At 38.5% G+C, this 57,671-nt stretch carries 54 protein-coding genes, 2 tRNA genes and 2 pseudogenes (1 of these 58 running past the window's edge); 25 read left to right on the top strand and 33 right to left on the bottom strand.

Annotated features, from left to right (window positions below):
* The 12 genes and pseudogenes from FJ218_00580 to FJ218_00525 all read left to right on the top strand — a co-directional run.
* A protein-coding gene (locus tag FJ218_00580; GenBank protein MBM4165416.1) for an ATP-dependent metallopeptidase FtsH/Yme1/Tma family protein crosses the window boundary here: on the top strand, positions 1-1,670 show its 3' portion. The gene continues 355 nt to the left of window position 1, outside the view; only the last 1,670 of its 2,025 coding nucleotides appear in the window; its start codon lies off the left edge, out of view; it ends in the stop codon at positions 1,668-1,670.
* Positions 1,670-2,356 (top strand): dolichol kinase, encoded by a 687-nt coding sequence (locus FJ218_00575; protein ID MBM4165415.1) that lies wholly within the window; start codon positions 1,670-1,672, stop codon positions 2,354-2,356. The genes FJ218_00580 and FJ218_00575 overlap by 1 nt, the downstream gene beginning before the upstream one ends.
* A gap of 10 nt (positions 2,357-2,366) precedes the next feature.
* A complete protein-coding gene (locus FJ218_00570) occupies positions 2,367-3,860 on the top strand; it encodes a bifunctional metallophosphatase/5'-nucleotidase (GenBank protein ID MBM4165414.1) in 1,494 nt (497 codons plus the stop codon).
* A 28-nt stretch (positions 3,861-3,888) separates the two neighbouring features.
* Positions 3,889-4,599, top strand: coding sequence for a hypothetical protein (locus tag FJ218_00565; GenBank protein ID MBM4165413.1), 711 nt, complete (start codon positions 3,889-3,891; stop codon positions 4,597-4,599).
* 140 nt (positions 4,600-4,739) lie between these two features.
* Positions 4,740-5,828: a hypothetical protein gene (locus tag FJ218_00560; GenBank protein MBM4165412.1), complete on the top strand. Its 1,089-nt coding sequence runs from the start codon at positions 4,740-4,742 to the stop codon at positions 5,826-5,828.
* A 67-nt stretch (positions 5,829-5,895) separates the two neighbouring features.
* A complete protein-coding gene (locus tag FJ218_00555; protein MBM4165411.1) occupies positions 5,896-6,441 on the top strand; it encodes a hypothetical protein in 546 nt (181 codons plus the stop codon).
* A gap of 69 nt (positions 6,442-6,510) precedes the next feature.
* A pseudogene (locus FJ218_00550) lies at positions 6,511-6,760 on the top strand (type II toxin-antitoxin system RelE/ParE family toxin).
* A gap of 9 nt (positions 6,761-6,769) precedes the next feature.
* A complete protein-coding gene (locus FJ218_00545) occupies positions 6,770-6,967 on the top strand; it encodes a type II toxin-antitoxin system prevent-host-death family antitoxin (protein MBM4165410.1) in 198 nt (65 codons plus the stop codon).
* Between the two features lie 48 nt (positions 6,968-7,015).
* Positions 7,016-7,501: a hypothetical protein gene (locus FJ218_00540; GenBank protein ID MBM4165409.1), complete on the top strand. Its 486-nt coding sequence runs from the start codon at positions 7,016-7,018 to the stop codon at positions 7,499-7,501.
* A gap of 100 nt (positions 7,502-7,601) precedes the next feature.
* Positions 7,602-8,138, top strand: coding sequence for a LytR family transcriptional regulator (locus tag FJ218_00535; protein MBM4165408.1), 537 nt, complete (start codon positions 7,602-7,604; stop codon positions 8,136-8,138).
* 45 nt (positions 8,139-8,183) lie between these two features.
* Positions 8,184-8,549: a ribosome silencing factor gene (gene rsfS, locus FJ218_00530; protein MBM4165407.1), complete on the top strand. Its 366-nt coding sequence runs from the start codon at positions 8,184-8,186 to the stop codon at positions 8,547-8,549.
* A complete protein-coding gene (locus FJ218_00525; GenBank protein ID MBM4165406.1) occupies positions 8,546-10,201 on the top strand; it encodes an arginine--tRNA ligase in 1,656 nt (551 codons plus the stop codon). The genes rsfS and FJ218_00525 overlap by 4 nt, the downstream gene beginning before the upstream one ends.
* Before the next feature lie 66 nt (positions 10,202-10,267).
* Here the strand turns inward: FJ218_00525 and FJ218_00520 are convergent, their stop codons facing one another.
* The 17 genes and pseudogenes from FJ218_00520 to FJ218_00440 form a co-directional block, all read right to left on the bottom strand.
* Positions 10,268-12,790 (bottom strand): TonB-dependent receptor, encoded by a 2,523-nt coding sequence (locus tag FJ218_00520; protein ID MBM4165405.1) that lies wholly within the window; start codon positions 12,788-12,790, stop codon positions 10,268-10,270.
* 111 nt (positions 12,791-12,901) lie between these two features.
* The gene (locus FJ218_00515) at positions 12,902-13,600 is read right to left on the bottom strand and encodes a class I SAM-dependent methyltransferase (GenBank protein ID MBM4165404.1); all 699 of its coding nucleotides are present in this window, start codon (positions 13,598-13,600) and stop codon (positions 12,902-12,904) included.
* Positions 13,601-13,877: 277 nt separating this feature from the next.
* Positions 13,878-14,915: an aminotransferase class I/II-fold pyridoxal phosphate-dependent enzyme gene (locus tag FJ218_00510; GenBank protein MBM4165403.1), complete on the bottom strand. Its 1,038-nt coding sequence runs from the start codon at positions 14,913-14,915 to the stop codon at positions 13,878-13,880.
* A gap of 53 nt (positions 14,916-14,968) precedes the next feature.
* Positions 14,969-16,636: an apolipoprotein N-acyltransferase gene (gene lnt / locus FJ218_00505; GenBank protein MBM4165402.1), complete on the bottom strand. Its 1,668-nt coding sequence runs from the start codon at positions 16,634-16,636 to the stop codon at positions 14,969-14,971.
* Complete coding sequence (locus FJ218_00500) at positions 16,633-17,208, bottom strand: phosphatase PAP2 family protein (protein MBM4165401.1); 576 nt, start codon at positions 17,206-17,208, stop codon at positions 16,633-16,635. Before FJ218_00500 ends, lnt begins: the two co-directional genes overlap by 4 nt.
* An 18-nt stretch (positions 17,209-17,226) precedes the next feature.
* A complete protein-coding gene (locus FJ218_00495) occupies positions 17,227-18,513 on the bottom strand; it encodes a DedA family protein (GenBank protein ID MBM4165400.1) in 1,287 nt (428 codons plus the stop codon).
* Entirely contained in the window at positions 18,482-18,976 is a 495-nt protein-coding gene (locus tag FJ218_00490; GenBank protein ID MBM4165399.1) for a 2-C-methyl-D-erythritol 2,4-cyclodiphosphate synthase, read from the bottom strand. The genes FJ218_00495 and FJ218_00490 overlap by 32 nt, the downstream gene beginning before the upstream one ends.
* A gap of 23 nt (positions 18,977-18,999) precedes the next feature.
* Complete coding sequence (locus tag FJ218_00485; protein ID MBM4165398.1) at positions 19,000-19,272, bottom strand: acylphosphatase; 273 nt, start codon at positions 19,270-19,272, stop codon at positions 19,000-19,002.
* A 369-nt stretch (positions 19,273-19,641) separates the two neighbouring features.
* Positions 19,642-19,926, bottom strand: a complete 285-nt coding sequence (locus tag FJ218_00480; GenBank protein ID MBM4165397.1) for a pathogenicity locus — start codon at positions 19,924-19,926, stop codon at positions 19,642-19,644.
* Between the two features lie 391 nt (positions 19,927-20,317).
* Positions 20,318-20,393, bottom strand: a tRNA-Ala gene (locus FJ218_00475).
* A 544-nt stretch (positions 20,394-20,937) separates the two neighbouring features.
* Positions 20,938-21,393, bottom strand: a pseudogene (locus tag FJ218_00470) (DUF1801 domain-containing protein).
* A 261-nt stretch (positions 21,394-21,654) separates the two neighbouring features.
* Entirely contained in the window at positions 21,655-22,842 is a 1,188-nt protein-coding gene (locus tag FJ218_00465) for a CoA transferase (GenBank protein MBM4165396.1), read from the bottom strand.
* Between the two features lie 241 nt (positions 22,843-23,083).
* Complete coding sequence (recQ, locus tag FJ218_00460; GenBank protein ID MBM4165395.1) at positions 23,084-24,871, bottom strand: DNA helicase RecQ; 1,788 nt, start codon at positions 24,869-24,871, stop codon at positions 23,084-23,086.
* A 57-nt stretch (positions 24,872-24,928) separates the two neighbouring features.
* Entirely contained in the window at positions 24,929-25,273 is a 345-nt protein-coding gene (locus FJ218_00455; protein MBM4165394.1) for a DUF2281 domain-containing protein, read from the bottom strand.
* Between the two features lie 44 nt (positions 25,274-25,317).
* On the bottom strand, positions 25,318-25,998 hold the full coding sequence (locus tag FJ218_00450) for a DUF4918 family protein (protein MBM4165393.1): 681 nt from the start codon (positions 25,996-25,998) through the stop codon (positions 25,318-25,320).
* Between the two features lies 1 nt (position 25,999).
* Positions 26,000-27,433, bottom strand: a complete 1,434-nt coding sequence (locus tag FJ218_00445; protein ID MBM4165392.1) for an NCS1 family nucleobase:cation symporter-1 — start codon at positions 27,431-27,433, stop codon at positions 26,000-26,002.
* Positions 27,417-27,908, bottom strand: a complete 492-nt coding sequence (locus FJ218_00440) for a DoxX family protein (GenBank protein ID MBM4165391.1) — start codon at positions 27,906-27,908, stop codon at positions 27,417-27,419. Before FJ218_00440 ends, FJ218_00445 begins: the two co-directional genes overlap by 17 nt.
* Positions 27,909-28,026: 118 nt before the next feature.
* On the opposite strand from FJ218_00440, the gene mnmA reads away from it, so the two are divergent.
* The 9 genes from mnmA (at position 28,027) to FJ218_00395 (ending at position 38,118) form a co-directional block, all read left to right on the top strand.
* Complete coding sequence (gene mnmA, locus FJ218_00435; protein MBM4165390.1) at positions 28,027-29,148, top strand: tRNA 2-thiouridine(34) synthase MnmA; 1,122 nt, start codon at positions 28,027-28,029, stop codon at positions 29,146-29,148.
* 69 nt (positions 29,149-29,217) lie between these two features.
* Positions 29,218-29,922 (top strand): hypothetical protein, encoded by a 705-nt coding sequence (locus tag FJ218_00430; GenBank protein ID MBM4165389.1) that lies wholly within the window; start codon positions 29,218-29,220, stop codon positions 29,920-29,922.
* Positions 29,912-30,826, top strand: coding sequence for a GTPase Era (locus tag FJ218_00425; GenBank protein ID MBM4165388.1), 915 nt, complete (start codon positions 29,912-29,914; stop codon positions 30,824-30,826). The genes FJ218_00430 and FJ218_00425 overlap by 11 nt, the downstream gene beginning before the upstream one ends.
* A 113-nt stretch (positions 30,827-30,939) precedes the next feature.
* On the top strand, positions 30,940-32,634 hold the full coding sequence (locus FJ218_00420) for a short-chain dehydrogenase (GenBank protein ID MBM4165387.1): 1,695 nt from the start codon (positions 30,940-30,942) through the stop codon (positions 32,632-32,634).
* Positions 32,635-32,811: 177 nt separating this feature from the next.
* Positions 32,812-33,999, top strand: a complete 1,188-nt coding sequence (locus FJ218_00415; GenBank protein MBM4165386.1) for a DUF1624 domain-containing protein — start codon at positions 32,812-32,814, stop codon at positions 33,997-33,999.
* 37 nt (positions 34,000-34,036) lie between these two features.
* A tRNA-His gene (locus FJ218_00410) sits at positions 34,037-34,110 on the top strand.
* A 103-nt stretch (positions 34,111-34,213) separates the two neighbouring features.
* Complete coding sequence (gene hisS, locus FJ218_00405) at positions 34,214-35,659, top strand: histidine--tRNA ligase (protein MBM4165385.1); 1,446 nt, start codon at positions 34,214-34,216, stop codon at positions 35,657-35,659.
* 248 nt (positions 35,660-35,907) lie between these two features.
* Positions 35,908-37,458: a histidine ammonia-lyase gene (gene hutH / locus FJ218_00400; GenBank protein ID MBM4165384.1), complete on the top strand. Its 1,551-nt coding sequence runs from the start codon at positions 35,908-35,910 to the stop codon at positions 37,456-37,458.
* Between the two features lie 198 nt (positions 37,459-37,656).
* On the top strand, positions 37,657-38,118 hold the full coding sequence (locus tag FJ218_00395) for a hypothetical protein (protein ID MBM4165383.1): 462 nt from the start codon (positions 37,657-37,659) through the stop codon (positions 38,116-38,118).
* Between the two features lie 213 nt (positions 38,119-38,331).
* Here the strand turns inward: FJ218_00395 and acpS are convergent, their stop codons facing one another.
* The 11 genes from acpS to FJ218_00340 form a co-directional block, all read right to left on the bottom strand.
* Positions 38,332-38,718 carry a holo-[acyl-carrier-protein] synthase gene (gene acpS, locus FJ218_00390; GenBank protein MBM4165382.1) on the bottom strand — a complete coding sequence of 129 codons (387 nt, stop codon included), beginning with the start codon at positions 38,716-38,718 and terminating at the stop codon, positions 38,332-38,334.
* Positions 38,693-39,391: a TIGR02253 family HAD-type hydrolase gene (locus FJ218_00385; GenBank protein ID MBM4165381.1), complete on the bottom strand. Its 699-nt coding sequence runs from the start codon at positions 39,389-39,391 to the stop codon at positions 38,693-38,695. The genes acpS and FJ218_00385 overlap by 26 nt, the downstream gene beginning before the upstream one ends.
* On the bottom strand, positions 39,388-39,660 hold the full coding sequence (locus tag FJ218_00380; protein MBM4165380.1) for a hypothetical protein: 273 nt from the start codon (positions 39,658-39,660) through the stop codon (positions 39,388-39,390). Before FJ218_00380 ends, FJ218_00385 begins: the two co-directional genes overlap by 4 nt.
* 21 nt (positions 39,661-39,681) lie before the next feature.
* Positions 39,682-40,203, bottom strand: a complete 522-nt coding sequence (locus FJ218_00375; GenBank protein ID MBM4165379.1) for a hypothetical protein — start codon at positions 40,201-40,203, stop codon at positions 39,682-39,684.
* Positions 40,204-40,275: 72 nt separating this feature from the next.
* Positions 40,276-41,163: a peptide chain release factor N(5)-glutamine methyltransferase gene (gene prmC / locus FJ218_00370; GenBank protein MBM4165378.1), complete on the bottom strand. Its 888-nt coding sequence runs from the start codon at positions 41,161-41,163 to the stop codon at positions 40,276-40,278.
* Positions 41,164-41,168: 5 nt separating this feature from the next.
* Positions 41,169-41,861, bottom strand: coding sequence for a UDP-N-acetylglucosamine pyrophosphorylase (locus tag FJ218_00365; protein ID MBM4165377.1), 693 nt, complete (start codon positions 41,859-41,861; stop codon positions 41,169-41,171).
* A 155-nt stretch (positions 41,862-42,016) separates the two neighbouring features.
* A complete protein-coding gene (locus FJ218_00360; GenBank protein ID MBM4165376.1) occupies positions 42,017-42,871 on the bottom strand; it encodes a pantoate--beta-alanine ligase in 855 nt (284 codons plus the stop codon).
* Between the two features lie 202 nt (positions 42,872-43,073).
* Positions 43,074-43,916 carry an acetyl-CoA carboxylase carboxyltransferase subunit beta gene (locus tag FJ218_00355; GenBank protein MBM4165375.1) on the bottom strand — a complete coding sequence of 281 codons (843 nt, stop codon included), beginning with the start codon at positions 43,914-43,916 and terminating at the stop codon, positions 43,074-43,076.
* 34 nt (positions 43,917-43,950) lie between these two features.
* Positions 43,951-44,700: a tRNA (adenosine(37)-N6)-threonylcarbamoyltransferase complex dimerization subunit type 1 TsaB gene (gene tsaB, locus FJ218_00350; GenBank protein ID MBM4165374.1), complete on the bottom strand. Its 750-nt coding sequence runs from the start codon at positions 44,698-44,700 to the stop codon at positions 43,951-43,953.
* On the bottom strand, positions 44,681-45,154 hold the full coding sequence (tsaE, locus tag FJ218_00345; GenBank protein MBM4165373.1) for a tRNA (adenosine(37)-N6)-threonylcarbamoyltransferase complex ATPase subunit type 1 TsaE: 474 nt from the start codon (positions 45,152-45,154) through the stop codon (positions 44,681-44,683). Before tsaE ends, tsaB begins: the two co-directional genes overlap by 20 nt.
* Positions 45,154-46,740: a bifunctional response regulator/alkaline phosphatase family protein gene (locus tag FJ218_00340; protein MBM4165372.1), complete on the bottom strand. Its 1,587-nt coding sequence runs from the start codon at positions 46,738-46,740 to the stop codon at positions 45,154-45,156. Before FJ218_00340 ends, tsaE begins: the two co-directional genes overlap by 1 nt.
* Before the next feature lie 156 nt (positions 46,741-46,896).
* Here FJ218_00340 and FJ218_00335 point away from each other — a divergent pair, with 156 nt between their 5' ends.
* Together FJ218_00335 and msrB are read left to right on the top strand one after the other, a co-directional pair.
* Positions 46,897-47,700 (top strand): T9SS type A sorting domain-containing protein, encoded by an 804-nt coding sequence (locus FJ218_00335; GenBank protein ID MBM4165371.1) that lies wholly within the window; start codon positions 46,897-46,899, stop codon positions 47,698-47,700.
* A gap of 133 nt (positions 47,701-47,833) precedes the next feature.
* Positions 47,834-48,235 (top strand): peptide-methionine (R)-S-oxide reductase MsrB, encoded by a 402-nt coding sequence (msrB, locus tag FJ218_00330; protein ID MBM4165370.1) that lies wholly within the window; start codon positions 47,834-47,836, stop codon positions 48,233-48,235.
* A gap of 126 nt (positions 48,236-48,361) precedes the next feature.
* On the opposite strand, the gene FJ218_00325 is transcribed toward msrB, so the two are convergent.
* The 5 genes from FJ218_00325 to recG all read right to left on the bottom strand — a co-directional run bounded on the left by FJ218_00325 (position 48,362) and on the right by recG (position 54,058).
* A complete protein-coding gene (locus tag FJ218_00325) occupies positions 48,362-49,261 on the bottom strand; it encodes a 4-hydroxy-tetrahydrodipicolinate synthase (protein MBM4165369.1) in 900 nt (299 codons plus the stop codon).
* The gene (gene dapB, locus FJ218_00320) at positions 49,258-49,995 is read right to left on the bottom strand and encodes a 4-hydroxy-tetrahydrodipicolinate reductase (GenBank protein ID MBM4165368.1); all 738 of its coding nucleotides are present in this window, start codon (positions 49,993-49,995) and stop codon (positions 49,258-49,260) included. Before dapB ends, FJ218_00325 begins: the two co-directional genes overlap by 4 nt.
* Entirely contained in the window at positions 49,992-50,936 is a 945-nt protein-coding gene (locus tag FJ218_00315) for a carbohydrate kinase family protein (GenBank protein ID MBM4165367.1), read from the bottom strand. Before FJ218_00315 ends, dapB begins: the two co-directional genes overlap by 4 nt.
* A 56-nt stretch (positions 50,937-50,992) precedes the next feature.
* Positions 50,993-51,766 (bottom strand): 1-(5-phosphoribosyl)-5-[(5-phosphoribosylamino)methylideneamino] imidazole-4-carboxamide isomerase, encoded by a 774-nt coding sequence (locus FJ218_00310; GenBank protein ID MBM4165366.1) that lies wholly within the window; start codon positions 51,764-51,766, stop codon positions 50,993-50,995.
* A 129-nt stretch (positions 51,767-51,895) separates the two neighbouring features.
* Positions 51,896-54,058 carry an ATP-dependent DNA helicase RecG gene (gene recG, locus FJ218_00305; protein ID MBM4165365.1) on the bottom strand — a complete coding sequence of 721 codons (2,163 nt, stop codon included), beginning with the start codon at positions 54,056-54,058 and terminating at the stop codon, positions 51,896-51,898.
* 284 nt (positions 54,059-54,342) lie between these two features.
* Between recG and FJ218_00300 the strand changes: the two genes are divergently transcribed.
* Positions 54,343-55,446: a histidinol-phosphate transaminase gene (locus tag FJ218_00300; protein MBM4165364.1), complete on the top strand. Its 1,104-nt coding sequence runs from the start codon at positions 54,343-54,345 to the stop codon at positions 55,444-55,446.
* A gap of 18 nt (positions 55,447-55,464) precedes the next feature.
* On the top strand, positions 55,465-57,627 hold the full coding sequence (locus FJ218_00295) for a T9SS type A sorting domain-containing protein (GenBank protein ID MBM4165363.1): 2,163 nt from the start codon (positions 55,465-55,467) through the stop codon (positions 57,625-57,627).
* Positions 57,628-57,671: the final 44 nt, after the last annotated feature.

The following is a 57,671-nucleotide window of genomic DNA, read 5'->3' as shown; positions in this document are numbered from 1 at the left end:
TTGTCCTTCCTTTTGTAGATAATGTAATCATCGAAAAATGGAAAGCAGCAGGATTTCAGTATAAAATAATACGAGAAGATTATTCGTGGTGGAATGCATTGGTTTCCATGCTTCCGTGGGTATTGATTTTTGTAGTATGGTTATTTGTTATGCGGAGAATGCAGGGAGGTGGAATCAACGGACCACGCGGAATATTTTCGTTTGGAAAAATAAATGCGAGAATATTAAATGAGAATTCAGCCAAAGTTACGTTTGAAGATGTTGCCGGCGCAGACGAAGCAAAACAGGAATTACGCGAAGTCATAGAATTTCTGCGAGAGCCGGATAAATTTCAACGACTTGGCGGAAAAATTCCCAAGGGTGTTTTACTTCTTGGTTCACCGGGAACTGGAAAAACATTACTTGCGCGCGCCGTTGCGGGCGAAGCATCAGTTCCGTTTTATTCAATTTCTGGAGCGGATTTTGTCGAAATGTTTGTCGGTGTTGGCGCAAGCCGCGTTCGTGATTTATTTGAAACGGGAAAGAAAAATGCACCATGTATAATCTTTATTGATGAAATTGACGCTGTTGGTCGTCATCGCGGCGCAGGACTTGGAGGAGGACACGATGAGCGTGAACAAACGCTCAATCAACTACTTGTCGAGATGGATGGATTTGAACAGAATAGCGGAATCATCGTTGTTGCAGCAACGAATCGTCCCGATGTTCTTGACCCGGCTTTGCTACGTCCTGGACGCTTCGATAGACAAGTTGTTGTTGACCGTCCGGATGTGAAAGGGCGCGAAGGAATTTTGAGAGTTCATACGCGAAGTATTCCTCTTGCAGATAATGTTACGTTGGAAACTTTGGCAAAAGGAACTCCTGGGCTTTCGGGTGCAGACCTCGCAAATTTAGTGAACGAAGCCGCGCTTCTTGCTGCAAGGAAAAATCAAGATTTGGTTGATATGCATTGTTTTGAAGAAGCAAAAGATAAAGTGATGATGGGAACGGAGCGGAAAAGTTTGATTATTTCCGAAAAAGAAAAGAAAGTTACGTCGTATCATGAAAGCGGTCACGTATTGGTTGCAAAGCATCTTCCTGATGCAGACCCTGTTCATAAAGTAACGATAATTCCCCGCGGTCGCGCTCTTGGCGTTACAACATATCTTCCGATAGATGAAAAACACACGTATTCCAAAGAATATTTGGAAGCGATGATTACGTACGCATTAGGTGGAAGAGCCGCCGAATTTCTTATTTTCAATCAGTTAACAACTGGAGCAGGAAACGATATTGAACGTGCGACTGAACTTGCAAGGAAAATGATTTGTGAATGGGGAATGAGTTCGACGTTGGGTCCAATTGCCTACGGAGCGAAAGAAGAAGAATTGTTTTTGGGAAGAGAAGTAACGAAAACAAAAAACTTCAGCGAATTGACGCAGCAGAAAATTGATGAAGAAGTAAAACAGATTGTTGAACAATGTATGGTAAAAGCAGAACGCATTTTAAGGGATAATGTTGAAAAACTTCATTCGTTAGCCAATACATTGCTTGAACGGGAAATTCTTGACGGTGAAGAAATTGATATGATAATTCGTGGGGAATCGCTTGCCCCGATTCCGAAAAATGGAGATTCTGTTACGCCGCGCGGTGAAAAAGAAATCGAGAATGCCGTTTCATCAGTTGAGTAATGAGCCATCAAAACGTTCGTTCAATTTCCGGCGAAATAGATTTTAAGAAAGAACTTGTTCGGAAGTTCATTCATTTAATTTCGCTGACAATACCGATAAGTTATTGGTTTTGGTTTTCGAAAGAAACTACGCTTTTCTTGCTAATTATTCTTGCTGTTATCTCATTGGCTATTGATATTGCGCGATTATATCATACATCATTCTCTCAATTTTACAATATAATTTTTCAATCCATTCTTCGTGAACACGAAACGACAGATAAGAAAAAAAATTTAACAGGAGCAACGTACGTACTTATTTCCGCGGTATTGTGTGTTGCTCTTTTTCCGAAACTCATTGCAATCACAAGTTTTTTTATTCTCATTATTTCCGATACGGCTTCGGCGTTGTTCGGAAGAAAATTTGGAAGACATAAATTTAATTCAATTGCCGGTGGGAAAAAAAGTTGGGAAGGAAGTATTGCATTTGTCATTTCAGCGTTCGCAGTGATTCTTCTTACTCCCAAAGTACGATATTCATTTGTTGAATACGCATACGCATTTATTGCAGCAATTGGCGGAGCGATTGCCGAATTGTTTTCGTTCGATTTTCTCGATGATAATCTTGCCATTCCGTTGACGATAGGTTTTTTATTATGGGGAATGTATCAAGTGTTTCTTCCAGAATTTCCAATCAATTCATTTTAAAGTTTTTCTTATGTATCATTTCTTGCGTTTCTTTTTTGTAGCAATTCTACCACTTCCAATTTCTTTACAGTTATTTTCGCAACAGAAAACCATTACAATTTTACACACGAACGATATGCATGCAAGTTTTGTTCAGCATGAGGCGACGTGGAGTAGAAAAGACCCGAAGCCGATGGTGGGTGGTTTTTCAGAATTGTATTTTCTTGTTGATAGTATTCGAAATGAAAAACCGTTGTTATTGCTTGATGCCGGAGATGTAATGACGGGAAATCCAATTACGGAATACAAATATGAAAATGTATATGGAGGCGCTTTGTTTGCAATGATGAATAAAATCGGCTATGATGCGTGGAGTTTTGGCAATCACGATTTTGACGCATCGCAGGAAAATTTATTAGGGATTACACGCATTGTTCAGTTTCCCGTTCTTTCCGCAAACGTTGTGAATGAGCATGGAAAGTTTGTTCTCAATCATCATCCTTATACCATCATTGAAAAAAACGGATTACGAATTGGAATTATCGGCATTATGTCACAGTATCTCTATAATCTTGTGAATCAGAAAAATCTTGTAGGTATAAAAGTTCTTTCGCCTGTAGAAACTGCGCAGAAATATATTGACGAGATTGATGCGAAGACCGATGTGCTTATTGCTCTTACCCACGAAGGTGTTGACGATGATTCGCTTTTGGCAGAAAATGTTGAAGGTTTGGATGTGATTGTCGGCGGTCATTCGCATACGCGATTGACAAAACCCAGAGTCATAAACGATGTTATCATTGTTCAAGCGGGAGCGAATTGTGAAAATCTTGGTGAACTTGAAATTGTTGTTGAAAATGATAAAGTAACTTCATACGACGGAAAACTGATTACGATGTGGAAGCGCGATGACCGTCCTCAAAATGCACTCACAAACTTTATTGATTCAATGCAGCAGCAAATTGAAAACGATTATAGTGAAGTGATTGCTGAACTGACGGTTGATTGGCGTCGTCGTGATGGAGAAAGCGGAATCGGAAATTTTATTTCGGATGCGCAACGTATTGCGGCGTTTGCGGATGTTGGATTTATGAACAATCACGGTATTCGTAAAGATGTATTGAAAGGTCCATTAACTAAAAAAACATTGTTTGAAGTTCTTCCATTTCAAAATATTCTCACGACGTTTCAGTTAAGCGGTGCGCAACTTGCTGATGTACTTCGGTATTATATTAAAGATAAACCGCAGATTCAAACGTCAGGAATTTTATGTAAATGGAAAAAAGAAAACGATGGAATAGAATTTGTTGAATGTACAATCAATGGAAAACCATTGGATGAAACTAAAATGTACATTTGCGCTGCGAGCGATTATTTTGTCGGAGAAGCAAAACGATATATCGGGATAGAAATTTCACAGCCAATCTATTCCAACTCAATGGTATTTTCAGAAATTGTAAAATATGCCCGTGAAATGAAAACTATTTCAACCGGAGTTGAACAACGGATTGAAAAAGTAAAATAAAGACTTTTAAAAATATTTACGTATAACTGTGCAAAACAACTTTCCTATTCTCATTATTACCGGAAGGCCAGCCGCTGGAAAATCCGAAGTCATTGATTTTCTCAAACACACAAATACAGATGAACGTTTGCAGCAATTTCACATTTCCGATTTTGAAGAACTTGATGATTTCGTGTATGTTTGGGAAACATTCGAGATAGACGATATTCTTTCTCGACATAAAAAGCCACGTGTTTGGAGCGATGAAAAATATTGGTTTAAAGATGGGTTTATTTGGAATTTATACATCGAGCGCATCAATTTGGAATACAGAAAAAAACTTGCGCGTAATCCAAACTATCACGAGAAAATGACGACACTCATTGAGTTTGCGCGCGGGGGAGAAAACGGAATCAACGAAGCGTTGAATTATTTACACGAAGATATTTTGAAACGCGCGACATTGCTCTACATCAAAGTTTCGTATGAAGAATCGGTGAGAAAAAATCGTCGCCGCGCAAAACCCGGAATGGAAGATTCCATTTTGTATCATTCGCTTCCCGATGAGAAAATGGATTTTTATTACAAGATAAATGATTGGGAAAAAATAGCGGCAAAAAATCCGGATTACATCGAAGTGAAAGGATTCAACGTTCCGTACGCTGTGTTTGAAAACGAACCGGAAAAAACGCTTGACAAAAATTTGATTGCACAAGAATTAGAACGAGCGACTACAAAACTTTGGACGATGAAAAAGTAATTTCAAAATTCAAATGTCAAAAATAAATAGAACACAGATGACACTGATGAAACAGATTTTCACTGATAAAAAAAATCAGTGTACATCGGTCAAATCCGTTTCATCAGTGTTCTATTTTCTTTAATAACAACATAAAAATTATGTGGAAAACTGAAGAAGGAAGTACTGCGCGATTGATTCAACTCTGTGTTGGCTATTTTATTTTTTACGTCATTACGGGAATCAGCGCAAAACTTTTTACCGACCAACACATCGCAAGTTCACTCCATTTCAACCAAATCGAATATATGGTGTATAACACGATTGGCGGAATGATTACTGCGCTTGGCATTGTAATTGCGATGCGTTGGTATAGATTGAAATCGAATAATATGATTTCTGTTGCGGGACTTTCTCTTCCTGAAGAAATAAAATACATTCTTCCTTCCGGTTTGATGACGGCGATTGTTATTCCGACAACAACATTGATGTACACGTTTGAAGGAATGTCAGTAATGGTTGCGATGGTGATTATGCGAGCAAGCGTAATCGTTATCAGTAGAAGCGTTGATGCCGTGCAAATTGCGCAAGGAATTTTAAAAAAGAAAGTGTACAAAGAAGAAAATTTTGCAGTGGTGTTTGCATTGCTTGCGGCGGGAGTAAATTTAGTTTTTGTGCAAGCGGGTGATTTCGATTTTCTCAATAATACAGCCGCTGTCGGTATTTTATCGAGTTACATAATTGCGTATTTGATTCGCATTTATATAATGAACTATTTCAAAAATACACGAGCGAAAGGAGTTCCACTTGACAATCACGGATTTTTTGGAATCGAACAAATATTTGCATTCATTTTTATTCTTTCAATTTCATTTTTAGTTTATTTTGGTTCGCAATCATTTGGATGGGATGTTCCCCAAGTCATATTATTTAAAAATTCGTTTGATGTTGCAAATTCGTTATGGAGTTTTGGGGTGATGAGTGGAACAGCATTCGGTCTCGTCGCATTCTTTTCTGTGTTCCTGTTTATGTTCAAAGGCAGAACGGCAACGTTTGCGGGATTAGTAAATCGACTTACATCACTTGTTGCAGGGACAACCGCCACACTCCTTTCAGCGATTATATTCGGCGCTAAATTCCCGAAGTTGCAAGATTGGGTATCACTCGGTTTCATTCTCGTCGCAGTTTGGTTTTTGACGATTGCCGAACGAAAGCGAACAGCAGAATTGAAAGCAGAATCGGGAAAATAATTTTTGAAACTTTTCCATTCATTTCTTCGTTAGAAAACTGTAATTCAATTTCAAAAAACTATTTTCTATGAAGACATTTTTTCTTTTAAGTTTCGTCCTCTTCAACTCATTTCTTTTTACGCAGCATAAACATTCAAAATATGTAGGCGAAGAAAAACGTTCTATTAAATCGCTTTCCGATGAAGACATTCAAAATCTGAAAGAAGGAAACGGAATGGGATTAGCGAAAGCGGCGGAACTCAATCATTACCCCGGACCAAAACACGTTTTCGACATTGCCGACGTTTTGAAAATTACCGATGAACAGAAAAACACAATCCAAACGATTTTCAAAACGATGAGTGAAAATGCAGTTCGCGCTGGAAATAAAATTATTATGAAGGAAAAAGAATTGGATAGTTTGTTTGCAAGTAATTCAATTGACGAACAAACATTGAAATCAAATACGGAAGAAATAGGAATACTACACGGCGAACTTCGTTCAATTCATCTCATCGCGCATGTTGCAACGAAAAAAATTTTAACTGCGGAGCAAGTTGCGAAATACGACGAAGCACGTGGATATATTCCAAAAGCCGAGACAAAAAAACACAAACAGCATAAAATGAAGTAGAGCAACTTTGCAAACTCAATAAATTTTAGTATAATTTTCACGAAAAATTACTTCCGTTGATTGAATGAAATGCGTTATGACATTGTTTTCAAGCCAAAATCTTTGCGAGATTTAGAAAAACGCACAAACGAAGAACGCGAAACACATAGTAGAAAAAATAGAAGCGATGAAAGAAAATCTTTTCGGCGATGTAAAACACTTGACGAATTTTACGCCGGAATATCGTTTGCGTGTAGGAAACTATAGAGTATTATTTGAAATCGAAGGCACGAGTTTGGTAATTTATCGTATCAAGCACAGAAACGAAGCATATAAATAAATCAAAAATATGATTGAACTCCATCCCCAAATAATTAGCAAAGAAGGGAAAAATGAATTTGTTGTTCTCCCTTACCAAGAATTTAAGAAATTGCAAGAAACTTTAGAAGATATTGAAGACCTTCGCGATTTACGATTAGCAAAACAGCAAGAGGGATTTGCTTCAACAACTACACTTGAAGAAGTAAAAAGGAAGTTTGGATTATAAATTCGATATTCTCTATTTTATTATTGGCATAAATTATTCACCAACACTATGAAAAAATTTACATTCGCAATCACAGTAGTTCTTGTTTTCGGACTTACAAATTCCTTTGCGCAATTTCGAAATCAGCAAACTCCATCGCAAAACACTGGATTCTCAACGATACAATCGAATTCGCTTTTCGGTTGGATTGACCCGAATAAATTTTCAATGCATCATAATTTTTCGATTAACTATGCAACAAGCGGAGCGCAAAATCTTTCCATCAGTCAATACACGAACTCAATGCAATATATTTTTTCAGATTTAATTTCTGCGCGCGCCGATGTTAGTATGATGTATTCTCCGTATGCAACAGGTTTTCGTGGACAGCAATCAGTTTCCGGAATTTATTTGAATCGCGCGCAACTTGATTTTCGTCCGTGGGATAATGTACTGTTTCAAATTCAGTATCGCCAACTTCCACTTGGCTCATATTACTACAATCCGTTTTTGCTTTCCGGTTCATACTATTCTCATCCTTTTGGAGACGAATAATTTTTCCTCTGCATTTGAGACATATTTTTTTTGAAATAGATTTTCTCAATCGAAATTTCGACAGAGAAAATCTTTTTTATTTTCGTAGGTGTAATTTCTGATGGCTGATTTCTCGCCGCAAGAACAACGAACGTTATTCGAGCCATCAGATTCGTCTTCGACGACAAACGATACTCTTGTTCTGAAAAGAAAATTTCAATGGCAATACATCGCGCTCAATTCGTTGATTGTAATTTTTTTCTTGCTATTGTTTGTGTTACTGTATGGAATTCTTTCTCTGTTTTTTACTTCGAAGGAACTTGCCGAACAAAAAATTCTATCATTGCCTAATGCGGTGCAAGTGGATATACTTAATGCGAGTGGTGTTTCGGGAATCGGTATGAAACTCACGAAACAGTTACGCAATATTGGCGTGGATGTGATTGATGTCGGAAATTTTTCAACAGAAACAAACGAAAGTTTTATTATAGACAGAGTGGGAAATAAACGCAACGCAGCAACGTTTGCGAACATTGTTGGCATTGATTCAAATAAAATTGTACAACAAATTTCTCGCGAGTATATCGTGAATATCTCACTCGTTCTCGGAAAAGATTATCAACGATTTTTTACAAACAATTTAGAAGAAAAGAGATAGGAATTTATCTTGGCTACAAAAGTTCTCGCAAAAAAAATTGCGCAAATGTGTTTTCTCAAAAAGGCATCGGATGTTGCGTTGCTTGATATTCGCAAAGTTTCTGATGTAACGGATTTTTTCATTCTCTGTTCCGGCGATTCGGATATTCAAGTGCGTGCTATTGCAAATGCTATAATGGAAACGGCGAAGAAAGATGGGTTGTATCCTTGGCATAACGAAGGAATGGACGTTGCCGATTGGGTGATTATTGATTTTGTTGATGTTGTCGTACACATATTTCAAAAATCCACACGCACATATTACAATTTGGAAAAATTATGGGGTGATGCAAAAATAGAATACATCGAAGAAAAAATTGCAAAACCAAAATTGCCGGCAACAAAAGCGAAAAAGAAATCCGTAGAGAAATGAAAGATTATCTTCATCAAAACATAGGTTCAGTAATTCAGAAATTGTTTGGGATAGAAAACCAAACAATTTTTTTTGAGAAACCGAAAGTTGTGGAACACGGCGATATTTCAACCAACATTGCAATGCAACTTTCCAAATCGCTCAAAAAGAATCCTCGCCAAATTGCAACGGAACTCATCGCTTCGCTTCGATTTGATTCAACTATTATTGAAAAAGTGGAAATCGCCGGTCCTGGATTTATCAATTTTCATTTTACAAAAAATTATTTTCAAAATGAATTGAGAAGTATTCTTGCAACAAATATCTCTTTCGGAAAAAATGAGAATGGAAATAATAAAACAGCGCAAGTTGAGTTTGTTTCCGCAAATCCAACGGGACCATTAACGGTCGGACACGGAAGAAACGCAGTGTTCGGTGATACGGTTGCGCGAGTTCTTGAATGGAGCGGATATAATATTACGCGCGAATATTATTTCAACAATGCGGGAAGACAAATGCGCCTGCTTGGCGATTCAGTTCGTTTGAGGTATTTGCAATTACTCGGCGAGCAAATTTCTTTTCCCGAAGATTATTATCAAGGCGAATACATTATTGACATCGCAAAAAACTTGCAGAAGGAATTCGGCAATACACTTCGCAACGAAAACGCAGAAGGAAAATTCAAACAACAAGCGGAAGCAGAAATTTTTGAAGACATAAAAAAAACGTGCAAGCGACTGGGAATAGTGTTTGATGTTTTCTTCAATGAAAATTCTTTATACGAAACAGGAAAAGTAAAGGAGTTGATAGATGAATTCAAACGCATCGGCATTGCATACGAAAGCGAAGGTGCATTGTGGTTGAAGAAAGAAATTCTCGGCAGCGAAAAAGATAAAGTGATTGTGAAAAGCACAGGTGAGCCGACGTATCGTTTGCCGGATATTGCGTATCATCGAAATAAAATTCATCGCGGATTTGATGTGATGATTGATATTTTAGGAAGCGACCATATTGCAACGTATCCCGATGTGCTTGCAAGTTTACGCGCCCTCGGAGAAAATCCTGAAAAGATCAAAGTACTGATTCACCAGTTTGTTACGATATTACAAGATGGTGAAGTCGTGAAAATGTCCACACGGAAAGCAAATTTTATTACACTCGATGAGTTGATAGATGAAGTTAGCGCGGATGTCGTTCGCTATTTCTTTTTGATGCGCAGTATCGGAAGTCATCTCAATTTCGATTTGAAACTTGCGAAACAACAATCGGACGAAAACCCTGTGTATTATCTACAATATGCTCATGCGAGAATTGCAAGCATCATTCGATTTGCAAGTGAGCAAGGAGCAGAGAGTATAGAGCGTAGAGAAAAAAGCCAAGAGCAAATAGCAAATCTGTCTTTGCTGGAAGAAAGTGCAGAAATTGATTTGATGAAATTATTACGAACATTTCCCGAAGTTGTAGAAAATGTCGCAACAAATTTTGAGCCGCATTTACTCTGCGAATATTTACATAACGTCGCAAGTTCATTTCATCGCTTTTATCACGACCATCGCGTTGTAACGGATGATAGAGAATTAACATCGGCGCGATTGGCATTGTGTTCGGGAACAAAAATTGTTTTAGGAAATGGACTTTCAATTTTAGGAATTACTGCGCCGGAAAGAATGTAATATGCAAATTTTGTTTACGAATAGAGCAGAAACAAGATTTCTGCTCTATGTTTTAAATGACTCTTCTCAAAACTCAACTTCCACTCCTGCAACGGGGAAAAACGCAAACTGGTAAACTGTTTCTATTGTTCCATCGCTGCGGTGATTTTCATAGAAAACATTTTTTGTGTTGAAGATATTCATCATCGCGATGTACACGTTGATGTTGTACCCGGAATGATTGTATCTGCTTAACCACTGAAAATCCAAGCGACTGTAATCGGGATAACGAACGGAATTTTCTTTCTTACTGGAAACCCACGCGCCTGGTGACCAATGTACTCCGCCTTCTCTGTTTTGTTTCCACAATACGTATTCGAGCGGCGTGTATGGTCTTCCCGATTGATATCGAAATTTAAAACTGATTTCCATTTCGTTCGAAAATGGAAAAATGTACGAAGGATATTTTATGTAGAACGGAGCGTTATCGCACCAATCACGAACACCTTTCACCACCTTTCCTCCAAGCGCAGTGAGGATAACAGGATAATCAAATTCTGATGTGTACCAACGTTTCATTGGTGGAATTCGCGAATCTTTCATCTCAGTTTTTGAAAACGACACGCTCAATGTTCCGAAATAGTCTGCGACTTGCTTTTGTTCGAGAAATAATTCTGTTCCATAGGAGTGTCGTTTGCCAATCGTGTGAATTTTATCGGTGCGAACCGTTTCTGCTGCTTGATAAATAAATTCTTCACTCACCGCAATGTTGCGATAATTTTTGTAATACGTTTCTACGCTGAATTTGAAACCTTCACCGAGAATATGTTCGTAACCGAGAACATAATGCGTCGCTTTCATATAATCGAGATTGCGATTGAATCCGATATGAAATCTGTCGCCGTAAAAGGGGAGCGGATGAACCTGCGCATATTCACCGACTGCAAATGTTGCAGTACTAATTGATGGAATAAATTGATACGATAAACTTGCTCGAGGAGAAAATGCACCTTTGCCCGCGTACGTAAAATGGTCGTACCGAAAACCTAAAGTAAATGCGAATGAAGAAGTCAGTAAATATTTATCACTTGCAAACAGATAGTATTTACTCGCATCGCCGAATTTGAAATGCTGCAAAAACGTTGCCGCATTTACAGCAATCGGACCTGTTTCAAAAATTCCATCGTTGTCAAAATCGTAACGCGACGTATCTCCTCCGAAAAATAAATCGTCTCTCCACTTTTGCGCTGTTTGAATTTGTCCTCCGAGTGAAAGTGAATGAAGTGGATGTGGTTGGTAAAACAATTCGTACTTTGCACCGAGAAATGATTCGAACATATTATTGGCAAAAACTTTTTGAGTGTTGAGAATGGTGTACGAATTGACATCGCCGTTTGCATCGCGTTGACGAACTGCAAAATCTTCCTGCACGGTTATATCAGTGCTTGTTCCCGATGAATAAAGTGTGAACATCGAGTATCCTTCTTTTCCGAACAAACTACGAAGACTCAATCCTACGGCGTATTGTTTTGTAACAGGATAAAGCGTTTCAACCGATGATGAATCGAGAACGTTACGGCGTAACGTATCTTGCAACTTCGGGTCTCCAACAAAATTGATGCGGCTATCTCCATACAAAACATTGAATATCAGTTTTTGCGATTGCGAAAAATCGTACGTCAATTTTGATTGCATATCCCAATATTTCGGAATGGCGGTAAGCGAAATTTTTGAAATACCAACTGCCTTATCAATAACTTCGAGCAAACTATTGCGAATAGAAAAAATGTATGAACCTTTTTCGTTTGCAAAACCTCCTTCGATCAGCATTCCGAGCCCTGCCATATTCATTGCCGTATTGGAAGCGAACGATTTCTTTTTATCACCTTCGCGCACCGTTAAATTCATAACGGAGGAAGTTTTATCGCCGTATTGCGCAGGAAATCCTCCCGAAGAAAATTGCACATCTTCAATCATATCGGCGTTCACCATATTGATGGGACCAGCGGAATTAAATTGATTCGAGTAATGATTGATGGAAGGAATTTCCATTTGGTCAAGAATCGTAAGATTTTCGAACGGTGCGCCTCCTCGTACAATGAGTTCGTTAATGTTATCCGTTGAACTCGCAACACCGGGAAGCGATTGCGCAACTCGCTGCACATCTTGAATTCCACCGGGAGAACGCAACACTTCCGCGCGAACAAACACGCTTGAACTTACGGGACTCATCTGTTGCGCTCTGCTGAAATATGTCGCTTCTGCTGTAACTGTTTGCATTTCTATGGATTTCTCTTCAAGTTTAATGGTAATCGGAGTTGCGCGACCTGTTACAACAACAGTATTGGTAACAATTTGCGAACTATAACCTAAGGCAGAAATTTTCAAACTGTATGTTCCAACAGGAATGGTTTTCAATAGAAATACACCGTCGAGATTGGAAGAAGTTCCGAGCTCAGGTTTTTCAACAAGGAAAATATTTGCTGAAGGAATCGGCTCTAATGTTTTAACGTCGAAAATTTTTCCGGAAATGTCGCCGAAACGTTCCTGGGAATTAGAGGTAAATGAAAGTGATAGGAAGATTAGATAGAGATAGAATAATTGCCTCATTGTATTTTTGAATTTGTGAATAAATATTTTGAAAGATATTTGTGTTAGACTTGAAGTGTTTTTAAAATGTTGCAACAACAATTATTATTTTCTGAATTTTCAAGTGTGCATTCAACGAACGTCCATTTCACAAAAGATTACTGATTCATCTACTTCTGAAATGTTTACGCTTACATTGAACTCAGAAACCAAACCAAGGAAATTTTTTTCATTCACTGTCGTTGCCGTAAACCCATCTTTGCAAACAATCATGCCATTCATTGTATGTTCTTCATCAATTTCACCAATAAGTCCTTCCCTCTCTTGCAACCGAAACCAATGAAGCCGATGGTCCCAAAATTTTTCGGAATAACTTGAAAAGAAAATTTTTCCACCGGGTTTTGTTACGCGAATACTTTCTTTGATTAATTCGTGTTGATTGACGTGAAATGCAGAAATTCCGTTTTGAATACAAACGACAACATCAAATGTGTGAGAAAGAAAATCAAGTTTTGTTGCATTCATTTGAAATAGAAGGCTATTTGAAACATTGCGAAGAAACTGCTGACCAAGGAGTAAACTCTGCAACGATGTATCAATGCCAACGACAAATTTTGCTTTGTTCGCCAACGTCGGAATGATACGACCATAGCCGCAACCCAATTCCAAAACTACATCGTTTGCAGTTATTTTTGAAAGAAGGTAATGTATTTCTGCATCAAAATATTGTTGAACGCGGGGTGGAGCAATTTCATAAACGCGTTGTAAATTTTCAGCAGAAAGATGTTTTGTGTAGTAAGAAAAATTCGTATCAGGCACGTGTGAACATATTTACTTTTCAAACTCTATTACTTTCATCGGAATTCATCCGTTTCGTATGGAATGAACATCTACGCTTACGTCGAGTTGCTTTAAGTGTTCCATTCTCACTATTTCGAAATACAGTAAATAATTTGCATTGTGAACAATTCCTTGCAAATCTATTTCGTAATTGCGAATGCGCATTTGAGTTTTGAAGTTGAAATCTTTTTTATCCATAGAGGAATTGGTAATTTGTCATTGATAATGAGTTTAGCGAGATTCAAGAATGACTAATGACGAAATACTTCTACTTGAAGAGTTCATAAAAAACTCGCGATGCTTGTTGTGTTTCTTCCATTGATACATCAAGATGAAATACGGCGCGAATACTGTTCCAATTTCCCGGCGTGAGAAGCACATTGTTTTCCTTCAACATTGCTAACACCTCATTCGGGGATTTTCCTGTTTTATCAACTTCGATGATAACGATATTTGTTTGAACAGATTCCAAGTCAATATACATACCGGGAATTTTTGCAACTGTTTGTGCGAAGAGTTGTGCTTTCTCGTGGTCTTTTTTCAATCGCGTAATATTATTTTGCAATGCATAAATTCCTGCTGCTGCGAGAATTCCTGCTTGTCTCATTCCACCGCCAAAAATTTTTCTGAACTTTCTTGCGCGTTCAACCAGCATTCTATCGCTTGCGCAAACCGAACCAACCGGCGCACCAAGCCCTTTCGATAAACACACTGAAACAGAATCGAAATACGATGCGTACTCTTTCGGATGAATTCCTGTCGAGACAAACGCATTCCATAAACGCGCTCCGTCGAGATGCAAACGTATTCCTTCACTCACCGCAAGTTCTCGAATCTTTTTTATTTCTTCGAGTGGAAAAATTGTTCCGCCCGCGCGGTTGTGTGTATTCTCAATAACAATCAATTTTGTTACTGGCATATAATACGCTCGCGGACGAATGACTTGTTTGATTTGTTCGGCAGTAAATACGCCGCGAATTCCTTTCAATGTTTTGACAAGAACGCCGGAAAGAAACGCAGGTCCGCCAGTTTCATAATTAAAAATATGCGCACCTTCTTCGCAAATAATTTCATCACTTGGTTCCGTGTGGCACTTGATGCACACTTGATTGCTCATTGTTCCCGACGGAAAAAACAACGCCGCGTCTTTTCCGAGTAAATCTGCAACGTGTTTTTGCAAAAGAAGAACAGTTGGGTCATCACCGAATACGTCGTCGCCTACTTCCGCTTTTGCCATTGCATCGCGCATCGCAAAAGAAGGTTTTGTAACTGTATCGCTTCGTAAGTCAATAAATGTTTGATGCATAATATTTTTTTAGTAGTAGTTCTCCATTCAACATTGAAAGAAATATTGAATTTTCAATGGATGATTTTTTCGTTGAATAAATATTTCTTTGTAAATGCTATTGCTAATAGTAATGAAGCAATAATCACATTCCACAACGTAAACCAATCGCTGTGTTCATTGTAAAAAGTTTTTTCGTTGGAAAGAGAAATTTCTTTCATTATCACTTGCTGAGTGTTGAAATCAGTTGAGTAGTATATCCTTCCGTACGGGTCAATGAAGCAGGAAATTCCTGAGTTTGCACAGCGCACGAGCCATTTGCGATTTTCAATTGCGCGAAAAATTCCGAAACGTAAATGCTGATACACGCCGGACGTATTTCCCCACCAACTGTCGTTCGTAATCACCGTAAAAAAATCTGCGCCGTTCTTCGCAAACTTCGTTGCAAGTTGCGGAAACACGGATTCAAAACATATAAGATTAGCAAAATGAATTATTTTTCCGGTGGTTGTTGTGAAATTAAAAATTGTCGAATCGGTACCTTTTCCCCAACCTGAAATTCCGATTCCCCATTCAAACAATTTGGAGAATGAAAAATAATCGGCATAGGGAACTCGTTCAGCAAATGGTACAAGAATGGATTTCGCGCACGTTTGAATTTCATTGGAGTTTGGTTTTAACAACATTGATGAATTGTACGTATTGTATCGCATTCGTGATTCTGAAAATATTTTACTGCTTGATGGTGCGAACGTTGAATCATCGAAATATTTCACATCGGGAATTCCTGTGAACAATGCGATTCTGTTTTTATGAACAAACGATTTCAATTGCGATAAACTTTGCTCATTGTTTGGCAACAAAATATACGATGGAATCGCTGTTTCGGGATAAACAAGTAAATCAGGTTTGAACGCAGAAACTTCATTGCTCATTTTCAGCAACACGTCCATTTGAAAATCGATAGTGTTCTGCCATTTTTCCCAAGGATCAATATTCGGTTGAACAATCGCGACTCGAATTGTATGAGTTTGTTTTTCATTGTTTGAGTGTTCTTCTAAAATTTTATTGCCAATGAATTTTGGAATTCCGTACAGACAGATAATAAAAAGAATGCACATTCCACTTTGCCAGGAAATCGTTTTCCATTGTCGTGTTGTAATATTTCTGAAAACAAAAACTATGACGCAATTGATGAGTAAAATGATAAAAGAAATTCCGTACACGCCAACAATAGAAGCGATTTGTATCAACGAAAGATCATACGTTTGAGTGTTTCCAATCGTGAGCCAAGGAAAAGCAAAATCGGTATGCGCTCGAAAATATTCGTTTGATATCCAAAGGAATGGAAACGAGAACAAAGCGATGTTCTGATTCAAATTTTTGCGAATGAAAGTAAATGCGGCAATAGGGAGAAAGTAAAAAATCGGATGAACGAATAACAGCAAACCTCCTGCAAGCAGTAAATAATTATCGCGTCCGTGGGTGAATCCTCCAATCCAGTACATTGAAATTAAACTACACACAAACAACATCACATAAGCATATCGAAATGCATGAAGATGATTTTTTGCGTTCAGTAAAACGAGAAGAAGCGGAACAAACGCGAACAATGCTTGTATGCCTACAGAATTTGGTGGGAATGAAATTCCGAAAACAATGCCGGAAAAAATACAGAACAAATAATCGCGTTGAATATTATTTGATGTTATATTTTTCAAGTTGTTTTTCCCACGATTCATAACGGAAGTGATTCAGTGTGTTGAAATTTTATAGAGAAAAATTTCCAACTTTTATAAACTCCCAAACCACAGCAAACACCGATGATTGCTCCAGCAAAAATATCAGAAGGATAATGCACGCCAACATAGACACGAGAGTATGCAATGATGCTGGTAAAGGCAAAATATTTCCAACGATGTTGCTTGAAGAACGCACCGAATAATGTTGCAACCGCAAAATTATTAACTGCGTGCGATGAAGGAAATGAAAATCCGCTGCCGCAAGTTACAAGCAATCGAACGTTTTCCAATGCGATACACGGTCGTTGGCGTTCAAAGAAATGCTTCAACACGGTACTGCTGAGTTGGTCAGAAATAATAAGTGTGGGAATGACGAGCAGAATTGCAACACGGATATTTTTTTCTCCTTTCCAAAAAAGATAAATGAGAAGAAGAAGAATACCACAAATAATATATGTGTTCTTGTGGTAATCCGTTAAGAAAGGCATCAGTGAATCGAATGGAAGGAACGTAAATGTGGAATTGAAGAAATAAAAAATTTCCCGATCGAAAGAAAGTAATAAATCGAACATAATGGGGAAGAAGTGTTCCTACGAAGTTTTCTCTTCGTTTTGTTGTTTGTTATTTTTTTTGTTGATTTTCCAAAGATAGACAACGATACTGATAACCGCGATAGTAATAAGAACATTGAACATTGCGTTACTATATTGTCCGATGTATTCAAGCGCGACTTGCCAGTTTTTCCCTAAACTGGTTCCAGCGTAAAGCAAAAGCGCATTCCACGCTAACGCGCTGAGAAAACTTAAGATGGTTGTTGTTAACAACGGTAAACCTGATAGACCAGCAAAAAATGAAATCACTGCTCTTGTTCCTGCTAAAAATCTGTTCACGACAATTAATGTGTATCCGAATTTGGAGAACCATGCGCCTACTTTCAGCAATGCGTCAACAGGAACGTAACGAATTTTCAATGAGGAAATTTTTGTCGTCGAACATTTTACTCCGATATAATATGCAAGCATAAATCCAAGAGTGCTGCCGATGGTTGAACCAAGAAGAAGGAGCCAATATTTCACTTTTCCAACACCAACAAGAAATCCTCCGAAAACGACAATGGCGTCGCTTGGAAATGGTGGAAACACGTTTTCAATAAATGCAATGAATGAAACGATAAAGTAAATCCAGAAGGGTTCCAAATTTTCGAGTTTTTCAATTAACTTTTCCGTGTAATACACGAAGAACGATGGAGCAGGGTTTTCTTTTTGCGCAATGAGTAATTCTTCCGGATAATTATTTGTCAATTGCAATACTGACTGTTTGAGTATATCGTCGGAAGTACATTTTGCGTTATACGAAGTTATGAGAGCATCTTCGGAGTACAATTGAGCAGATATTTTGCATACTGTTCCATCGAATTCCACCGAACCTGTAATAACTGCATCAGTAAATAAAAACATTTCGGCAAATGAATAAACGCGAGTAGTAGGAAGTGATACTCCTAACGGTAATTTTTTTACAGCAATTTCTTTGAGGACAAGAACTTGGTCAACTATTTCGTATTTATCGTTTGTTCCGATTGTTTTTCCGATTGTTCTGCGTATATAATTTCCGAGGAGCGATATTTCTTTACGGTTCGTTGTAAAATCCATTACGATGACGCGGGTTCGTTCACTTCCTAAACTTTCTTTGAACATATTCGATATTGTTCCGATTTGTTCATTCAACGAAGAATGTTCGGTCAAATGTTGTTCAAGAATTTCTCTTGTGAGAGTTGTTTGTTGTGCAAGTGTTTCAATGGAACACTTGCAAAAGAAAAATGCGAATATGATGAGCATGCGCATAATTTTATAGTTCTGATTTTGGTGAAGTGCTGTCATAAAGTGATGCGACTGCAAACACGGCAATTCCTTCGTTGCGTCCGATAAAACCAAGATGCTCGGAAGTAGTTGCTTTTACAGAAACTTGTTGAAGTTCAAGCGAAAGCGAATGAGCGATGTTTTTTCGTAAATAAGAAATGAATGTATGTATGATTGGCTCCTGTAAAACAATGGTTGAATCTATATTAGAAATTTCAAAATGATTCTCGCGAATAAGCAATGCAGTTCGTTCAAGTAGCAGGAGACTTGAGATGTTTTTGTATTGCACATCTGTATTGGGAAATTGTGTGCCGATATTTCCCAATGTTGCTGCACCTAACAATGCATCGCAAATAGCATGAGAAAGAGCGTCGGCATCCGAATGTCCAAGTAATCCTTTGTTGAAAGGAATTTCAATCCCGCCAAGAATCAGTTTTCGATTTTCTACGAGTTGGTGAATATCAAAACCAAAACCAAAACGCATTATTATTCAATAGTGTTATAGTGTTAGTGAATCTTAAAATTAGAATATGTCCCTTTCCATTCTTCCCATGTTATATGTAATCCGCTCACGTGTGCGTTGGGAGGACCAATTTTTACACGTGTAATCAGTTCTTCTACGAGTGAGCGTTCTCCTTCTGCATAAATTTCTACGTTGCTGTTTGTAAGATTTTTTACAAATCCTACTAATGACAAATTCCCTGCTTTTTTAAAGACAAAGTAGCGAAAACCAACTCCTTGCACGATACCGCTGACATGTATTTTACAACCTACCTTCATAATGAATTAAAAAAAGTTGGGAAATATATACGAGTAAAACAGTAAATAAACAAGATAAACGGTGAAAATTGATGGATGTGTTTTATACTTTTCTCCAAGAGGATTTTTTTGAAACAACAAAAAAGGCAGATTCAAAAAAATCTGCCTTCAGTTTATACAATGAAACTGTTAGATTATAAATGTTAATACCCCGCTTGCAGAATTATATTTACCAAAATTGTAATCTGTATTGAGATTAAAGTAAGAAAGTAATTATTTTGTGAAATCTTATCTTATAATTTTCTCCCCAAAAATAATAATTGAATGTAAAATATTGTTTTAAGATGCGGAAAAAATCTACGAAAAAAACCTTCCATAAACATTAAGTGGCTACAATAATTTTTGATCATATTTCCAATTCCACCATTTCAATAATTCTGGTTCGTGCTTTTTATTTGAAGCAAAATATACCGCGCAACGAAACACATAAAGCAAACATCGGTCAACGGTAGTTCCGACTAACGAACAGTATCGTTCGTACATTTCTTCCGGGTTGTTGTATTTCAAATCCTGAACCGAACGGAACCCAAGTTCCCATAAATCGTTTGCAATACTTTTTCCTACGCCTGGAATTTGCTGAAATTCTTTCAGCGCTTGTGCTTTTGAGTTTGTCATAAAGTTTCTTGCAATCGCAAATAAGATTTTTTAGCGCAAATGATTGATTCGAGTATTCCATCAGTTGCCAATTCTGAAAAAATTTTTTTGAATACTTTTTCGCGAGCAAATGAAGGATGAATATCGTTTTCATCGAATATGTTTCTCAACAATACATCGGTAGAAACATACGTTTCGTTTGCGTTTGTTGCTACATAATTTCTGAAACAACAATTTCGTAAGGATTGTTTGAATTTCTCCAAATAAGTTTTCTGCGATGCTTTGTATACCAGTGAAGTATTGTTTTTTGAACGGATTTTTTTGTTGCGTCGAAATCATTTGAAGTATTTTAAAAGAAAAATGCTTGTCAAAAAAATGACAAGCAATTCCCGCACAATGATTATCCATTTATTAGTGGAGCTGAAGAGATTCGAACTCTCGACCTTTCGGATGCGAACCGAACGCTCTCCCAACTGAGCTACAGCCCCAAAAAAGTGCGACAAATATAAGAATTTCATTCACAGATTTTGCTATGAGTTCAATGAAACTTCTTATTGTTTTCAATCATTGTTCTCACTAACTTCATTGAATTTCTTCAAAGCTTTTGGCCATACGTCCATGAACATATCATAATATTCTTCGAGCACATCCATTTCGAGTATAAATGTTTTTTTTTGCGATTCCATTTTTTCTATCGTGTAGTTTTCGTACGAAGGAACCCATTTTTTTACTCCGTCGCTTGTGTATCTTCAACACCGTTCAAAATATATCCTATGTGTTTTATGGAAATAAATTCCGGATACCTACTTTCATCAATTTCAGAAATCATACCTTCTGTTTTTCCATCGTTATTGACTGCAATGAATTTTATTGAATCGCCCATATTCCAATTTCTTTAAGTATGAACCTTCGTGGAATGCGCTTTTCCATTCGCGATATTTTCTGTCGTTAGTAATGGTATCCCAGATTTTTTCCTGCGATGCATTGATGATGATTTCAAGGTGTAATTTTTACATAGAATTCAAAACAATATTAACGTTTCACACCTGTTACATACACTTCAATCCATTCATCAACGCTCATTTTTTTTACCAATTCGCCGATGAGTTGATAGGGAATGTGTTCAGGTTTCTTGAAACGAATACAACCTTTTCCCATATCTAATTTTGTCGAACTATGTTTCGGAAATTCCCTTGTGAACCATTGCAATAATTGTTCGTTTGCATACATTCCCATGTGGTAGAGGGTAATATAATTTTTTTGTGAAGCGATACCCATAAAGGGAAGCGGTTGTTTTGGGTCGCAATGGTATCCGTTGGGATAAAGTTTATGTGGAACGACGTATCCAATCATTCCGTAACTCATCGTTTCCATGAATCCTTTCGGAAGATTTTGAGTAATGACACGACGCAATTCTTTTATTACTTTTTTCCGGTCGTCGGGCAATTGTTCTATCTATTGTTTAGGAGTTTTGATTATGTGTTTCATATTTTTTTGTATTACTGTTTTTACTTTGGTTTCTTGATAGTTCGTATCGAGGTTGTCAGCAGTATATCATCGTAGAAAACAAATGCATAAATAAATTATTCGTTCTTGATATTCGATTCCTTAAGCACAACGTGAATGTGCGCCGGTTCATTCGCATTTGGATACGGAGCGTGTCGTATCGTGTAAATCGCATAACGTCCGTGTGAAGTAATCGTATCACAATGAGTAGGTTCTTAATTGTAAAATGTATTTCAAAAAAAATTAAATCACATTTCCTTTTTGCAGTTCGCCAATCGTATTTTTCGAGTACCCAATCGAAAGCAAAATCTCTTCTGTATGTTCGCCAAGTAACGGCGGCGGAGAAAATTGTTGTTGTGAAGTGGAAGAAAGTTTAATCGGATTTCCTACAATTTTTATTTCACCAACTTTCGGATGTTGAACCAAAGCAAGCATTTCACGCTCGTTCAACACATCCATTTGTAAAGCATCATTAAGCGAATTTATTTTTCCAACAGGAACATCTGCTTTTTGTAAAAGAGAAATCCACTCTTCACTTGTTTTCGTAAGAAAAATAGGTTTGAGTTCACTTTCCAGTAACGCGCGGTTTTCAACTCGCTTTGCATTCGTAATAAAACAAGCATCACGCATCAAATCCGTTCGATGAATTGCTTCACAGAAATTTTCCCAATGCGATTCACTCCCGATGGCAACATTCAGAAATCCGTTTTTTGTTTGATATGTTTCGTACGGCGTAATCGTCGGATGCTGATTTCCCTTGCGTGTAACTTTTCGATTTGATGACAACGCAATTTGCGATTGATAGGTGAACAATGATAGCAAGCCATCGAGCAAACTAATATCAACGCGCTCGCCTTTTCCTGTTTTCTCTCGTTGAAACAGTGCGAGTAAAATTCCTTCGAAGCACAACGTTCCCGCAGTAACATCGGCAAGAGAAATTCCCGCTTTCGTTGGCGCGCCATCGGGAAAACCGGTAACATCCATCAATCCCGATTCGCCTTGCACAATCAAATCGTAACTCGGCTGATGACTTCGCGAACTCGTTTGTCCATAACCGGAAATCGAAGCATAAATAATTTTCGGATTTATTTTTTGCACATCATCGAAACCGAATCCAAGTTTCTCCATCACTCCTGCGCGAAAATTTTCTACAACAACATCGCTTTGTAAAAGTAGTTTCCGAATAATTTCTTTTGCTTCACTCGTTTTCAAATTGAGCGTTAAACTTTTTTTGTTGCGATTGACGGAAAGAAAATACGCGCTTTCACCATTCACAAACGGCGGTCCCCAACTGCGTGTATCGTCGCCGCTGTTTGGTTGTTCGATTTTAATTACTTCCGCTCCCATATCGCCGAGTTTCATCGTGCAAAATGGACCTGAGAGAATTCGTGTGAAGTCAAGAACTTTTATTCCGTGAAGAGGTAATTGCATTTTAGATTTTATTTCTTTCACTTGATATTATTGAGATTATTGGAATTTATTTTTAGAAAGTTTTACAAAATAAAAAAAAATTGTCATTCCGAACGAAGTGAGGAATCTACTCTGAAATATTGCAAGATGAAAGAAGATTTTTCGTCGGTTCGTTCTTCAAAATGACACCCTTTGTGCTTTTTGCAAAACATTCTCGTAATGAGAACTTCAATAATTTCAATAATAACAAGTGAAACATGATTTATTTTTTCAAATAACTTTGTATAATAGATAAAAACTCATCTCCATACTTTGCCAATTTTCTTTCTCCCACACCTGTAATCATTTTCAAATCACTCTCTGTTGTTGGTTTGAACATTGCCATTTCTTTCAATGCTGTATCGTGAAAAACGACATACGGAGGAACACCCTCATCATCGGCGAGAATTTTTCGTAAATGTTTTAATTCATCGAAAAGTTTTGAGTCGAAATTATCGTCGGTTGGTTCGCTTACTTTTGAACGCACTTTTTCTTTTTCCGGTTTGGTGAGAAAAACTTTTTCGTTGTTGAATAAAATCTCGTTGCTTCGCTCGTTCAATTTCAAACTGCGAAATTCTTCATCAACAGAAATAAAACCGAGCCGAACAAGTTCACGAATAAACGCTTTCCATTGTTTTGCAGAGAAATCTTTTCCAATGCCATACGTAGAAAGTTGCACGTGTTTGTTGTGCTGAATTTTTTCATTCTCAGAACCGCGCAGGACGTCAACAATATACGTTGCACCGAATCGTTCACCCGTTCGTTTGATACACGAAAGAATTTTTTGCGCAGGAATTGTTCCGTCAATCTTATCTTTCGGAGAAATGCACGTATCGCAGTTGCCGCAATTTGTTTGAACATATTCTTCACCGAAATATTTCAGAAGAATTTTTCTTCGGCACCAATGATTGTTTTCGCAAAACTCGATTATTTTTTCAAGTTTTTCAAAAGCAATTTTTTTGTTTTGCTCGTTTTGCATTTCTTCGATGAAGTATTCAATTTTTCTTCTATCGCCGTAACCGTAAAACAAAATGCAATCGCCCGGCAAACCATCACGTCCCGCGCGTCCCGTTTCCTGATAATAACTTTCTAAATTTTTCGGCAAGTCGTAATGAATAACAAAGCGCACGTTCGATTTGTTGATGCCCATTCCGAATGCAATAGTTGCAACAATAATTTCTACGTCATCTTTGATAAACTTTTCTTGATTTTCGGTTCGAACTTTTGCATCAAGTCCTGCGTGGTACGGTAAAGCGCGAAAACCGTCGTCGTTCAAACGTTGCGCAAGTGTTTCCGTTTTTTCGCGGCTGAAACAATAAATAATTCCCGAATCTTTTTTGTGAGCGCGCAGATAAACGAGAAGTTGTTTGTACGAATCTTGTTTCGGTTGAACAGAGTAGAAAAGATTTTTCCGATTGAAACTTGCAACGTAAATTTTTGCATCGCGCAGATTGAGTTGGTGAACAATATCGTTCTGCACTGCGGGAATTGCTGTCGCGGTAAATGCAGAAATCGGAATAGTTGGAAATGTTGTTCGCAATGTTTTGAGTTGCCTGTATTCGGGACGAAAGTCGTGTCCCCATTCAGAGATGCAATGCGCTTCGTCAATCGCAAACAAACCGATGTTCAACGTTTGCAAGAAAGGAAGAAACGACGGCATCATAATTCTTTCCGGCGCAACGTAGAGAAGTTTGATTTCGTTGCGAAGAAGTTGTGCTTTTACATTATGAATTTCATTTTCATTCAACGAACTATTGATAAACGCAGAAGGAACTCCATTCTCTCGCAAACTATCAACTTGGTCTTTCATCAATGCTATCAATGGTGAAACGACAATTGTCATTCCATCATTGATAATCGAAGGCAATTGATAACACAACGATTTTCCTCCGCCCGTTGGCATCAAAACAAACACATCTTTTTTTTGAAGAATATCTGATATGATTTCTTCCTGCAACGGGTGAAAAGTCGTGTAACCGAAGTATTGTTTGAGCGGAGAGAGGAGGTTCACTTGGAATAATTGGTATTATTGAAATTGCAATGCAGCTACAATGTAGTGAGAACAAGTTCATTCTTCATAAGCAAATTTTCTTATGTTCACTTTGTCAAGTTGTCCACCTAAGTTGTATGTTTTGAATGGCACTCGTCTCTTTTTCTCTTTCTGCATCGGATGAAGCAAACGATACACTTCTTCTAAAATTTGTTCAGGAAGTTGGTCAATTTCTTGTTTGAGTTCTTCGCGGTTTATTGTTGTTGTTTCTTGCACTCCGTATTCTTGCGTTTCTTCTTTGACAACATTGTGTTTTGTCGGAGAATATTTTTGCAAGAGAAATTCAACATAGTGAAGAACTTCCACTTGCTTTTCTTCGGGAAGTTGTTGGAGAAGTTGAAGGATGTTAAGTTGTGTGTTCATAAGTTTTCAAATCAGGAAATAACTCATCTTTTCAATGATCGTAATTATAAAGTAATGAATCTATTTAATGTATTAATATAATTCTGCTTTTGAGTGATCTTATTTCTGTCAATTGAACAGTAATAAGGATGAGGTAATCTATTTTCAATAATTGCATTTATTTTATCGTTTTGTTTTAGCTCGTTTAATGTTATTTCAACATCAATACTGCAAGGGATAATACGTAAAGGTTTAACTAAATTCATTTCGTCAACAAATTTCTCTAAAATAATAGTCTGAACTTCTATTGGTAGGTCGAAATAATTGATGTTTCTATATCGTTTTTCTTTTTTTATAAAACCTAAACAAGAAATATTTGTAACATAAAAACTGGAATAAAAAACTTTACAACCATAGTTTTCAATAATGGAATAAAAAAATTGCGCGCTACGCTCTTCTTCTATTTTATTTAAGCCGTTTAATAATTTTGATAGAGACTTAAGATCTAAAAAAGGAACGCCAGTTTTTCCGGCTCCTTTTCTTCCAGGGTTAATTCCACATATAACGATTTTAGGGGAGTGTGGTACAACGTAAGTATCATAAAACAATCTCATAAAAGATTCGTTAATTAGAAACTCATCAAGTATAAAAATATTTTCTTTTTCTAGCCTCTCTTTCATCCAAAAATATTTTCCTTCACAAATTTCATTATAGAATTGAAATATTTTATCTACGTAAGAAACCATTCTAATCCTTCTTTTTCATAATAAGTTTGTAACAAACCATTGCCACACCAAACCCAACAAACCACGCATAATCATACAAAAAGCGAAGGTCGGAAACGAATAAGCCAATCAATCCGACAAACACGCCGGCGAAAAGAGAAAGGAGCGCTTTAAAATTGAAACCGTTGCTGAATTCGTATTCGCCATTGCGCAAATATAAATCTTCTACGTTCAATTTCAGTTTGCGAATGATGAAATAATCCGCAATCATCACGCCGGCAATGGGACCAAGAAAACTCGAGTAACCAATGAGCCAAACGAAAATATACGTTCCAAAATCTGAAAGAAGTTTCCACGGCATCATCGCGATTCCAACAAACGCAGTAATCAATCCGCCGATTTTGAATGTAATTTTCTTCGGCATTAAGTTTGCGAAATCGTTCGCGGGAGAAACAACGTTTGCCGCAATGTTTGTCGTCAGCGTTGCAACAAGAAGTGAAAGCATCGAAAGCAAAATGATAATCGGATTGTGAAACTTAGCAAGCAATGCAACGGGATCCCAAATTGCTTCACCAAAAATTACAATCGTTGCCGATGTAACTGCAACGCCGATGAATGAATACAATGCCATAGTTGGCGGAAGTCCGAATGCTTGTCCAAGAATTTGCGCTCGCTGACTTTTTGCGTAGCGAGAAAAATCCGGAATATTGAGCGAAAGTGTTGCCCAAAATCCCACCATTCCCGTCAGCGATGGAACAAAAAATTTCCAAAACTCTTCTGCTGTTTGAAATTTACTTTGCTGCGAAAGAATTGGACCCCAGCCACCTCCTTGCACGTACGCCCACGCAAGCAATCCTAATCCAACAACAATAAGAAACGGCGCGGCAAGTGATTCGAGCCAACGAATTGATTCCGTTCCTTTGATAATGAAATACACGTTCATCATCCAAAAAATTGCAAACGAAATCCACTGACCGAAACCAAGCGTACTCCACGCTGGAATAAGAACGACGAGCATTGCATCAATTGCTTGTCCGCCAATCCACGTTTGAATGCCGAACCAACCGCACGCAACGAGCGCGCGAAGTAATGCAGGAATGTTCGAGCCGATTGTTCCGAATGAAGCGCGCGTAAGAACGGGAAACGGAATTCCATATTTTGTTCCGGCGTGCGCGTTTAAAATCATTGGAATGAGAACGATAATATTTCCTAATGCAATCGTGAGAATCGCTTGCCACCAATTCATTCCACCGGCAATCAATCCGCTTGCAAGCATATATGTTGGAATGCACACGCTCATTCCAATCCACAAAGCGGCGATATTGTATGTTCCCCACGTACGTTGCGAAATTGTTGTCGGCGCAATGTCTTTGTTGATGAGTGGTGAATGTTCGACTTTGGAAAGATTAATTTCGATGAGTTCGTTATTCATTCTGTTATTAACTGATTTTTGCAGACTTCGATTTTCCTTTTCGTTTATGAACGTTTACAGAGATAAGTGCATCAAGACCATACGAATATCCGCAGTAACTGAAAAATAAATAAAGGAGTGTTCCGCATAAAACAATTGCTCCACTACTTTCAAAAAAATCTGCTGAAAATAAATTTCCGTTTGCGAAATGAAAATTGAGAATCATCAATAATCCCATAAGTGTTGAAGTGCGTGTAAAAAGCCCGATAAGCAACGAAACTCCTAATGCGGTTTCTCCGAGAGCAATAAGCGGCGCCCAAATGGAAGAGAAAGGAATTGCTAATTTATCAAGATATGTATTTTGTATTCCTGTTGCATTGTCATTGTAATCATACAACGATTTATTTAATCGTTCATTCGAGGTAAGCCATCCGCTGTTTATTTTCTGAACGCCGACATACAAAAAGAAAATTCCAACAGTGAGACGAATAATCAGTGTAAAAAAATCTGAATGTTTCATACGTGAGATAAAATTTTATATGCATAAGATACGAAAGCAAAGAAACTTTTTCAATCAGAAATCTAAAATGTAAATCTAAAATCATTCGACTTTTCCCTATCTTTTCCTCGCATTTTTAATGAAACCAATTCACAAATCACCAAAAGATACAACTGTAGTCGTAGCAATGAGCGGCGGAGTGGATTCGTCTGTTGCAGCGGCGATTCTGGCTGAACAAGGTTACAACCTCATCGGCATTACGATAAAAACATATCGTTACGAAGACGTTGGCGGCAATATCGGAAACGAATCGAGTTGCTGCTCGCTCGATGGAATTAACGATGCGCGCGGTGTTGCATCTCAACTTGGTTTTCCGCATTACGTGTTAGATTTTTCCGAAGTGTTTGCGCGCACGGTGATTGATAAATTTTCCAGCGAATATCTCAGTGGACGAACACCGAATCCGTGCGTGATTTGCAATCGTGAAATCAAATGGGCAGAACTCATTCGTAAAGCAGAATCACTCGGTGCGGATTTTATTGCAACTGGACATTATGCAAACGTGCGATTCGATGAAACAAAACAACGCTATATCGTTTCGCGCGGAAAAGATGCGAGCAAAGACCAATCGTATGCGCTGTGGGGACTAACGCAACATTCCCTCGCGCGCACAATGTTTCCGCTTGCAGAACTCACGAAGCCCGAAGCGCGCGCAATCGGTGAGAAACACAACTTGCGTGTTGCAAAGAAAGGCGAGAGTTACGAAATCTGTTTTATTCCCGACAACAATTACGAGCGATTTTTGAAAGAGCGCATTACAAATTTGGAAGAAGATGTTCGCGGAGGAAAAATTATGTTTGAAGGAAAAGAAATAGGAACGCATCGCGGATTTCCGTTTTACACGATTGGTCAGCGCGAAGGACTTGGCGTTGCTGTCGGAGAAAAAATTTATATTACAGAAATTGATGCGAAGGAAAATACGATTTATGTCGGACGCGATGTGGAATTATTTCATCGCGGACTTATTGCAAGCAATGTGAATTTAATTGCGTACGAAAATATTTCCGTTCCCATCAACGTTACGGCGAAAATTCGGTACGGCGATAGCGGAAGTTCTGCGAAAGCATACATTGATACGGAAGGAAAACTGCACGTGCTGTTTGACGAACCGAAACGCGCCATTACGCCGGGACAATCCGTTGCGCTTTACGAAGGCGATGATGTTATTGGCGGTGGAGTGATTGATGAAGTTGTGGAGTGATGTCTCTCGCAAAGACGCAAAATTGAAAAGAGTTCTTTGCATCTTGGCGACTTTGCGTGATAAATAAATATGATTGATAAAAAAAACCTCCTCCTCCTCGGCGAAGAACCATTACTTAATGAATGGAAATCATTTTGCGAAATGAAAGGATTTGACGTTGTTATAAACTTCCATTCATCGCAAAATATTTTTCTTGCAATTGAGTTGTCGCTTTGTGATGTTGAAAAGAAGAAAGAGAATTTAAAATTTCTCCGTTCGCTATATAAAAACACAGCTATTCTTTCTTCATCAATTACTGTTACTGCAAGCGAACAGTTGTTGTGGCTCGACAAAGAAACACAACTGCTTGGAATTTCTGCCTTACCAACTTTTCTTTCGGGTGAACTTATTGAAATTGCATCTCCGACAAATGTTACAAAAAAAACATGGGACGTTGTGCAAACATTTGTTCTGCAAATCGGAAAACAATTTTCCGTAGTGCAAGATAGAGTGGGAATGGTGTTGCCGCGCATCGTGTGTATGCTTGTGAATGAATCGTTCTTTGCGCTGCAGGAAGAAATCGCAACTCCCGAAGCGATTGATACGGCAATGAAACTCGGAACAAATTATCCGTTTGGTCCGATTGAATGGGGAGAAAAAATCGGTTATGAAAATGTAGTCGCCGTGCTTTCTGCGTTGCATAGAGAGTTGGGAGATGACAGATATAGGATTTCGCCGTTGTTGAGGCAAGTTGCATTAGAAAAAAGAATAAAGAACACTACAAATGACGAATAACTTTCGCGCAGGTTTTGTAGCAATTGTTGGAAAACCGAATGTTGGAAAATCAACGTTGATGAATTGTATTTTGCAGCATAAACTTTCCATCGTAACACCGAAACCGCAAACTACGCGCGACAAGATTTTAGGAATTTATAACAGAGAGAATTGTCAAATTCTTTTTCTCGATACGCCGGGAATTATCGAGCCGAAATATAAATTGCACAGCGTAATGATGCAGTCCGCGCATAGTTCGCTCGATGATGCGGACGTTGTGTTGCTGATGATTGACGCAACGGATTTCGACATTCACTCGCCGCAGCGATTAGAAAAAGTTGGCGACGATATTTCTTTTCAAGCAATTCATAAAACGACGAAGCCAACTTTTCTTATTATCAATAAAGTTGATGCGGTGGAGAAAGGAAAAATTTTAGAAATCATTTCAATGATTTCCCAACAGTTTGCATTCAAAGAATACATTCCGATTTCTGCGTTGAATATGGTTGGTATTTCCGATTTACTGAAAACGATTGAAATGTATTTGCCGCTTCATCCGCCGTATTATTCCGAAGATGAATTGAGCGATAAGAACGAGCGATTTTTTGTTTCGGAAATTATTCGCGAAAAAGTTTTTCAACTTCTCAAACAAGAAATTCCCTATTCCACCGCAGTGAATGTTGTTGAATTTATTGAACGTCCTGGAAAGCCCGATAAAATTTCTGCTGAGATTGTTGTGGAGCGGCAGTCGCAAAAAGGAATCGTGATTGGCGCAAGAGGTATGATGCTGAAAAACATCGGAACACGAGCGCGAAAAGACATCGAACAATTTCTCGGAAGAAAAGTTTTTCTTGAACTCTTTGTGAAAGTGCGAGAAGATTGGCGCGAGAACGATACGTTTTTGAGAGAGTATGGATATAAGTAGTTTTCACTTGGAATTATTGAGATTATTGTAATTTTATATTGAACATTTTACATTTTTTTAAATGAGAGATGTAACAATAAATGTTCAATGTGAAATCTAAAATGTAAAATAAAATGAACATCAAAGGTCAAACAGTATTAGTAATTGGCGGCTGGGGATTGGTTGGCTCCGCAGTTTGTCATCGTATTCTTGAAGAGCAACCGAAAAAAGTTATCATCACTTCGCTGAAAAAAGAAGAAACGGATGATGCAGTTACGCAACTTCGCAAAGAATATCCGAAGTTGAAAAAAGAAATGTTTCAATCGTGGTGGGGAAATATTTTTGTGCGCAATGCATTCAAAGATTTGCCGCGCGAAGAAATTCTTTCCAACGAAAAATATCGCAGAACGTTGATTGACGATATTCTCAATGAAATGACTTCAACGGTTCTGGAGCAATCATCGGTGTATCAACTTCTGAAAAAATTCAAACCGTCGATTGTTGTTGATTGCGTGAACTCTGCAACGGGAATTGCGTATCAAGATATTTTTCAAAGTTCGCGCGATGTGTTGCAAGCGTTGGATAAACAAAACGGAAACGTAAAAGAAAAAATCGAACGATTGCTCTGCACACAATACACGCCGCAACTTATTCGCCACGTGCAATTATTATATCGTTCGATGCAACTTCTGCAAACAAAAATTTATGTGAAAATCGGAACGAGTGGAACAGGAGGAATGGGGCTCAACATCCCGTACACGCATAGCGAAGAACGTCCGTCGCGCGTGTTGCTTTCAAAATCTTCTGTTGCCGGCGCGCATACGATGTTGTTGTTTTTGATGGGAAGAACTCCTGATGCTCCGATTATCAAAGAGATAAAACCGACGGCGGCGATTGCGTGGAAAAAAATTTCGTACGGAGAAATAAAAAAACGCGGTAAAGTAATTTCACTTGTTGATTGTCCGCCGAAGAATGGATTTCAACTGAAAGAGATAATAAAAATTCGCGATGAAAAAATCGGTATTGAATTGAATCAGCCGATGAAATCGGTATTCATTGATACGGGAGAGAACGGATTGTTTTCTAAAAATGAATTCGAAGCAATTTCCACTGCGGGGCAAATGGAATATGTTACGCCGGAAGAAATAGCCGATGCTGTTGTGATGGAAATAAAAGGCGGAAACACAGGACACGATATTGTGAACGCGCTCGATAATGCTGTGCTTGACCCAACGTATCGCGCGGGATTTATGTGGAACAGTGCAATTCAAAAATTGGAAGAGTTGGAAAAGAAACACAACGTTGAGAGTATAGCGTTTGAAATTCTTGGTCCGCCGCGACTTTCAAAACTATTGTTTGAAGCATATTTGTTAAAGAAATGTTTTTTGTCAATGAGATCAGTGATGAAAGCGAATGCGAACATACTTTCAAAACAATTATCGAATGAAATTGCAAAGAACAAATCACTACGCTCGCAAATTATTTCTGTCGGCATTCCTATTTTAATGCCCGATGGAAAAACATTGTTGCGTGGAAAGGAAATAAAAATTCCTGCGTTTCTTGGCGAGAATGAATTGAAAATTTCTTCCGAAAAAATTGCAACGTGGTCGCGCGATGGTTGGGTTGATTTGCGTGTAGCGAATATGGAAAAATGGAAATCGCGAATGAACATAATAATTGCCGAAGCCGAAAAAATTTCTGTAGAAGAAACAAGTTCTCGGTACTTCCGTAGAAAAAGTTATTGGAACGATTTCAATTCAATTGAGCCAGGAAAACTTGCCGCGTGGATTTTTACGGTGGAAGAGCAAGGGAAGAGGGGAAAAGCGTGAGAAAATTTCAAAGGACAAATTCCAAATGTCAAATAAAATTCAAAACTCAAATTTTAAATTCTGGTATTTGATTTAATGAACGGATAATATTTCCCGTTTCGAAATTTGAAATTTATTTGATATTTGAGTTTTGAATTTGGAATTTAAGTTGCTATTCTTTTCATCTAACAAAAAACAATGAATCATTCTCCATCGGCTTCTCGCTTTCATTTCATAGATATATTTCGAGGTTGCGCGGTGTTTTTTATGATTGAAACACACGTAGTCAATGCGTTGCTACTTCCTGTTTTGCGGGATGAGTTTTCGTACAAAGTACTGACGTTCTGCAATGGATTTGTCGCGCCGTCGTTTTTATTTTGCGCCGGATTATCGTTGGCTATTGCGATACATAAAAAATGGGACAGGTTCATTTCGCTCGGTTCAACATTTTGGAGATATAATGCGCGATTGCTTTTTATTTTTTGTGTCGGTTATGCGTTGCACCTTCCATTGTTTTCATTGAGAATGATGACGGAATTACACGACGAAAAAATTCTTTCTTCGTTTTATCAGGCAGATGTTTTACAAGCGATTTCATTGACGTTGATATTTCTTGCATTTCTTGTTGCAATTATTCGTAATAAGAAAATTTATTTTTTTGTTGCCGGAATAATTGCACTTCTCATTATTTTTAGTAGTCCGATAATTCGTGAATTGGATTATAGTAATTCCCCTATGTGGATTCGTCCGTATTTGACGATGAATGTAAAATCACAATTTCCACTTTTTCCTTGGTCTGCATTTTTGATGAGTGGAACAATTATCGGCGCAATGTTTATGAATGCGAAAGAGAATAATCGTGAGCAGCAATTCATAAAAAATATTTCGTTGCTCGCAGTGAGTGGAATTATACTTTCACTTCTCATTGAAATGCTTCCCTTTGATATTTATCCGAACCACAATTTTTGGAAAGCAAGCCCGGAGTTCTTTTTTATGCGGCTTGGCTTTGTTGTTTTGTTTTTCTGCGGGTGGTGGATGTACGAACAAAAAATTGAATCAGCATTGCAAAGTCACATTATTGTAATTCGTAAAAATTTCTCATCAATTGTTTCTGCAATGAAAATATTCGGACAAGAATCGTTATTAGTGTACGTCGTTCACCTTTGGGTTGTGTATGGTTCGGTAATGATACATTGGAGTATGATTCACCAATACGGTAAAACACTTGGTTGTGTTGAATGTTTTGTGTTGTCTTTTGCACTTATCGCGGCAATGTATGTTCTCGCATTCGGTTGGCATTGGGGAAAAAATAATTATGGAAAGATTTCGACTTCGTTGCAATATGCAATCGTAACAACGGTTTTATTGGCGTTTCTTGTTCGGTAGAGATTTGCTATATTTTTCCCGAAAATTTTTTTTAAATGCTGATGTAGCTCAGTTGGTTAGAGCATCAGATTGTGGATCTGAGGGTCACCGGTTCGAATCCAGTCATCAGTACTTTCAAGTGTCAGTTGTCGTCTCTAGGTGAGTTCGAAACCGACATTTTTTTTTACATTTTATATTGAACATTTTACAATTTTGTTTCAATCTAAAATATAAAATGTCAAATGTAAAATTCTATTTTATGTCGAACGAAAACCAAAATAAAATAATCGAACCTCGCACTGTTAAAGGAATGCGCGATTATCTTCCCGAAACAGTTATCGCACGAAGAAAAATTATCGAAACCGTGCGAACAGTTTTTGAGCGATATGGATTTGTTCCCCTTGATACACCGGCGTTAGAATATGTTGAAACATTGGTTGGGCACGGTGATACATCTAAAAATATTTTCCGTTCAAAAATCCCAGAGGGAGAAGACATTGCATTACGATTCGATTTAACTGTCCCACTCGCTCGCGTAGTATCTCAATATTCCGAATTACCGAAACCATTTCGTCGCTATCATGTTGCACCAGTTTGGAGAGCAGATAAACCTGACCCGGGAAGATTTCGAGAATTCATTCAATTTGATTTAGATACAGTTGGAAGTTCTTCAATGGCGGCAGATACTGAAATACTTTGCGGGATGTACGATGTTCTCTCTGCTTTGGGAATTGAGCGATTTCGTCTGCGATTCAGCAATAGAAAAATACTCAATGCACTTTTAGATTTTGCGAACGTACCTCAGGGATTAGGAAAAAATGTTTTTCGTATTCTTGATAAACTCGATAAAATTAGTTTCGATGAAGTTGCATTGGAATTAACGGAAGGAAGAGTTGATGTGTCGGGCGATACCATTCGTGGACTTGGACTAAATGATGAGAGCGTTACAAAAATAAAACAGTTCCTTGATTTACCAAACGCGACAAGAAACGAATCGCTTGTTAACATTGAACGTCTCTTTACCAATGTATCTTCTGCACAAGAAGGAATCAACGAGTTAAAAGAAATATGTTCTTCTCTCGATGCGCTCAAACTTTCCGACGAAAAAATTACGATTGATTTTTCTCTTGCTCGCGGATTAGATTATTACACCGGACCTGTGTTTGAAGCAATATTACTCGATGCACCGGAATTTGGTTCTGTTTTTGGAGGAGGACGCTATGACGATTTAGTGCAGCGATTTCTCGGGAAAAATATTCCCGCAGTTGGCGCATCAACAGGAATTGATAGATTGCTTGCCGCGTTACAAAAACTTGAGCGACTTGAAACTGTTTCTTCCACTGCGCATGTGCTTGTAACAGTGATGGAAAAAGATAAAATGCTCGATTACCAACAACTTACCCGTGAATTACGCAGCGCCGGTATTAACACGGAACTTTATCTCGGAGAAGAAAAAGGATTGGGGAAGCAATTGCAATACGCCAACAAAATGCAAATTCCGCTTGCCGTTATTATCGGCTCAAACGAATTTGAAAAGAACGAAGTTACGTTAAAAGATTTACGAGCTGGAAAAAATGTTGATGCATCGAACAAAGAAGAATACATCAAAGCGACAAAGCAAGCGCAAGTTGTTGTTTCTCGTCCTCAACTTCTTTCTTCAATTCAATCATTGTTGAAATAAAAGCAAAATCGTTATTATGTTAATTGTTATATGTTATCAGTTAATTGTAGTACCGTTAATTCATTTGAACTGACTGAAGTTATGTTAAAGTAAGAAATAGAACACGGATGACGCTGATACAACAGATTATTCGAAGATAAAGGAATCAGTGAACATTAGCAAAATCCGTGACATCTGTATTCTATTTTCTAAAAAAAATATTTCTTGTATTACATCAATGAACTAATAACCGTTAACAAACAACAACTATGTCTCCACTCGAACTCACCGGCACATCACTCACCATCGAAAATATTTTCTCCGTTGCAAGAAATTTTCAGGAAGTAACGCTTTCTCCATCTGCAAAAAAGAAAATGCTTGCTTCTCGAAAATGGATTGAAGATGCAGTGAAGCAAAATAAAAGCGTGTATGGAGTTACGACGGGGTTCGGCGCATTTCAAAATGTTCGTTTGCAACAAAATCAAGTTGAGGAATTACAGCGGAATCTTGTGTTGAGTCATTGCGCGGGAGTTGGCGAACCATTTCCCGATGAAGTTGTACGCGCGATGATATTGCTTCGAGCGAATGCGCTTGCGGCGGGATATTCCGGTGTACGTGTTGAAGTTGTCGAAATGCTGCTCGCAATGTTGAATAAACAAGTTCATCCCGTTGTCCCGTCGAAAGGTTCTGTTGGTTCTAGTGGAGATTTGGCTCCGCTTTCGCATATCGCTTCGGTAATGATTGGCGAAGGTTGGGCTGCAATCGGTGAATATGGCGAAGTTGTAACGGGAAAAGAAGCGTTGGAGCAAATGAAAATTCCGCCGCTCATACTTCAAGCGAAAGAAGGGCTTGCGTTGTTGAATGGAACACAAGCAATGCTCGCAGTCGGAACGCTTGCACTTGGCGATGCAAAAAATCTTTTTAAGTTAGCAAACGTCGCTGCATCGTTATCGCTTGAAGCATTGAAAGGAAAGAGTTCTCCGTTTCAGTCAAATGTGCAAAAACTTCGTCCGTATGTTGGACAGCAATTTGTTGCGAATATGATTCGGGAATTTACAAGCGGAAGTTCATTGCTCGATTGCGTTGATGACGACACGAACGATAAAATTCAAGACTCGTATTCGCTGCGATGTATTCCTCAAGTTCACGGAGCAACGTTCGATGCGCTTTCGTATGTGCAAGCAATCATCGAAATCGAACTTAATTCCGTTACCGATAATCCGCATATTTTTGCTGATGAAAATGAAGTTGTCAGCGCAGGAAATTTTCACGGACAACCGCTCGCACTTGCATTAGATTTCTTAAAACTTGCAATTGCCGAACTTGGAAATATTTCCGAACGTCGCATTGCAAAACTTCTCGACAAAAATCATAATAACGGTTTACCTGCGTTTCTGTGTGTTGATGGCGGCGTTCAATCCGGTTTGATGATTGCGCAATATACTGCTGCTTCCCTCGTTTCCGAAAACAAAGTTCTCATTCATCCCGCAAGCGGTGATTCAATTCCGACTTCTGCGAATCAGGAAGACCACAACTCGATGGGAACAATTGCTGCACGCCACGCGGCAGAAGTTGTTTCCAATGTTGAATACATTATTGCGATTGAAATTCTCTGCTCGTGTCAAGCGATTGATTTTCGTTTGCGACAAAATCCGAAAGCGCAACTTGGTGAAGGAACGAAAAACTTTTTCGAAATGATTCGTAACGGGCTTGGCATTCCATTCGTTGATAAGGATAGAGATATTTCTTTCGATATTGAAACATTGAAGGAAATTGTTCATACGATTGAGAGAGAATTTATTTCTGTGACGAATGAATAAAGTTATCTGTTATTAGTTAATAGTTAATTGAAAGTATTCAATGTGTGTATTTAACCGCGAAGTAACGCAGAGTTTGGCGCAAAGTTTCGCAGAGATAAAAATTTTACTTCGTGGACTTTGCGATAAACTTTGTGAACTCTGCGGTTAGAAAATAGAAACATCAAATAACAAATTACTATTAACGAATAACAAACAACTATGAATGTGTATCTCTCCGGCGGAATGGAATACGCTACTAACGATGGTGGCGATTGGCGAGAAGAACTGCAACGATTTCTCGAACAAGAATTACATCACGAAGTTTTCAATCCGACAGAAAAAAGCAAAGAACTGTTTGCAACAAAATACAACAACGTAGATTTCCGCAAACTGAAATTTGACAACATCGAACGTTATACGGAAATTGTTCGTGAACTTGTTGAAATTGATTGCGAGGAAATTGTAAAGCGAAGTGATTATGTAATTTGCTATTGGGATGAAAGCGCAGCAAAAGGTGCGGGAACAAAAGGTGAACTTACGCTTGCAAAATATTTTGGGAAACCAGTCTATCTCATTTCAGAAATGTCTTTACAAGAAATTCCCGGTTGGGTGTTGGGATGTTGTACGAAAATATTCAGGAGTTTCATATTGCTGAAAGACTTTTTAAGAAATTTAAATTGAACTATTCATAGAACACAATGTGATTCGGAATAACTACCACTGATATAGTTAAGCGAACAAGCCCATACGATATAGAATATTATCTTTCATAAAATACTGAATTCAAAAAATTACGTGAAAGTATAGAAATTATTTTTTTTGAGAATCAATAAAATGTGTTTCATTTGAAATGCAGAATAACCACCAAGAATGTATTCACATCGTTCAACTTTTTCATTTCTCAATTACTGCAAATGCAATGACGGTTGTCTCGGAATGTGAAAGAGAGAGATGAATTTTTCTATCTGCTAAGAGATTCTGCAATTTGTTAGCAAGGAATACGTGAGGTTTTCCCGATTCATCGTTGATGATTTCAATATCTTTCCAACGAAAAACGCCTCGCCATCCGAAAGAGAATGATTTTGCAATTGCTTCTTTCGCGGCAAATCGTGCGGCAATGTGCTGTGCGGAATTTTGCTTCGATAGACAATACGCAATTTCTTTTTCCGTCAGAATTTTTTCGTGAAAAATATTTCCCCATTGTTTCAATATGCGCTCCAAACGTTTCAAATCAAGAACGTCAACGCCAATACCATCAATCATTGCCGAAAGAAAGTGCATTTTCTTTTTCAATAATATCGAGCAACTGCCGAATATCAGTTATCTCATAATCCGCTTGGGCTTCAACTGTTCCGAACGCGTCACCGTAGCGCGCAAAGACCGTTTTCATTCCAACGTTTGCGGCGCCTACCATATCGCGTTCCGCCCAATCTCCAACCATTATTGCTTCGTTTGCGTTTACGTTGAGAAGTTCTAACGCTTTCAAAAAAGGACCAGGATTGGGTTTTCGTTCGCCTGTGTCTTCGAACGTTATGACGAAATCAAAAACGTGTGCAAAATTTAAGTATGAAAGTCGCAGCCACGCCTCACGTTTCGGCGCGTCGGAAACTACCGCGAGTTTGAGTTGTTGTTTTAATAATTCGAACAGCGTTGATGTTATGTGAGGATACGGAACAAGTGATGCTTCTCGCGCTTTTCGATAGGCAATAATTCCTGCGGAAAGAATTTTGTAATCCACTTTTTGAAATTGTTCGTATAGAAGTGTGTCAAAAACGTGTTGATATTCCATTCCTTTTTCATTGTAGATGAGATTGATTTTTTCAAGAATTTCTTCGCGTGAGAGAGTAAGTCCTGCATCAATCATTGCGGTAATTGCGGCATCAACAGCAATGCGCTTCATTGCCATAAAATCTACAAGCGTATTATCCAAATCAAAAATGATTGCGCGTATCATTGGAAATTCTTTTTCGCTTTTGCAACTTCGTCGTCAATAAATTCTCGAAGTAACGGTTTTAAGTAAATTTCTTCGAGTCCGATTTCCGATAATCCTTGTGCGAGAACGTTGAGTTTTTTTTGTAACGGAAGTTTTTTATTTGCAAGAATTGTTCGTTGTTGTTTGATAATGCAATATCCTCCGGTAAAATCTCCTTTTTCAAAACGAACGGTGATTTGCAATTGTTTTGCGAGCGATTGTAATTCAGTAAGGAATTCTTCGGGTGTCATAGAGGTACAATGAAAAGGAAATTATTCTTCAGCGGAAATGTGTTTTCGCAACGGCTGAAACACGATGCAACCAAGCAATGTAAAGTAACAGAGAAGTGCAATAAACGGCACTCCTGAAAGCGCACCAAGCCGGTGAATCAGCAGTTTTCGGTATTCTGTTAAATCATTGGAACCATAAAAATTCATCATCATCATTTGAATATCGAGGTAGAACGTATAAATTTCTACGGGAGTAAAAAAGTACAGAAAAATTGCAGACATCATTAGCCACCCATGTTCTTTGGGTGAAAGTGTTGTTGTGAGTAAGAAAATAATTCCGGAAATCCACGTTACGATATATCCCAGCAGAACGACAGTAGTTGCGTTTGCGATGAGGGAATATATTGTTCGCTCTGCGCTTGGATTGATGTTCGGCTTGAATTCAAGAGTTCCCGCTTGAAGAAGTTCGTTGCTAATAACTCCACGAATGATGATTCCTCCAAGCCAAAGCACTAATCCGATTGCAAAAAAATAAACTGCGATTTGTGAACTGCGTAATTCCATCGAAAAATTTTCGGAGAAAATATACAAAGAAAAGATTACGCTCGTGGATAATAGAGTTTGTAATAATTGTTATCAGTTGTTGCAAATCACCACTCGTTCGATTCCGTTGTAATCTGTTCTTGTAGAAATGTTTTTGTATCCGGTATGAGTAAAAATATTTTTTACTTGCGCACATTGATTGTATGCAATTTCAACCGCAATCAATCCGTGCTTGCTCAAACATACGCCTTCAAGTTCTGCAATTCGTTTGTAGAAAGATAGTCCATCAGTTTCATCAGTTGTTGCAATTCTTGGTTCGAAGAGTTGTATTTCCGGTTGTAATGTTTCAAATTCGTTTTTTGAAATGTACGGTGGATTGGAAACGAGAATGTTAAACGTATGTTTGTCGATTTTCGATTGCAGATTAAAAATGTCATCAAGGATAAATTCAATGTTGTTTTCTACTGCATTTCGCTTAGCATTTTCTGTTGCAATATCAATAGCATCTTTACTTATATCTATCGAAGTAATTCTTGCATTAGAAATATGTTTAGCAAGTGAGATTGAAATATTTCCGCTTCCCGTTCCGATATCGAGAATATTTATCTGCTCGTTTTCTGAAAATACTTTGCAAAAGTTTATTACTTCTTCAATAAGAATTTCCGTTTCGGGACGAGGAATGAACGCGCGCGCATCAGTGAAAAATTTCAATCCAAAAAATTCCGTTTCGCCGAGAATGTATTGAAGCGGTTCGTGTTGTAATCGTTTTTGAAAAAGTTGTTTAAACTGTGCGAGTTCATCTTTCGAAAGCGGTTTTTCAAAACACGTATAAAGTTGAACGCGGGAAAGTTGAAGAGAATGGGAGAGAAGAAGTTCAACATTCAAACGTGGATTTTCAAAATTGCGTTCTTGCAGATATTTCGTTGCCCAATTCATTAGTGAAAGAATCGTCCACGTATTTTGAGCGTGTTGTTTGTCCATAAAAATTATCCCCGCATCAATAGTTCGAGTTGTTTCAAATCGTCAACGTTATTTACGCCCAGAATTTCTTTCGGATTATTTGCTCTCACTGCAGCAACTTTCAAATTGTGTTTCCAAAAATAATGAAACACATCGGTGAGATAATATTCTTGCTGTGAATTATTCGGAGTAATTTCTTTCAAAGCATCAAACAAGTATTCTTTATTGAAAAGATAAATTCCGGAATTTATTTCGTTCACTTTTTTTTCTTCATTGTTCGCGTCTTTTTCTTCTACAATTTTTTGCACGCTTCCGTTTTCATTGTGAATTATTCTTCCGTAACCAAATGGATTTTCAATTTGTGCAGCGAGAATTGTTGCAATCGCATTTGTTCTTATATGCGTTTGAAGCAGTATTTGCAATGTGGAAATAGAAAGCAAAGGAACATCGCCGGAAAGCACGAGAACGTTTCCATCAAAATTATTCAGCGCTTTTTCAATTTGCATTATTGCATGTCCCGTTCCAAGTTGCTCTTTCTGTTCAACAAAAATTATTTCTTTTCGAATGGAAGAAACATATTCAATCACTGAATCTTTTTGCCAACCGACAATAAGAATAATTTTTTGCGGAGAAAGTTGTTGCGCGGTTTCAACAACGTAACCCAGCATTGGTTTGCCGTTAAGTTCGAACATCACTTTCGCTTTATCGGGATTCAACATTCGCTTGCCTTTTCCCGCAGCGAGAATTGCTACACAAAGTTTTGAGTTCTGAGTTTCGAGTTTCAAGTTTATTTAGAATCGTAATTTAGTTCCTGAATATACATGTCATTCGTCATTGGTAATTTGTCATTAGTAAAGTTACGAATGACAAATGACTAATTCCCAATAACAATATTATCAATGAGCCGAGTATTCTCAAGTCGAACGGCGAGTGAAATGAGTGTTTTACTATTTAGAAGAATCATGTCGAGTTCATCCAGCGTTTCTGCGTTTGCAATCGAAATGTAATCAATTTCTGTTACTGTTCGTTTTGAAGAAATCATTTTCTTCATTGCGTTTTTTATAGAAAAAGTATTGAATTCACCGTTTGTAATTAATTGTTCCGCATACTGAAGAGATTGAAAAACAACAGTCGCATCATTTCGTTCTTGTACATTCAAATACACATTGCGCGAACTCATTGCAAGTCCATCGTGTTCCCGAACAATCGGCGCAACAACGATGTGAATATCGAAATTCAAATCGCGTATCATTTTTTGAATAATGAAAACTTGCTGTGCATCTTTTTGTCCGAAGATTGCGACGTGCGGTTTCGTAATATTGAAAAGTTTTGCAACTATTGTCGTAACACCTTTGAAATGTGTCGGACGAAACTTTCCTTCGAGAACGGTGCTTGATTTTTCTGTTGTTACATACGTTTCAAAATTCTTTGGATAGATTTCCTCAAGTGAAGGAGTGAACACAACGTCAGCATTTTCCTTTTGAATCAATGCAATATCTCGTTCAATGTTTCGCGGATATTTATTGAAATCTTCGTTTGGTGAGAATTGCACGGGATTGACGAAAATTGTTGCGATAACGATATCAGCGTTTTGTTTTGCGATGCGAATAAGCGAAAGATGACCTTCGTGTAATGAGCCCATCGTCGGAACAACAGCAATTTTCTTTTCTTTCAATCGTAACGATCCAGAAAGCGATTGCATTTCGGAAATTGAAGAAATGATTTTCATATTGTTGTTTCGAGTTGAGTAGTTTCGGTTGGTTTTTCTTTGCAAGCAAATTGAATTGTAATTATTGCTATTATTGAAATTGCAATTATAGTTAAATGTAATTGCCTCATAGTAAATTTCCTTCGTTGATTTTTCTACAATAAATTTTGCGGAGAAGGTACAAATGAAAATCTGAAAACTCAAATCCCAATTTCAAATTTCACTACATTATCATTCTCAACAATGTCGCAACGGTTTTTTTCATATCTCTGCGATGTACGACGAGGTCAAGAAATCCGTGTTCAAGTAAAAACTCGCTTCGTTGAAATCCTTCGGGTAAATCTTTTCCGATGGTTTGTTTGATAACGCGCGGACCTGCAAATCCAATAAGCGCACCGGGTTCTCCGATATTGATATCGCCCATCATCGAAAAACTTGCAGTAACTCCTCCGGTTGTTGGGTCAGTGAGAATGGAAATGAAAGGAATATGGAGTTCGTGGAGTTGCGAAAGTTTTCCGCAGGTTTTTGCAAGTTGCATTAACGAAAGCGCGGCTTCCATCATTCGTGCGCCGCCGCTTGAAGAAATAAGAACGAGTGGAAGTTTTTTTCGTTTTGATTGGTCAACGGCGCGCGCGACTTTTTCACCGACAACAGAACCCATACTTCCTCCGATGAAAGAAAAATCCATACAACCGACAACGAGAGGAATTTTTTCAATTGTTCCAGTTCCTGTTTTGATTGCATCGTAGAGATTGGTCGCCTTCATTGTTGCCTGCAAACGCGTACGATAAGGTTTTGTATCTTCAAACTTCAACGGGTCGGCAGAACGAATTTTTCTGTCCATTTCTTTGAACGAATGTTCGTCAAGAAAAAATGAAATATATTCTGAACTCGTTATACGAAAATGGTACTCACATTTCTGACACGTGAAATAATTTTGTTCCAGTTGTTTGCGGTGAATAATTTCATCGCATCGTTCGCATTTTGTCCACACGCCTTCGGGTGTTTCATTGCGTTCAGTAGATTCTGTTAAGATGTTTTCTTTATTTCGTCGAAACCAGGACATTGTTCAATAAATAATTGATAAGAGTAATGTATAGTTAGTTACTGTTGTTCCTTGTTATTCTTGCAAAAATTGTCGATTGTTTTGCAACAAAATCTTTTCCGTACAATGGTTGTAACGATGGAATGTCTGCAATATCATTCTGTTGCAAAAGTTGCGCTCCGAGGAATGCAACAAAACGTGCGTTACATTTTCGAAATGCGTTTCCTGCAAGAAAAATTTTTTCCTGGAGCGAATGATAGTTCTGCAACACTCGAAATATTTTTTCCGATGCAGGACCGCAGAGTAATAACTGTTCGCTACGTTGCATAAAGTATTGTTCTATCGCTGCTGTTGAATCCGTATGTTGCAAAACAGAAATTACTTCGGAATGATGCTCAAAAAATCTTTTCGAAGAAAATGATGCAACGGCAAATTCATTTCGCTGTATTTCCAAAACAGATACCATTGTTTGTTCGCTTGCGTGTAACGTATTTTTCAAAGCAAATGCAACGGATGTCAATGTTGGAACAGCAACGAGCGGAAGATTGACGGATTCCGCTAATCCTTTTGCAACGCTTAATCCGATACGTAAACCGGTAAATGAGCCCGGTCCAATGGAAATTGCGACACCATCAAGTGATGCGAGTTCTGTATTATTTTTTTTGAGCAATTGCTCTACCATTGGAACAAGTTGTTCGGCGTGAATATGTTTTTCTTCTCGTGAAAATTCGTCGAGCAGTATGCCCTCGCGCATAAGTGCAACTCCGCAAGTTTCCGTTGCTGTTTCAATTCCGAGGATACTCATCGTTCAGGAATTTTTCTATGCAAATCATTCTTTCGTTTTCATTTTCTCCGAACTCAAAATACACATCATATCGAACTGCAGGAAGAAATTCTTTTGTGCGTTCTGCCCATTCAATGATGCAGATTCCGTCGGATTCCAGATATTCATAAAATCCCAGTTGCAATATTTCATCAACGGAATGGATACGGTAAAAATCGAAATGAAATATTTTTCCTTTGTCGCTTTTGTATTCGTTGATAAGAGTAAACGTTGGACTGGAAATATTGTGTTCAACGTTCAACGCGTTACAAATTCCTTGCACAAATCGCGTTTTTCCGCTTCCTAAATTTCCGAACAGGGCAACAATATCGTTTGAACGCAATTGGCGTGCGAATGTTTTTCCTAAATCTATTGTATCTGTTTCCGAACGAGAAACGAATGTGGATGGTAAGAAAGGGTCGCCGGAACTGTTCATTACTTCGGTTCTAATGTTGCAATCGGAAGAATCATTTCTTCGAGCGAAACGCCGCCGTGTTGAAACGTATCGCGATACTGTGTAACGTAATGATGAAAATCTGTCGGGTACACAAAGTAATAATCTTCTTTTGCGATAATATAATTGATTGCGGCACCGCGTTTTGGTAATCGGTAATCCGTTGGATTTTTGATAAAGATGCAATTCTTCTCGTCGCATTTTAAATTGCGTCCGTATTTATATCGCAGATTTGATGCGGCTTCTTTATCGCCAATGACTTTTGCGCTTCGCAAACAACGAATGCTTCCGTGGTCGGTGGTAATGATGATGGAAACATTTTTTTGTTCCGCAAGCGATTTCAACATTCCGAATAACGAAGAATAGAGAAACCAGGTTTTTGTAAGCAAGCGATAAGCCGATTCATCAGGGGCAATTTCCTTCAACAGCGGAGAATCGGAACGTCCGTGTGCGAGCATATCAACAAAATTAACAACAACTGAAGTCAAACGGTTTGCAGTGTACGAAAGAATATTTTGTTCAATACCTCTGCCGTAACCCCCATCGAGAATTTTGATGTATTTTTGTTCGGGCTTCATTGCAATCTTTCTTCGCTCCAGTAATTTGTCGAGCATTTCTTTCTCAAATTTATTCAAACTGTTTTCATCATCTTCCCATTTTGCCCAAATTTCCGGATACCGTTTTTCAATTTCGTCGGGAAACGAGCCGCTGAAAATAGCGTTGCGGGAATAAGGAGTTGCCGTTGGTAGGATAGAAAAATACGCATCGCGTTTTACAGTAAAATATTCACGAAGAATTTCCTCAAACACAAACCATTGGTCAAGACGCATACAATCTATTACGAAAAAAAAAACAGATTTATCTTTTTGCAGTTCCGGAATGAGATATTTATCCACGATGTCCGTCGAAAACGTTGGACGTTTATCAGGAGTTGATGAAACCCACTTTGTGTAATTTCTATCAATACATTTTCCAAACTCCATATTTGCTTCACGAAACTGGTCATTCAGCGTTTGTCGCAATCCCAGTTCCGGATGTTCGTCAAAATCTATTGCCCATCGAGTAAGTTTTGTATAAAGTTCGAGCCATTCATTCGCGAGCAATCCCGTAGATAACGATGCAGAAATACGGTTAAACTCGCGGACGTAATCGCTTTGCAAATGCTCGGAAGTTATTTTCTTTCCTTCGAGGATTTTTTTAATTGTCAACAGCACTTGCGAAGGATTAACCGGCTTCGTTAAGTAATCTGAAATCTTGTCCCCAATGGCTTCTTCCATCAAACTTTCCGCTTCGTTTTTTGTAACCATAACAACAGGAATTCCGGGACGAAGAGATTTGATTTCTGCCAGCACTTTTAAGCCGCCCATTCCAGGCATCATTTCGTCAAGCAGAATAATGTCAAAAAGTTGATGGCGAACAAGTTCCAGTGCATCATCGCCGTTGGATGCCGTTTCTACGTCGTACGCTTTATCTTCTAAGAAGAGAATATGCGGGCGAAGGAGTTCGATTTCGTCGTCAACCCAAAGGATAGTTCCCTTGGGTTCTGTCAGGGTTTCACGTTGTTTCATACAGTTTTAAAGCGGGGAAAAAATACCTAAAAATAGAACGGTAAAAAAACACCGAAACAAAGAAATGAGTTTCGCGTAGGAGAAATACTTCTTCGGAAATTTTTGCGAACAACATTTTTCTTCTTTTATTTTCTCAAAATAAATCTTTACACCATAATGTTCTCGAAGTATGCCTTTTTTCTCGTTGTATGTCTTGTTGGAATGTTCTTTCTTGGATTCAACGACATAAAAAAAACGTGCAGGCAAGTCGGTCTTACCCGAAAGAACGGTGTTGGCTGTGTTTGCCATAATGAATTTCACTCACCCAATGTCAACATAACGATTGCAGGACCCGATTCGGTTGCACTCGGAGAAACGGCAAATTATACGCTCACTGTTTATGGCGGTCCCGATTCCGCGGCGGGAATGAATGTTGCAGTTTTGCGCGGTTCGCTTTCTTCTTTGGATACGTTTCTCGTTGTGTTGGATAGTGAACTTACCTGCACCGCGCCGCTTCGTCCTTCCGAAACCGGTTTGATACGATGGAATTTTTCTTATACCGCGCCATTCATTCCGGGCGCCGATACATTGTATGCGGTTGCGAACAGTGTCAATCTCAACGGTATTCCTACGGAAGACGAGTGGAATTTCGGAGAAAATGTTGTTCTTACGGCGTACGAACCGAATGCAGTTTCTGAAGAAGAAAACTCGTTACCTTCGTTTCGTTTGATTTCATCGTATCCCAATCCTTTCAACGCTTCAACCAACATTCGTTTTCTGCAAACAGAACCAGCGCATATTTCACTGCGTATCTTCGATATTTCGGGAAAAGTCGTTGCAACGCTATTGGAAAACCAATGGATGGATGCGGGAACGTATGAAGTTCCGTTTGCGAGAACGTTTATTGCAAGCGGTTTGTATATTGTTTATTTCCAAACGCCATCATCATCTCTATCAACAAAGATTATCTTGCTGAAATAACACAATGACATCCTCTTTCATAACAGTTGCTCTTTTCCTTTGCAATGTTTTTTATTCCTGTACGGAAAACAAATCCAACAACGTACCTCCACAATCAACGAAAAGCAATTTTCGACAAAATGATTCAACAACTATGCACAAAAAAATCATAAAAACAGATGACGAATGGGAAGCGCAATTATCGAACGAACAATTTTGCATAACACGGAAAAAAGGAACCGAACGAGCATTTACAGGAACGTATTGGAATAATCACGAACAAGGAGTGTACTCCTGCGTTTGCTGCGAACTCCCGCTGTTTTCTTCCGAAACAAAATTTGAATCCGGAAGCGGATGGCCAAGTTTCTTTTCTCCCGTTGCCAAAGAAAACATCAAAGAGCAAACAGACAATATGTACGGAATGAGTCGCATAGAAATTCTTTGCAATCGCTGCGATGCTCATTTGGGACATGTTTTCGACGACGGACCCAAACCTACAGGATTACGATACTGTATCAATTCTGCATCTTTAAAATTTGTGAAATCGAGCAATTGATTGCTTTCGGGTGAATGCTCTACTTCAGTATTAGAAGTCTTCGCAAAATGTATAAAGTGCGTCATTTCGAAGAGATTGCTTCGCTCGCAATGACAGTTTCCATTTTATGGTTTTGCAAAGCCCTCTTTAAGAAATCAACTTCAAATTTTTCAGTATTTCTTCCAGTTTCGGACGATTTCTACTGCTCAGTTGAATGAGCGGCAAACGGAAATTCTCTTCAATAAGACCCATCATTGCAAGAGAAGTTTTTACGGGGATAGGATTGGATTCAATAAAATTGAAATTCATTAAGGGAAGCAGTTGATAATGCAGAGCGGAGGCATAGCGGAATTTTTCTTGCAAACACAAACGTACCATTTCGGAAAACATTTTCGGGGCTTGATTGGCAATAACGGAAACAACGCCATCGCCTCCGAGTGCAATCATCGGAAGCGTTACGGCATCATCACCGGAATACAATGCAAATTGTTTCGGACGATTGCGAAGGATTTCCATAATTTGTTCGAAATTTCCCGACGCTTCTTTTATGCCAACGATGTTGGGAAACGTTTCAGCAAGTTTCAACGTAGTTTCGGCGGTGATGTTGGAACCTGTTCGCGATGGCACGTTATAGATAATGATGGGAAGTTCAATATGTTCGGCAATATTCGCATAATGCTGATAAAATCCTTCTTGCGTCGGTTTGTTGTAGTAGGGACCGACTATCAATAAACCATCAACGCCGATGTCGCGCGCTTTTTTGGAGAGTGCAAGCGTTTTCATTGTCGAATTTGTTCCGGTACCAGCAATAACAATTTTTCGTTTGTTATTGTGAGCAACAACAATTTCGACAACTTTACGCATTTCCACTTCGGTAAGAGTTGCACTTTCGCCTGTTGTTCCGATAGGGAGAATCGCTTCCACGCCACCTTCGATTTGGTAATCAATAAGTCGGCGAAGTGCGCGTTCGTCAATGGTATTTTTTTTCGTGAATGGAGTAATGAGTGCGGTTCCAGTGCCACGGAATAAGATTGTTTGCTGTTTCATCCGAGAACGTCCTTCATCGTAAAAAATCCTTTCTGTTGAGTGTAATACAGCCATTCGGCAGCGATAATTGCACCTAATGCAAATCCGCGCCGATTTTTTGCTGTGTGAATTAATTCGAGCGAATCCACTTCGGAATCAAACAAGACGGTATGTTGTCCAACGACGTTTCCGATGCGAGTTGAAGAAACGTGCAGTTGATGCGGTTGCAATTGTTGGTGAGCCGTTTCCGTGATGATTTCTGTTTTGCGTGGAAAATTTTGGAGAAGAAGTGATGCGAGCGCAAACGCTGTTCCGCTAGGCGAATCCGGTTTGCGAACATGATGTGTTTCGTGAATGCTTACATCGTATTCGTTGAAACGGTTGAGAAGCGAAGCGGCGCGCTCAACTGTGCTAATAAAAATATTCATTCCCAGAGAGAAGTTCGAAGAATACACAAAACCGATCTGATGTTCTTCTACGAGTTTTTTTACGGAAGAAATTTTGTCAAACCATCCTGTTGTTCCGCACACAATATTTTTTTTAGCCGCAATCAACGCTTCAATATTGTAATACGCTTCGTCGGGAGCAGAAAATTCGAAACAGAGGTCAATATCTTTTAAGGATTGTTTGTTCAGGGATTTTCCCGCGCTATTATTTTCTCGAGTAAAAATTTTTTTGATAACTGTTCCGCGTTCTTTTGACAACGATTCAATTTCTTTTCCCATTTTTCCGTAGCCAATCAGTGCGATGTTCATAAGGGTGTATGTTCTGTTTCTAATTGTGCATTTGTAATGGTATCAATTTCGCTAGAACCGATGTATTGCGTATTGATTGCGGCAATGAGGTTTGCGAATTCGGCGGATGCAACCGGGTTTTTCGATTTGACAAATTGATATAAAAACGCGGCAGAAAAAACATCGCCGCAACCGGTTGCGTCTATGGTTTTTATTTTTTCAGCCGGAGGAATTGTATGTTGTGAAATATGTTTGTGTTCTTCTGCTACAAACAACGAAACACCTTTTGCGCCTTTGGTAATGATACACTGTTGAACTTCTACGGAGAGCAATTGTTTCGCGAGCATTTCTTCGCTGTATCGTTCTACGGTTAAACTTTTTGCTTCTTCCTGATTCATCTGTACGGTATTCATCATGAATGCCCATTGCCGCCATTCGATAAGCGGTGTTCGAAAGCGTGTAAAATCATCATTGATACCGAGCGTTAGGCTGTGTAAATCAATGTGTGAAATAACGTCTTGTTCGCGGATAGCAAGTCGGATATTGTATAATGTTTCCAACGAAATATCAAAACCCGAAACCATATTGAGCAAGAGTCCATCCGTTTTCAGATACGGTTGAATTTTTTTCAATGGAATAGAAGGAGCAATATTTTTGGAGCATTCACTGCGAGTTTGTGCTGTTGAATACAGTAAGTGGACGGAATTCGTTTCTCCTTTGATTTTGTAAATACCGTCGGTATCAACATTGGGGTAATGTTTTAATCGCTCAATGATTGCGTCATAATCGTCTTCTCCAATAGGAAAAACAGGAAAGATTTTATCATCGGAAGAAGTGATGTTGGCAAGCGTTGCTACGGCAAAGAAAATTCCTCCCCATAACGGTTCAATATTTTCTGCTTTTCCGTTTTTCTTGGGATGAATAAAATCTTTGCAAATATGTCCGACAACAGTGAATTTCAATTTCGTTTGTTGGTTTGTTGGTTAGTTAGTTAGTTAGTTAGTTCGTTATTCATTGATTAGATTTTTGCCGTGTAAGGAAAATTTCCCGCTTCACTCATTCTCCATAAATGTTGGCAAGAAAACAAATTTTCGTACAACGCACGTCCGATGATGACGGAATCAATGCCAAGCGGTTCGTATCCTTGAAGCGTAAGCACATCTTTGAGACTGGAGATTCCGCCGGCAATGGTGATACGCATTTTTACTCCTTGTGATTGCATTTGTAATTGTTTTGCCAGCGTTTCAATAGCGCCGAAGTTTGGAGCAATCATTTTTCCATATTGCAATACATCTTTGTACACAACTCGTGTGAATCCCATCTGTTTTGCATTCAGCGCGACGGAAGCCGAAAGTAATCCCGTATCCGAAATTTCCCCGTATGTTTTTACAAATCCGTTCCGTGAATCGAGACCAAGAATTACCGTACTTGGTCCATAAGTTTGCAACGAGCGAATAGCATCTTCGGGTTTTTCAATCGTCATTGTTCCGATAATAACGCGTGCAACACCAAGCGAAAACGCTTTGTTCACTTCTTCAAAATTTCTAATTCCTCCGGTAAGTTCGATGGGGATATCTACGGAACGAACAATTTCGGAAATAACGTGCGTGTTCACTATTTTTCCGATGCGAGCGCCATCAATATCGGTGATATGGAGACACTTTGCATTTTCTTTTCGCCACATTCTCGCCATTTCAACGGGGTCATCAAGAAACGGTTGTTCCATTCCTCCTTGCACAATATGAGCGCATTTTCCGTTTTTGATTTCTATAACAGGAATAATGAGTAGCATAACAGAAAAATTTTTCGGGATAAAAATGAGAAAAGAAACATTGAGAAAAAAAGTGTTGAAGTAAGTATTGAAGCATGCGCGGGAAATCGTTTTGAAAAATATTCTTTAGCATAATATCTTTCTTCGGCTCTAACTACTTGCAATGTTCATTCTCTCGTTGTATTTTTTTTCAAATTCATTTTTTATTTTTTGATGTTGCGGAAGTCGAAGTTGTGCATCGGTTTCTGCAATGTGAAATGCTTCTGTTCGTGCCGCGGAAAAAAGTTCTTTATCTTCCCCAAAGTTCACATGGTGAAATTCCGGGATTCCGCTTTGCCGTGTTCCGAAATAATCTCCGGGCCCGCGTTGTTGCAAATCTTCTTCTGCAATGTGAAATCCATTGGTTGTTTTCGCAATTGTTTTCAAACGTATATTGTTTTCATCATTTGTTTGCAAAAAACAAAACGATTGTTCGCTTCCTCTTCCAACTCTTCCGCGAAGTTGATGAAGTTGCGAAAGTCCGAATCGTTCTGCATTCACAATGACCATTCCAGTTGCATTCGGGACATCAATACCAACTTCAATCACGGTTGTTGAAACGAGAATGTCCAATTCGTGCGCAAGAAACTTTTTCATTGTATCATCTTTTTCTTCGCTCGATAATTTTCCGTGAACTATTCCAATGCGTTCTTTCAAGTGCGGAAATGTTTGTGTTCGTAAAATTTCAAATCCATCGAGTGCGGCTTTCAAATCCAATTTTTCTGATTCTTCAATCAACGGATATACGATATATAATTGTCTTCCTTCATTTATTTTTTTGAAAAGGAATTCTTTCAATTTCTTCGACTTTTCTTTCGATACAATTTTCGTTATGATTGGTTTTCTGTTGCTCGGAAGTTCGGTAATGGTTGAAACGTCCATATCGCCGTAGAGTGTCATCGAAAGCGTTCGCGGAATTGGCGTTGCTGTCATTATCAAAACATCGGGTTCAATTCCGTTTGCTTTTTCTCGCATTGCTGTTCTTTGCATTACGCCGAAACGATGTTGCTCGTCAATCACGATGAAACCAAGTTTGTTGAACGTAACTTTTTCTTGAATCAATGCGTGCGTTCCTACAACGATGTTAGTTTTTCCGCTTTCAATGTTGGATAAAATTTCCTTCCGCAATTTTGTTCTTTGGTTTCCGACAAGTAATTCGATATTGATTTCAAGCGATGAAAGAAAATTTTTCAATGTTCTGAAATGCTGCTCTGCAAGAATTTCCGTTGGCGACATTAGCGCGCATTGATAACCGTTTTCAATTGCAACTACCATAGCAAGTACCGCGACAATGGTTTTTCCGCTTCCCACGTCGCCTTGTAATAAGCGGTTCATCGGTTTGTTCGATTGCATATCATGAATAATTTCTTTCAAAACAGTTTCTTGCGAATTGGTGAGGTGGAACGGAAGTGCATCCAAAAGTTTCCGTGGTAATCCTCCTTTTGCAACGTGAAATGAAATTCCGTTTGTAATTGTATCAAGATGTATTTTTCGAAAAGCAAGAAGCAGTTGAAAGAAAAATAATTCTTCAAACGCCAAACGCTTTCTTGCTTTATCAACGTTCGTAAGCGACGTTGGAAAATGATATTCCTGAATTGCATTGCGCAGTGAAAATAAATTATTCCTTTGCAAGAATTGTTCTGGGAAAAATTCTTCGATATGTTCGATGTATTTCGGTAACGTCGAATGCATAATAACGCGAAATGTCGAACTCCACAATCCCGCATCGCGCAATACTTCGGTAGATGAATACAGCGGCACAATTCCTCCCGTGTGATATTGCATTCCTTCTTCGGTGAGTTTATCGTATTCAACGTTGGTGTATTTGAGTTGGTTGTTGCGTTTTTCAAATGTAGCAGAAAGCGCAATTGATTCTCCGCGCGTGAAACGATTCATCCAGTATTGTTTTATTGTTTTTTGCGGACGAAAAAATGTGAACACAAATCTTCCAGTTTCGTCTGCAATGATGAGATTGAAAGGAACAATTTTATTCGGATTAGGATGAGTTTTATGCGAGGAATAAAAATCTTCTACTGTTCCGACGAGCGTTACACTTTTGGGTTCGGAATAATTCCACTGAAATAAATCTTTAACGTGAATTGTCGTCGAACGGTCAATATGACGATACGGAAAATAAAAAAGAAAATTGCGGACGGTTGTAATGCCAAATTCTTTTTCCAATAATTTTGCTCGCGCAGGTCCAATGGATTTCAGAAATTGAACTGAAGTATCGAGAGGAGAAATTGATTGTGGTTGTGTAATTGATTTCGCCATAGAGAAACGCGGTGTAAAATAAAAAAACAATGATTGTGAAAGAAATTGATTGACAATTCGGTAATGCCTCGGAAGCGTTGATAAATTGGAAATAGAGAATACAAAGAGAAATTTTTCCCCGACAATCAATGGTCGTGATGAAATACCAACAACTCTTGTGAAACAGCACCACAAATGCTGAATGAAAAAATACAGGTTTGTCTTTCATACGTTATGGAGTTGCATTTGCTTTGGATTCCCAATGTAAATTCCTATCTTTTGCCGTCAAAAAAACAGGAGAAACTGTGCCGCTTGTTCCATCATACATCGCAGAATTAGAACCGTATAAATCCGGAAAACCGATTTCAGAATTTCAGCGAGAATTTGGTCTTTCCAACGTTATCAAACTTGCATCAAATGAAAATCCGCTTGGACCATCGCCGCTTGCAAGAGAAGAAATGATAAAAGCGATGAATGATGTATATCTCTATCCTGATGGCGGAATACAATTGCGCGAAATTCTTGCAGAAAAATTTCACGTACGAATGGCAAACGTTATCATCGGAAACGGTTCAGAAAGTATTATGGCAAACATCATTCGCACATTTCTCTGCGACGATGATGAAATGCTTACGACACAAGCGCCGTTTATCGGATTTCGTGTACTTGCTCAATCGCGGGGAGTGAAAACAACATACGTTCCGTACAACAACTATCATTTTGATTTGAAAGCAATCGCAAAACAAATAAACGAGCATACGAAAATCATTTATCTCACGAATCCCAACAATCCTACGGGAGCGATTTTTTCCAAAGAAGAATTTGATGAATTTATGAAATACGTTCCCATTCGCGTATTAATAATTTATGATGAAGCATATTTTGAATATGCGCAAGAGTTTTCCGAATATCCCGATTCTATGCATTATCGTTACGATAATGTGATAACACTTCGCACGTTTTCAAAATGTTATGGACTTGCCGGAGCACGCATCGGATACGGTTTTGCACACGATGAATTGATTTCCAATTTGTTGAAAGTGAAATTACCGTTCGAGCCAAGCACCCTTGCTATTGCTGCGGGAATAGGTGCAGTACGAGACAAAGAGTTTATGGAACAATCGTTGGAAATGAATCGAAAAGGAATGCAATTTTTATATGCATCGTTAACAGCGATGGGATTCAAATGTATTCCGTCGTATGCAAATTTTTTGATGATTGAATGTGAAAGCGAAATGAAAGTAACGGTGTTGTATGAACAGTTGCTTCGCAGAGGAATTATTGTGCGTCCGTTGAAAGCGTTTTTCTTGCCGAACTGTTTTCGCGTAACCGTTGGAACCGAAGAACAAAACGAAAAATTCATCGAAGCATTGGAGAAAATTTTACAATTAGTACCAATCGAAATATAACACATCGGGAGATTGTTTATGAATAGTTCTATTTTTGTACGAACATTAGTTTTCGGAGCAATATGTTTTTTCTGTGGTAGTTTCAATGCGCTATCGCAAGTACAAACGTGGACGTGGCAAAATCCTCTTCCTCAAGCGAATCATATTTCTGCCGTATATGCAGTGGATTCTATGCGCGTTCTTGCTGTTGGAGAATTTGGCACAACACTTCGTTCCATCAACGGCGGCAGTAATTGGCAAGCAATTTCCTTAACAAACGGAATTTCCGAAACATTGAACGACTTGATGTTTATCAGTACTTCCAGCGGATTTGCCGTAGGTGAAAATGGGAAATTGCTGAAGACGTTGAATCAAGGTGCAACATGGAATACTGTTTCTCTTCCGACGACAAAACGATTGCGCGGAGTTTGGTTTGTAGATGCAGATACGGGATACGTTGTTGGCGATTCAGGGTTGATTTTAAAAACAACAAATCAAGGAATGCTATGGAATATGCTCACTTCCGATGTTGTGGAAAATTTATATGCGTTACAATTTCTTTCTGACAAAAAAACCGGTATTGCTGTTGGCTTTAAAAGAATATTACGAACAACCAACAACGGAAGAACTTGGACAAAAGAAACTCCCCCAAGTTTTGCGGGAACATTTTATTCTGTTGCACTTGCGACAAACAAACGCGGTTATGTTGTTGGCGATGGAGGTGCAATTTATAAAACTACGAATGGCGGTAGTTCGTGGCTGGAACAAGCATCGAATGTTAGTACAAAGTTATTCAGTATATACACGTATGATTCAATTCTTGTGTGGATTTCCGGCGATTCAGGAAAAATTTTAAAAACTACTGATGGAAGTTCGTGGACAACTGTTTCAACACAGTCGAATTATTACCTGCGTGGAATTGTTTTTGCGAGCAGATTGCGTGGATGGTGTGTTGGTGAAAACGGTACAATCCTTTATACTTCTGATGGCGGAACATTGTGGAATTCGCAACTCAAAGGAACGCAAAGTAATGTACGGAGCATTGTTTTTGTGTCGCCGCAAACAGGATGGATTGTTGGAGCAAACGGCTTGATTCATCGAACACAATCGGGAGGAAATTCTTTTGATGTTCAATATGGCGGAACGTTCACGAAGAGTTTTAACAGTGTTGCATTTGTTAATTCACCATCGCGTCGCGGATGGATTTGCGGCGATTCGGGCATTGTAAGAAAAACAACAGATGACGGTATGACGTGGTTTCCGGATACAACGATTACTACGTTCAAAAACTTCAACGGAATTTCTTTTACTTCAATGTTTGATGGAATTATTGTTGGCGATAGTGGAACAGTATATAAAACAACGGATGGAGGCGCAGTTTGGAGTTCGGTAAGTTCCGGAACAAAATTGCGTTTGCGAAATGTAAAATTTTCGCCGCAACCGTTGTCGCCGTTTGCTTTTGCTGTGGGCGATTCGATGATGATTTTGAAAACATCGAACAACGGTAGTTCGTGGATTGTGCAAGCGATTCGTTCAGGAATACATTTATATGCTGTTTCCGTTATTGATACGAAAATTGTGTATGCAGTTGGCGACAATGGGAAAGTGTTGAAAACGGAAAACGGTGGAACTGTTTGGTATGAACCGCAAAATATTGGGAAAGGAAATCAACGGTTGCGAGCAGTATTTTTTCTCAATGCAACATTGGGTTTTGTTGCGGGTGATAACGGAATTTTCTATAAAACAACTAACGGTGGAAATTCATGGGGAACAAGTTCGTTGGGAACGTTTGCGGCTATTCATTCGATGTACTTCAATGATAGTTTAGTTGGATGGATTGCCGGAGATAATGGTGTTGTAATGAAAACGACGAACGGAGGAATTACCTTTGTTCCCGAAGAACAAGAAAAATTACCTTCAGATTTTCTGTTGTTACAAAACTATCCCAACCCGTTTAATCCGACAACAACAATACGATTTGAAATTCCCGTAGGGGCAATTCATGAATTGCCCCTACAAACAACATTGAAAGTTTTCGACATTCTTGGAAGAGAAGTAACAACGTTACTCAACAATGAAGAACTCCAAGCAGGCGAACACGAAATAGAATTTGATGCAAGCAAACTTTCGAGCGGGATGTATTTTTATAGGTTGCAATCGGGAAAGTTTTCTGAAACGAAGAAGATGATTTTGTTGAAATAAATTTTTCTGCCACCAATTGCACGAATTTACACGAAAGAAAAATT

It is taken from the genome of Ignavibacteria bacterium (genome assembly GCA_016873775.1).
GTDB lineage: Bacteria > Bacteroidota > Ignavibacteria > UBA10030 > F1-140-MAGs086 > JAGXRH01.
This window is presented reverse-complemented; position numbering and strand designations above follow the sequence as displayed.

Coding starts and splice junctions, on each gene's coding strand:
- FJ218_00480 (MBM4165397.1), bottom strand. CDS start 19,926: ATGACAAACTCAAAAGCACAAGCGCTGAAAGAATTTCAGCAAATTCCA.
- FJ218_00380 (MBM4165380.1), bottom strand. CDS start 39,660: ATGACACCCGAAGAATTCCTTACTGAATTACAATCGCTCGCAAAACAA.
- tsaB (MBM4165374.1), bottom strand. CDS start 44,700: ATGAGTATCCTCGGAATTGAAACAGCAACGGAAACTTGCGGAGTTGCA.
- FJ218_00545 (MBM4165410.1), top strand. CDS start 6,770: ATGATTGAACTCCATCCCCAAATAATTAGCAAAGAAGGGAAAAATGAA.
- dapB (MBM4165368.1), bottom strand. CDS start 49,995: ATGAACATCGCACTGATTGGCTACGGAAAAATGGGAAAAGAAATTGAA.
- FJ218_00535 (MBM4165408.1), top strand. CDS start 7,602: ATGGCTGATTTCTCGCCGCAAGAACAACGAACGTTATTCGAGCCATCA.
- FJ218_00325 (MBM4165369.1), bottom strand. CDS start 49,261: ATGAAACAGCAAACAATCTTATTCCGTGGCACTGGAACCGCACTCATT.
- FJ218_00425 (MBM4165388.1), top strand. CDS start 29,912: ATGACGAATAACTTTCGCGCAGGTTTTGTAGCAATTGTTGGAAAACCG.
- hutH (MBM4165384.1), top strand. CDS start 35,908: ATGTCTCCACTCGAACTCACCGGCACATCACTCACCATCGAAAATATT.
- FJ218_00520 (MBM4165405.1), bottom strand. CDS start 12,790: ATGAGGCAATTATTCTATCTCTATCTAATCTTCCTATCACTTTCATTT.
- FJ218_00430 (MBM4165389.1), top strand. CDS start 29,218: ATGATTGATAAAAAAAACCTCCTCCTCCTCGGCGAAGAACCATTACTT.
- FJ218_00465 (MBM4165396.1), bottom strand. CDS start 22,842: ATGCAATTACCTCTTCACGGAATAAAAGTTCTTGACTTCACACGAATT.
- FJ218_00340 (MBM4165372.1), bottom strand. CDS start 46,740: ATGAAACAACGTGAAACCCTGACAGAACCCAAGGGAACTATCCTTTGG.
- recG (MBM4165365.1), bottom strand. CDS start 54,058: ATGGCGAAATCAATTACACAACCACAATCAATTTCTCCTCTCGATACT.
- FJ218_00360 (MBM4165376.1), bottom strand. CDS start 42,871: ATGAAAATCATTTCTTCAATTTCCGAAATGCAATCGCTTTCTGGATCG.
- FJ218_00490 (MBM4165399.1), bottom strand. CDS start 18,976: ATGCGTTTTGGTTTTGGTTTTGATATTCACCAACTCGTAGAAAATCGA.
- FJ218_00450 (MBM4165393.1), bottom strand. CDS start 25,998: ATGGTTTCTTACGTAGATAAAATATTTCAATTCTATAATGAAATTTGT.
- FJ218_00510 (MBM4165403.1), bottom strand. CDS start 14,915: ATGCATCAAACATTTATTGACTTACGAAGCGATACAGTTACAAAACCT.
- FJ218_00385 (MBM4165381.1), bottom strand. CDS start 39,391: ATGATACGCGCAATCATTTTTGATTTGGATAATACGCTTGTAGATTTT.
- FJ218_00295 (MBM4165363.1), top strand. CDS start 55,465: ATGAATAGTTCTATTTTTGTACGAACATTAGTTTTCGGAGCAATATGT.
- FJ218_00495 (MBM4165400.1), bottom strand. CDS start 18,513: ATGACAGCACTTCACCAAAATCAGAACTATAAAATTATGCGCATGCTC.
- lnt (MBM4165402.1), bottom strand. CDS start 16,636: ATGAATCGTGGGAAAAACAACTTGAAAAATATAACATCAAATAATATT.
- tsaE (MBM4165373.1), bottom strand. CDS start 45,154: ATGAACAGTTCCGGCGACCCTTTCTTACCATCCACATTCGTTTCTCGT.
- FJ218_00500 (MBM4165401.1), bottom strand. CDS start 17,208: ATGTTCGATTTATTACTTTCTTTCGATCGGGAAATTTTTTATTTCTTC.
- FJ218_00335 (MBM4165371.1), top strand. CDS start 46,897: ATGTTCTCGAAGTATGCCTTTTTTCTCGTTGTATGTCTTGTTGGAATG.
- FJ218_00560 (MBM4165412.1), top strand. CDS start 4,740: ATGTGGAAAACTGAAGAAGGAAGTACTGCGCGATTGATTCAACTCTGT.
- FJ218_00420 (MBM4165387.1), top strand. CDS start 30,940: ATGAACATCAAAGGTCAAACAGTATTAGTAATTGGCGGCTGGGGATTG.
- FJ218_00365 (MBM4165377.1), bottom strand. CDS start 41,861: ATGTTGAATCCCGATAAAGCGAAAGTGATGTTCGAACTTAACGGCAAA.
- FJ218_00525 (MBM4165406.1), top strand. CDS start 8,546: ATGAAAGATTATCTTCATCAAAACATAGGTTCAGTAATTCAGAAATTG.
- FJ218_00540 (MBM4165409.1), top strand. CDS start 7,016: ATGAAAAAATTTACATTCGCAATCACAGTAGTTCTTGTTTTCGGACTT.
- mnmA (MBM4165390.1), top strand. CDS start 28,027: ATGAAACCAATTCACAAATCACCAAAAGATACAACTGTAGTCGTAGCA.
- FJ218_00355 (MBM4165375.1), bottom strand. CDS start 43,916: ATGTCCTGGTTTCGACGAAATAAAGAAAACATCTTAACAGAATCTACT.
- FJ218_00455 (MBM4165394.1), bottom strand. CDS start 25,273: ATGAACACACAACTTAACATCCTTCAACTTCTCCAACAACTTCCCGAA.
- FJ218_00415 (MBM4165386.1), top strand. CDS start 32,812: ATGAATCATTCTCCATCGGCTTCTCGCTTTCATTTCATAGATATATTT.
- hisS (MBM4165385.1), top strand. CDS start 34,214: ATGTCAAATGTAAAATTCTATTTTATGTCGAACGAAAACCAAAATAAA.
- FJ218_00575 (MBM4165415.1), top strand. CDS start 1,670: ATGAGCCATCAAAACGTTCGTTCAATTTCCGGCGAAATAGATTTTAAG.
- FJ218_00440 (MBM4165391.1), bottom strand. CDS start 27,908: ATGAAACATTCAGATTTTTTTACACTGATTATTCGTCTCACTGTTGGA.
- FJ218_00395 (MBM4165383.1), top strand. CDS start 37,657: ATGAATGTGTATCTCTCCGGCGGAATGGAATACGCTACTAACGATGGT.
- FJ218_00310 (MBM4165366.1), bottom strand. CDS start 51,766: ATGCTACTCATTATTCCTGTTATAGAAATCAAAAACGGAAAATGCGCT.
- FJ218_00485 (MBM4165398.1), bottom strand. CDS start 19,272: ATGAAGGTAGGTTGTAAAATACATGTCAGCGGTATCGTGCAAGGAGTT.
- rsfS (MBM4165407.1), top strand. CDS start 8,184: ATGTGTTTTCTCAAAAAGGCATCGGATGTTGCGTTGCTTGATATTCGC.
- msrB (MBM4165370.1), top strand. CDS start 47,834: ATGCACAAAAAAATCATAAAAACAGATGACGAATGGGAAGCGCAATTA.
- prmC (MBM4165378.1), bottom strand. CDS start 41,163: ATGGACAAACAACACGCTCAAAATACGTGGACGATTCTTTCACTAATG.
- FJ218_00375 (MBM4165379.1), bottom strand. CDS start 40,203: ATGGAATTACGCAGTTCACAAATCGCAGTTTATTTTTTTGCAATCGGA.
- FJ218_00555 (MBM4165411.1), top strand. CDS start 5,896: ATGAAGACATTTTTTCTTTTAAGTTTCGTCCTCTTCAACTCATTTCTT.
- acpS (MBM4165382.1), bottom strand. CDS start 38,718: ATGCACTTTCTTTCGGCAATGATTGATGGTATTGGCGTTGACGTTCTT.
- FJ218_00570 (MBM4165414.1), top strand. CDS start 2,367: ATGTATCATTTCTTGCGTTTCTTTTTTGTAGCAATTCTACCACTTCCA.